This is a genomic window from Paraburkholderia sp. UYCP14C, assembly GCF_004197395.1.
GTDB lineage: Bacteria > Pseudomonadota > Gammaproteobacteria > Burkholderiales > Burkholderiaceae > Paraburkholderia.
The window spans coordinates 1-57,671 of sequence record NZ_SELS01000023.1 but is presented as its reverse complement, the minus strand read 5'-3'; the positions used below and the strand labels follow the sequence as shown (position 1 = coordinate 57,671).

General features: G+C 64.3%; 50 protein-coding genes (1 of these 50 running past the window's edge). 37 read left to right on the top strand and 13 right to left on the bottom strand.

Annotated elements, in window-relative coordinates; genetic code table 11:
- Positions 1–636: the end of an ABC transporter substrate-binding protein gene (locus EVC45_RS21735; RefSeq protein ID WP_129960300.1), read on the top strand. Its footprint begins 951 nt before the window's first position; 636 of the gene's 1,587 nt are visible here — the last part of the coding sequence; its start codon lies off the left edge, out of view; the stop codon is at positions 634–636.
- Positions 637–736: 100 nt separating this feature from the next.
- Here the strand turns inward: EVC45_RS21735 and EVC45_RS21730 are convergent, their stop codons facing one another.
- Positions 737–1,810, bottom strand: coding sequence for an MBL fold metallo-hydrolase (locus EVC45_RS21730; protein WP_129960299.1), 1,074 nt, complete (start codon positions 1,808–1,810; stop codon positions 737–739).
- 158 nt (positions 1,811–1,968) lie between these two features.
- On the opposite strand from EVC45_RS21730, the gene EVC45_RS21725 reads away from it, so the two are divergent.
- The 12 genes from EVC45_RS21725 to EVC45_RS21665 all read left to right on the top strand — a co-directional run bounded on the left by EVC45_RS21725 (position 1,969) and on the right by EVC45_RS21665 (position 15,214).
- Positions 1,969–2,373, top strand: a complete 405-nt coding sequence (locus EVC45_RS21725; protein ID WP_129960298.1) for a MerR family DNA-binding transcriptional regulator — start codon at positions 1,969–1,971, stop codon at positions 2,371–2,373.
- Positions 2,374–2,422: 49 nt separating this feature from the next.
- Positions 2,423–4,243: a bifunctional isocitrate dehydrogenase kinase/phosphatase gene (gene aceK, locus EVC45_RS21720; protein WP_129960297.1), complete on the top strand. Its 1,821-nt coding sequence runs from the start codon at positions 2,423–2,425 to the stop codon at positions 4,241–4,243.
- Between the two features lie 69 nt (positions 4,244–4,312).
- A complete protein-coding gene (locus tag EVC45_RS21715; RefSeq protein WP_129960296.1) occupies positions 4,313–5,521 on the top strand; it encodes an acetyl-CoA C-acetyltransferase in 1,209 nt (402 codons plus the stop codon).
- Positions 5,522–5,548: 27 nt separating this feature from the next.
- Complete coding sequence (locus EVC45_RS21710) at positions 5,549–6,226, top strand: SDR family oxidoreductase (protein WP_129960295.1); 678 nt, start codon at positions 5,549–5,551, stop codon at positions 6,224–6,226.
- 67 nt (positions 6,227–6,293) lie between these two features.
- Positions 6,294–7,424, top strand: coding sequence for an acyl-CoA dehydrogenase family protein (locus EVC45_RS21705; RefSeq protein WP_129960294.1), 1,131 nt, complete (start codon positions 6,294–6,296; stop codon positions 7,422–7,424).
- 7 nt (positions 7,425–7,431) lie between these two features.
- Positions 7,432–7,887, top strand: a complete 456-nt coding sequence (locus EVC45_RS21700; protein WP_129960293.1) for a YchJ family protein — start codon at positions 7,432–7,434, stop codon at positions 7,885–7,887.
- A gap of 622 nt (positions 7,888–8,509) precedes the next feature.
- Positions 8,510–9,817 (top strand): dienelactone hydrolase family protein, encoded by a 1,308-nt coding sequence (locus EVC45_RS21690; protein WP_129960291.1) that lies wholly within the window; start codon positions 8,510–8,512, stop codon positions 9,815–9,817.
- Positions 9,818–10,265: 448 nt separating this feature from the next.
- Positions 10,266–11,627 (top strand): adenosylmethionine--8-amino-7-oxononanoate transaminase, encoded by a 1,362-nt coding sequence (bioA, locus tag EVC45_RS21685; protein WP_129960290.1) that lies wholly within the window; start codon positions 10,266–10,268, stop codon positions 11,625–11,627.
- On the top strand, positions 11,627–12,811 hold the full coding sequence (bioF, locus tag EVC45_RS21680) for an 8-amino-7-oxononanoate synthase (protein WP_129960289.1): 1,185 nt from the start codon (positions 11,627–11,629) through the stop codon (positions 12,809–12,811). Before bioA ends, bioF begins: the two co-directional genes overlap by 1 nt.
- Complete coding sequence (gene bioD / locus EVC45_RS21675; RefSeq protein ID WP_129960288.1) at positions 12,808–13,548, top strand: dethiobiotin synthase; 741 nt, start codon at positions 12,808–12,810, stop codon at positions 13,546–13,548. The genes bioF and bioD overlap by 4 nt, the downstream gene beginning before the upstream one ends.
- A 51-nt stretch (positions 13,549–13,599) precedes the next feature.
- Positions 13,600–14,694, top strand: coding sequence for a biotin synthase BioB (bioB, locus tag EVC45_RS21670; protein WP_129960287.1), 1,095 nt, complete (start codon positions 13,600–13,602; stop codon positions 14,692–14,694).
- Between the two features lie 232 nt (positions 14,695–14,926).
- A complete protein-coding gene (locus EVC45_RS21665; protein WP_248295210.1) occupies positions 14,927–15,214 on the top strand; it encodes a T6SS effector amidase Tae4 family protein in 288 nt (95 codons plus the stop codon).
- Between the two features lie 366 nt (positions 15,215–15,580).
- On the opposite strand, the gene EVC45_RS21660 is transcribed toward EVC45_RS21665, so the two are convergent.
- Positions 15,581–16,183: an alpha/beta hydrolase gene (locus EVC45_RS21660; RefSeq protein ID WP_129960286.1), complete on the bottom strand. Its 603-nt coding sequence runs from the start codon at positions 16,181–16,183 to the stop codon at positions 15,581–15,583.
- 315 nt (positions 16,184–16,498) lie between these two features.
- Here EVC45_RS21660 and EVC45_RS21655 point away from each other — a divergent pair, with 315 nt between their 5' ends.
- The 6 genes from EVC45_RS21655 to EVC45_RS21630 all read left to right on the top strand — a co-directional run bounded on the left by EVC45_RS21655 (position 16,499) and on the right by EVC45_RS21630 (position 20,675).
- A complete protein-coding gene (locus EVC45_RS21655; RefSeq protein ID WP_129960285.1) occupies positions 16,499–17,440 on the top strand; it encodes a glyoxylate/hydroxypyruvate reductase A in 942 nt (313 codons plus the stop codon).
- 117 nt (positions 17,441–17,557) lie between these two features.
- Positions 17,558–18,484 (top strand): hydroxymethylglutaryl-CoA lyase, encoded by a 927-nt coding sequence (locus tag EVC45_RS21650; protein ID WP_129960284.1) that lies wholly within the window; start codon positions 17,558–17,560, stop codon positions 18,482–18,484.
- 34 nt (positions 18,485–18,518) lie between these two features.
- The gene (locus EVC45_RS21645; RefSeq protein ID WP_129960283.1) at positions 18,519–19,040 is read left to right on the top strand and encodes a YbaK/EbsC family protein; all 522 of its coding nucleotides are present in this window, start codon (positions 18,519–18,521) and stop codon (positions 19,038–19,040) included.
- A gap of 5 nt (positions 19,041–19,045) precedes the next feature.
- Positions 19,046–19,291, top strand: a complete 246-nt coding sequence (locus EVC45_RS21640; protein ID WP_129960282.1) for a DUF1289 domain-containing protein — start codon at positions 19,046–19,048, stop codon at positions 19,289–19,291.
- Entirely contained in the window at positions 19,288–19,761 is a 474-nt protein-coding gene (locus tag EVC45_RS21635) for a MaoC family dehydratase (protein ID WP_129960281.1), read from the top strand. Before EVC45_RS21640 ends, EVC45_RS21635 begins: the two co-directional genes overlap by 4 nt.
- Positions 19,758–20,675, top strand: coding sequence for an MBL fold metallo-hydrolase (locus EVC45_RS21630; protein WP_129960280.1), 918 nt, complete (start codon positions 19,758–19,760; stop codon positions 20,673–20,675). The genes EVC45_RS21635 and EVC45_RS21630 overlap by 4 nt, the downstream gene beginning before the upstream one ends.
- 299 nt (positions 20,676–20,974) lie before the next feature.
- Here EVC45_RS21630 and EVC45_RS21625 read toward each other — a convergent pair whose 3' ends face one another.
- A complete protein-coding gene (locus tag EVC45_RS21625; RefSeq protein WP_129960279.1) occupies positions 20,975–21,913 on the bottom strand; it encodes a DMT family transporter in 939 nt (312 codons plus the stop codon).
- A 113-nt stretch (positions 21,914–22,026) separates the two neighbouring features.
- Between EVC45_RS21625 and EVC45_RS21620 the strand changes: the two genes are divergently transcribed.
- Entirely contained in the window at positions 22,027–22,497 is a 471-nt protein-coding gene (locus EVC45_RS21620) for an Lrp/AsnC family transcriptional regulator (protein WP_129960278.1), read from the top strand.
- Between the two features lie 37 nt (positions 22,498–22,534).
- On the opposite strand, the gene EVC45_RS21615 is transcribed toward EVC45_RS21620, so the two are convergent.
- On the bottom strand, positions 22,535–23,425 hold the full coding sequence (locus EVC45_RS21615) for an alpha/beta fold hydrolase (RefSeq protein ID WP_129960277.1): 891 nt from the start codon (positions 23,423–23,425) through the stop codon (positions 22,535–22,537).
- Positions 23,426–23,776: 351 nt separating this feature from the next.
- Here EVC45_RS21615 and EVC45_RS21610 point away from each other — a divergent pair, with 351 nt between their 5' ends.
- Complete coding sequence (locus tag EVC45_RS21610; RefSeq protein ID WP_129960276.1) at positions 23,777–24,736, top strand: nitronate monooxygenase family protein; 960 nt, start codon at positions 23,777–23,779, stop codon at positions 24,734–24,736.
- A 37-nt stretch (positions 24,737–24,773) separates the two neighbouring features.
- Here the strand turns inward: EVC45_RS21610 and icmF are convergent, their stop codons facing one another.
- From icmF to EVC45_RS21590, 4 genes are all read right to left on the bottom strand, one after another.
- On the bottom strand, positions 24,774–28,118 hold the full coding sequence (icmF, locus tag EVC45_RS21605; protein ID WP_129960275.1) for a fused isobutyryl-CoA mutase/GTPase IcmF: 3,345 nt from the start codon (positions 28,116–28,118) through the stop codon (positions 24,774–24,776).
- Positions 28,119–28,235: 117 nt separating this feature from the next.
- Positions 28,236–29,168 (bottom strand): LysR family transcriptional regulator, encoded by a 933-nt coding sequence (locus EVC45_RS21600; protein ID WP_129960274.1) that lies wholly within the window; start codon positions 29,166–29,168, stop codon positions 28,236–28,238.
- 150 nt (positions 29,169–29,318) lie between these two features.
- Entirely contained in the window at positions 29,319–30,404 is a 1,086-nt protein-coding gene (locus EVC45_RS21595; RefSeq protein ID WP_129960273.1) for a porin, read from the bottom strand.
- Positions 30,405–31,032: 628 nt separating this feature from the next.
- Positions 31,033–31,527: a hypothetical protein gene (locus tag EVC45_RS21590; protein ID WP_129960350.1), complete on the bottom strand. Its 495-nt coding sequence runs from the start codon at positions 31,525–31,527 to the stop codon at positions 31,033–31,035.
- A gap of 609 nt (positions 31,528–32,136) precedes the next feature.
- Here EVC45_RS21590 and EVC45_RS21585 point away from each other — a divergent pair.
- From EVC45_RS21585 to EVC45_RS21550, 8 genes are all read left to right on the top strand, one after another.
- Positions 32,137–33,162, top strand: a complete 1,026-nt coding sequence (locus EVC45_RS21585) for a bile acid:sodium symporter family protein (RefSeq protein WP_129960272.1) — start codon at positions 32,137–32,139, stop codon at positions 33,160–33,162.
- Positions 33,163–33,532: 370 nt separating this feature from the next.
- Positions 33,533–34,519 carry a LacI family DNA-binding transcriptional regulator gene (locus tag EVC45_RS21580; protein WP_129960271.1) on the top strand — a complete coding sequence of 329 codons (987 nt, stop codon included), beginning with the start codon at positions 33,533–33,535 and terminating at the stop codon, positions 34,517–34,519.
- Positions 34,516–35,817, top strand: coding sequence for an AGE family epimerase/isomerase (locus EVC45_RS21575; protein WP_129960270.1), 1,302 nt, complete (start codon positions 34,516–34,518; stop codon positions 35,815–35,817). The genes EVC45_RS21580 and EVC45_RS21575 overlap by 4 nt, the downstream gene beginning before the upstream one ends.
- Positions 35,814–36,722, top strand: coding sequence for a carbohydrate kinase (locus EVC45_RS21570; RefSeq protein ID WP_129960269.1), 909 nt, complete (start codon positions 35,814–35,816; stop codon positions 36,720–36,722). Before EVC45_RS21575 ends, EVC45_RS21570 begins: the two co-directional genes overlap by 4 nt.
- A gap of 153 nt (positions 36,723–36,875) precedes the next feature.
- Entirely contained in the window at positions 36,876–37,106 is a 231-nt protein-coding gene (locus tag EVC45_RS21565; RefSeq protein ID WP_129960268.1) for a hypothetical protein, read from the top strand.
- A gap of 75 nt (positions 37,107–37,181) precedes the next feature.
- The gene (locus EVC45_RS21560) at positions 37,182–37,427 is read left to right on the top strand and encodes a hypothetical protein (RefSeq protein ID WP_129960267.1); all 246 of its coding nucleotides are present in this window, start codon (positions 37,182–37,184) and stop codon (positions 37,425–37,427) included.
- A 231-nt stretch (positions 37,428–37,658) separates the two neighbouring features.
- Positions 37,659–38,636 carry an ion channel gene (locus EVC45_RS21555; RefSeq protein WP_129960266.1) on the top strand — a complete coding sequence of 326 codons (978 nt, stop codon included), beginning with the start codon at positions 37,659–37,661 and terminating at the stop codon, positions 38,634–38,636.
- Positions 38,637–38,879: 243 nt separating this feature from the next.
- Positions 38,880–42,467, top strand: a complete 3,588-nt coding sequence (locus EVC45_RS21550) for an indolepyruvate ferredoxin oxidoreductase family protein (RefSeq protein WP_129960265.1) — start codon at positions 38,880–38,882, stop codon at positions 42,465–42,467.
- A 104-nt stretch (positions 42,468–42,571) separates the two neighbouring features.
- On the opposite strand, the gene EVC45_RS21545 is transcribed toward EVC45_RS21550, so the two are convergent.
- The gene (locus EVC45_RS21545) at positions 42,572–43,273 is read right to left on the bottom strand and encodes a copper homeostasis protein CutC (protein WP_129960264.1); all 702 of its coding nucleotides are present in this window, start codon (positions 43,271–43,273) and stop codon (positions 42,572–42,574) included.
- 35 nt (positions 43,274–43,308) lie between these two features.
- Complete coding sequence (locus EVC45_RS21540; protein ID WP_129960263.1) at positions 43,309–44,595, bottom strand: EAL domain-containing protein; 1,287 nt, start codon at positions 44,593–44,595, stop codon at positions 43,309–43,311.
- Positions 44,596–44,922: 327 nt separating this feature from the next.
- Here EVC45_RS21540 and EVC45_RS21535 point away from each other — a divergent pair, with 327 nt between their 5' ends.
- Complete coding sequence (locus EVC45_RS21535) at positions 44,923–46,578, top strand: Na+/H+ antiporter (protein WP_129960262.1); 1,656 nt, start codon at positions 44,923–44,925, stop codon at positions 46,576–46,578.
- A 58-nt stretch (positions 46,579–46,636) separates the two neighbouring features.
- Here EVC45_RS21535 and EVC45_RS21530 read toward each other — a convergent pair whose 3' ends face one another.
- On the bottom strand, positions 46,637–47,944 hold the full coding sequence (locus tag EVC45_RS21530; protein WP_129960261.1) for a solute carrier family 23 protein: 1,308 nt from the start codon (positions 47,942–47,944) through the stop codon (positions 46,637–46,639).
- A gap of 282 nt (positions 47,945–48,226) precedes the next feature.
- The gene (locus EVC45_RS21525; RefSeq protein ID WP_129960260.1) at positions 48,227–49,759 is read right to left on the bottom strand and encodes a sensor domain-containing diguanylate cyclase; all 1,533 of its coding nucleotides are present in this window, start codon (positions 49,757–49,759) and stop codon (positions 48,227–48,229) included.
- 335 nt (positions 49,760–50,094) lie between these two features.
- Here EVC45_RS21525 and antA point away from each other — a divergent pair, with 335 nt between their 5' ends.
- From antA to antC, 3 genes are read left to right on the top strand one after another with little or no spacing between them, the layout of a single operon-like run.
- Positions 50,095–51,486 carry an anthranilate 1,2-dioxygenase large subunit gene (gene antA, locus EVC45_RS21520; protein WP_129960259.1) on the top strand — a complete coding sequence of 464 codons (1,392 nt, stop codon included), beginning with the start codon at positions 50,095–50,097 and terminating at the stop codon, positions 51,484–51,486.
- A complete protein-coding gene (gene antB, locus EVC45_RS21515) occupies positions 51,483–51,971 on the top strand; it encodes an anthranilate 1,2-dioxygenase small subunit (RefSeq protein ID WP_129960258.1) in 489 nt (162 codons plus the stop codon). Before antA ends, antB begins: the two co-directional genes overlap by 4 nt.
- Before the next feature lie 15 nt (positions 51,972–51,986).
- Positions 51,987–53,015, top strand: coding sequence for an anthranilate 1,2-dioxygenase electron transfer component AntC (gene antC / locus EVC45_RS21510; RefSeq protein ID WP_129960257.1), 1,029 nt, complete (start codon positions 51,987–51,989; stop codon positions 53,013–53,015).
- Positions 53,016–53,108: 93 nt separating this feature from the next.
- Here antC and EVC45_RS21505 read toward each other — a convergent pair whose 3' ends face one another.
- Positions 53,109–54,032 carry an AraC family transcriptional regulator gene (locus EVC45_RS21505; protein ID WP_129960256.1) on the bottom strand — a complete coding sequence of 308 codons (924 nt, stop codon included), beginning with the start codon at positions 54,030–54,032 and terminating at the stop codon, positions 53,109–53,111.
- A gap of 303 nt (positions 54,033–54,335) precedes the next feature.
- Here EVC45_RS21505 and EVC45_RS46820 point away from each other — a divergent pair, with 303 nt between their 5' ends.
- The 4 genes from EVC45_RS46820 to EVC45_RS21485 all read left to right on the top strand — a co-directional run bounded on the left by EVC45_RS46820 (position 54,336) and on the right by EVC45_RS21485 (position 57,472).
- The gene (locus tag EVC45_RS46820; RefSeq protein WP_306770784.1) at positions 54,336–54,770 is read left to right on the top strand and encodes a methyl-accepting chemotaxis protein; all 435 of its coding nucleotides are present in this window, start codon (positions 54,336–54,338) and stop codon (positions 54,768–54,770) included.
- Entirely contained in the window at positions 54,712–55,032 is a 321-nt protein-coding gene (locus tag EVC45_RS46815; RefSeq protein ID WP_136624679.1) for a hypothetical protein, read from the top strand. Before EVC45_RS46820 ends, EVC45_RS46815 begins: the two co-directional genes overlap by 59 nt.
- A gap of 35 nt (positions 55,033–55,067) precedes the next feature.
- Positions 55,068–56,012: a restriction endonuclease gene (locus tag EVC45_RS21495; protein ID WP_129960255.1), complete on the top strand. Its 945-nt coding sequence runs from the start codon at positions 55,068–55,070 to the stop codon at positions 56,010–56,012.
- Positions 56,013–56,491: 479 nt separating this feature from the next.
- The gene (locus EVC45_RS21485) at positions 56,492–57,472 is read left to right on the top strand and encodes a site-specific integrase (RefSeq protein ID WP_129960254.1); all 981 of its coding nucleotides are present in this window, start codon (positions 56,492–56,494) and stop codon (positions 57,470–57,472) included.
- Positions 57,473–57,671 lie beyond the last annotated feature (199 nt).

Below are 57,671 nucleotides of genomic sequence, written 5' to 3'. Positions count from 1 at the left end.
ACCGTGTTCGACAACACCGCGACGCCGGCCGTGAACCCGTTCCCGCCGAATACGTGGAGCTACAACCGCTCGATCAAGGGCTGGCCGTACGACCCGGCGAAGGCGAAGCAACTGCTCGCCAACGCGGGCTTTCCGAACGGCTTCGAAACGACCATCTGGGTGCGTCCGAACGGCAGCGTGCTGAATCCGAATCCGAAGGCCGGCGCCGAACTGCTGCAGGCCGACTTCGCGAAGATCGGCGTGAAGGCGGAAGTCAAGGTGATCGAATGGGGCGAGCTGATCAAGCAGGCAAAGCAAGGCCAGCATGACTCGCTGTTCATGGGCTGGGCCGGCGACAACGGCGATCCGGACAACTATCTGTCGCCGCTCTTCAGTTGCAACGCGGTGAAGTCGGGCATCAACTTCGCGCGTTTCTGCGATCAGGATCTCGACAAGCTGATCGCCGACGGCAAAGCCACGGCCGATATCTCCAAGCGTACGAAGGCATATGAAGCCGCGCAGCAGATCATCCACGACGAAGCGCTGTGGATCCCGCTCGGCTATCCGACCGCCGCCGCGATCACGCGTACCAACGTGAGCGGGTATCACGTGAGTCCGTTTGGGCGGCAGAATTTTGGCGCGGTGGTGGTGCAGTGATTTCGCGCTGCGGCTGATTCAAGCTGGGCGCGTCAGTAAAAAGCCCGGTTGCGTGGAAGCGCAACCGGGCTTTTTTATCGGCGAATCGAATTGAACCGGATCACACCGCCGCGAACCGAATCACCCCGTCGGCATCCTGCGTCCGCTTCAATTCCCCCGATCGCCACAGCAGATGCAAATGCGCGAGCGCCTCGCCCAGCGCGAACGTCATCTGATGGATATCGAGCTGGCGCTTGAACATCAACGGCACGATATCGGCGGCGCTGCGCGGCTTTTCCGCGCACGCTTCGCGCACTTCGGCGAGCCGCGCGACGTGGTGCTCGCGCAGTTGCCGAATGCGCGTGCGCACGCCGCGAAACGGCTTGCCATGCGACGGCAGCACCAGGGTCTCCTCAGGCATCGTCTCGTAGCGGCCGAGCGACTCCAGATACAGTTCGAGCGGCGAGCCTTCAGGCTCGATATCGAACACCGACACGTTGGTCGAAATGCGCGGCAGCACCATGTCGCCGGAAATCAGCGTGCCGGTTTCCGCGCAGTACAGCGCGCAGTGTTCCGGCGAGTGGCCAAAGCCCGTCACCACGCGCCACGACCTGCCGCCGATCCTCACGTCCTCGGCTTCGCGCAAGCGGCGGTATTGCCTCGGAATCGCCGGCACGAGGGTCGTGTAATAGCTCTCGCGATTGCGCAGCTTGTCGAGCGATTCGGCGTCGTTCAGACCATGCCGCGCGAAGTGCCGCGCCGCGGCCTCACCGCCCGCGTTCGAGCCGTCGCCGGTCGCCATCACACGCGCCTGCATGTATTCGCCGAGCGTCATCCACAGCCGCGCGTCCCAACGCTGCTTATCGCCGCCGCCGCACACCCAGTGCGCGAGGCCGATGTGATCCGGATGGCAATGCGTGACGATCACGCGCAGCACCGGCAGCCCATCGAGCACCGAGTCGAACACGCTCTCCCAATTCGCTTTGATGGTGTCCGACGTAATACCGCAATCGACCACGGTCCAGCCTTGCTGTCCGTCGATCTCATCGCGCAGCAGCCACAGGTTGATATGGTCGAGCGCGAACGGCAGCGGCATGCGCAGCCACAGCACGCCGGGCGCGACTTCCATCGTGCGGCCCGAATCGGGCATCGTGTCGTTGAAGGGGTATTGGAGTTGATGTTCGAGTGCATTCATGGGGACTGTCTTCCTCCGACGACCCTCCGGCATGGCGAGGTGTGCGATGCCGGTCGGCCTGGTTGTGGTTGCTTTCCGCTCAGGTTGACGATAACGTAAACGTCGATTCTATCGTCCAATCCGGTTTTGTGCCGGCCAAGCGGCCACGAGATGTCCCGATGAATACGCAATACACGATCACCGAACTCGCGCGCGAATTCGACGTCACGCCACGCGCGATCCGTTTCTACGAAGATCAGGGTTTACTCTCGCCGAGCCGCGAGGGCTCGAGCGGCTTGCGGCGCGTCTATTCGGGCCGCGACCGCACGCGTCTGAAGCTCACGCTGCGCGGCAAGCGGCTTGGCTTCACGCTGTCGGAGATCCGCGACCTGCTCGACGTCTACGAGTCGCCGACCGACACCGTGCCGCAGTTGCATGCGTTTCTCGCGACGGTCACGCGTCATCGCGAAGTGCTCGAACGCCAGCGCGAAGATCTCGACGCGACGCTCGAAGATCTCGCGCAATACGAGGCGCAGGCGCGCGCGCTGCTCGACGGCGCGAGGCATGACGCGAAGCCTGCCTGAATTGGCCTGAAGCTGCCTGACTCTGACCGGCGTTTGCGGAGCGCGCGTGATGAATCACTTCCCCAAGCTGTTATCGTCGCAAATCGGTTTCGACGTCGCGCAAACGATGCTCGAAGGGTTCGACCGTCACTATCGGATCTTTCGCGACGCGGCGATCCATGCGAAGACGCTGTTCGAAGCCGGCGACTGGCACGGCCTGCAAACACTCGCGCGCGAGCGCATCACGTCGTACGACGATCGCGTGCACGAATGCGTGCAACTGCTCGAAGACGAGTACGACGCGGAGAACATCGACGGCGATGTGTGGCAGCAGATCAAGCTGCACTATATCGGCCTTCTGACCACGCACCGTCAGCCCGAATGCGCGGAGACGTTTTTTAATTCGGTCTCCTGCAAGATCCTGCATCGCTCCTATTTCAACAACGATTTCATTTTCGTGCGCCCCGCAATCTCGACCGAATACATCGAGAACGACGAGCCGGCCGCGAAGCCGACCTATCGTGCGTATTACCCCGGTACCGATGGACTTGCCGCGACGCTCGAGCGGGTCGTCACGAACTTCCAGCTCGATCTGCCGTTCGAGGATCTGACGCGCGACGTCGCCTGCGTGATGCAGTCGATTCACGAAGCATTCGGCGTGTTCGACGAAGCGCCGAATTTCCAGATTCACGTATTGTCGTCGCTGTTTCATCGCAACAAGGCCGCGTATATCGTCGGGCGCATCATCAATGGCGACGCGCTGCTGCCGTTCGCGGTGCCGCTGCGGCACGTGAAACCGGGCGTGCTCGCGCTCGACACGGTGCTGCTCAAACGCGAGCAGTTGCTGATCATCTTCAGCTTCTCGCACTCGTATTTTCTGGTCGACATGGAAGTGCCGTCCGCGTATGTCGAGTTTCTGCGCACCGTGATGCCGGGCAAGCCGAAGGCGGAAATCTATACGTCGGTGGGTCTGCAGAAACAGGGCAAGAATCTGTTCTATCGCGATCTGCTGCATCACCTCAAGCATTCGAGCGACCGCTTCATCGTTGCCCCCGGCATCAAGGGGCTCGTGATGCTGGTGTTCACGTTGCCGTCGTTTCCGTACGTGTTCAAGCTGATCAGGGACAATTTTCCGCCGCCGAAGGAAACCACACGCGCGCAGATCCAGCAGAAGTATCTGCTCGTCAAACGTCACGACCGGCTCGGCCGCATGGCCGACACGCTCGAATATTCGAGCGTCGCGCTGCCGCTCGCGCGGCTCGACGAAACGCTGTTGCGCGAACTCGAGAAGGAAGTGCCGTCGCTGCTCGAGTATGAAGGCGAGAACCTCGTGATTCGCCATATGTACATCGAGCGACGCATGGTGCCGCTCAATCTGTTCCTGCAGAACGGCAACGACGACGACGTCGAGCACGGCATCAAGGAATACGGCAACGCGGTGAAGGAGCTGATGCAGGCGAACATCTTCCCCGGCGACATGCTGTACAAGAACTTCGGCGTCACGCGCCATGGCCGCGTCGTGTTCTACGACTACGACGAGATCGAATACCTGACCGACTGCAATGTGCGCGCGGTGCCGCCGCCGCGCAACGAGGAAGACGAAATGTCGGACGAGCCGTGGTACGCGGTCGGCCCGCACGATATTTTCCCGGAGACGTACGGCACGTTCCTGCTCGGCGATCCACGCGTGCGGCGCTCGTTCATGCGGCATCACGCGGATTTCTTCGAACCTGCTTTGTGGCAGCAGCACAAGGATTCATTGTTGAAGGGCGAGCTGCCCGACTTTTTCCCGTATGACCAGAGCGTGCGCTTTTGCGTGCGTTATCCGGAGCGATTCGCCGAGGCGCCCGATGCGCCGGCGGACGTACCCGATGTGCGCGTGGCCTGCTGAATCCCACGAGGGTTCGCAGCAGGCAACGCGCGGCAGTAGCCACCCAAGCTATGACCAAGGAGCTCGAACATGAGTGACGCAAACCACAGTGGTATCAACGCCGATCCGATCGTGATCGTCAGCGCGGCGCGTACGCCGATGGCCGGTTTTCAAGGCGACTTCGCGTCGCTGACGGCGCCCCAGCTCGGCGCTGTCGCGATCAAGGCAGCGGTAGAGCGCGCGGGGCTGAAGCCCGAGCAGATCGACGAGGCGGTGATCGGCTGCGTGCTGCCCGCCGGCCTCGGCCAGGCGCCCGCGCGCCAGGCCGCGCTCGGCGCCGGTCTGCCGCTCGCCACCGGCTGCACGACGGTCAACAAGATGTGCGGCTCCGGCATGCGCGCGGCGATGTTCGCGCACGACATGCTGGCCGCGGGCTCGCTCGACGTGATCGTCGCGGGCGGCATGGAGAGCATGACGAACGCGCCGTATCTGCTGCCGAAAGCGCGCAACGGCATGCGCATGGGCCACGGCCAGGTGCTCGACCACATGTTCTACGACGGCCTCGAAGACGCGTACGACAAGGGCCGTCTGATGGGCACGTTCGCCGAGGAATGCGCGGCGTCGTTCGACTTCACGCGCGAGGCGCAGGACGCGTTCGCGGTCGAGTCGCTGAACCGCGCTAAGCGCGCGAACGAGGACGGTTCGTTCGACTGGGAAATCGCGCCGGTCACCGTCGCGGCCCGCAAGGGCGACGTCACGATCGCGCGCGACGAGCAGCCGTTCAAGGCCAACCTCGACAAGATCCTTACGCTGAAGCCCGCGTTCAGCAAGACCGGCACCGTGACGGCGGCGAACTCGTCGTCGATCTCGGACGGCGCGGCCGCGCTCGTGATGATGCGCGAATCGACCGCGAAACGGCTCGGCGTCACGCCGCTCGCGCGCGTCGTCGGTCATTCGACCTTCGCACAGGAGCCCGCGAAGTTCACCACCGCGCCGGTCGGCGCGATCCGCAAGCTGTTCGAGAAGAACGGCTGGCGCGCCGGCGACGTCGATCTGTACGAGATCAACGAAGCGTTCGCAGTCGTCACGATGGCCGCGATGAAGGAACACGATTTGCCGCACAACAAGGTCAACGTGAACGGCGGTGCGTGCGCGCTCGGCCATCCGATCGGCGCCTCGGGTGCGCGCATTCTCGTCACGCTGATCGGCGCGTTGAAAAAGCGCGGTCTGAAGCGCGGCGTCGCGACGCTGTGTATCGGCGGCGGCGAGGCGACCGCGATGGGTATCGAACTGATCTGAAGCGTCGATAAAACTTCGAGGAATACGATGAAAACAGTGTTGATCGTCGGTGCGTCGCGTGGCATCGGCCAGGAATTCGTGCGGCAGTACAGAAAGAGCGGCTGGCGCGTGCTCGCCACCGCGCGCGACGTCGCCGCGCTCGACGCGCTCAACGAACTCGGCGCCGAAACCTTCGCGCTCGACGTCACCGCGCCCGAAGAAATCGCGGCGCTCGGCTGGAAGCTCGACGGCGAACGGCTCGATGCGGCGATCCTGGTGTCGGGCGTGTATGGCCCGCGCACCGAAGGCATCGAGACGATCACCGCCGAGGACTTCGATCACGTGATGCACACCAACGTGCGTGGCCCGATGCAGTTGCTGCCGATCCTGCTGCCGCTCGTCGAGGAAGCGGACGGCGTGCTCGCGGTGATTTCGAGCCGCATGGGCAGCATCGCCGATGCGAGCGGCACGACCGGCTGGCTGTATCGCGCGAGCAAGGCTGCGCTGAACGACGTGCTGAAGCTCGCGTCACTCGACGCGCAGCGCGCGACCTGCGTGTCGCTGCATCCCGGCTGGGTGCGCACCGACATGGGCGGCGCGCAGGCCGCGCTCGATCCGGTGCGCAGCGTCGCCGGCATGCGCGAGGTGCTGGCGCAGGCGGCGGCATCGCGCGACGCGTTTCACGGCCGCTTCTTTCAGCACGACGGCACGCAGCTCGACTGGTAGCCAACGACATTGCATGGGGCCGGCGTGCGTGCTGAAGCATCGACGCCGGTCGACAGGAGACACGCTCATGGTGCTTGACCAGGATCACCTGATGGTGCGCGACGCGCTGCGCACCTTCGTGCGCGAAGCGATCACGCCGTACGCGGCGCAATGGGATCGCGAGCGCACCTTTCCGCGCGACGTGCACCGCCAACTCGCGGAGCTCGGCGCTTATGGCGTGCTGGTGCCCGAAACGTACGGCGGCGCCGGCATGGATGCGCTCGCGCTCGCGCTGATTCTCGAAGAAATCGCGGCCGGCGACGGCGGCACGTCGACCGCGATCTCAGTCAACAACTGCCCGGTGTGCAGCATCCTGCTCACCTATGGCAACGACGCACAGAAGCGCGACTGGCTCACGCCGCTCGCGCGCGGCGAGATGCTCGGCGCGTTCTGCCTGACCGAGCCGCAAGCGGGGTCGGACGCATCGGCGCTGCGCACCACCGCGACGCGAGACGGCGATGCGTACGTGCTGAATGGCGTCAAGCAGTTCATCACGAGCGGCAAGAACGGCGACGTCGCGATCGTGATGGCCGTCACCGACAAGGCCGCCGGCAAGCGCGGCATCAGCGCGTTCATCGTGCCCACCGGCACGCCGGGCTACGTGGTCGCGCGTGTCGAGGACAAGCTCGGTCAGCATTCGTCGGATACCGCGCAGATCGTGTTCGAGGAGTGCCGCGTGCCGGCCGCGAACCTGATCGGCGCGCAAGGCGAAGGCTACCGGATCGCGCTGTCGGGTCTCGAAGGCGGGCGCATCGGTATCGCCGCGCAAAGCGTCGGCATGGCGCGCGCCGCGTTCGAGGCGGCGCTGACTTACGCGAAAGAACGTGAGAGCTTCGGCGCGCCGCTGTTCTCGCATCAGGCGGTGCAGTTCCGTCTCGCCGACATGGCGACGCAACTCGAAGCCGCACGTCAATTGATCTGGCACGCGGCGTCGCTGAAGGACGCGGGCCAGCCGTGTCTGACCGAAGCCGCGATGGCGAAGCTGTTTGCCTCCGAAGCGGCCGAGCGCATCTGCTCGGCCGCGTTGCAGATTCACGGCGGCTACGGTTATCTGAGCGACTTCCCGGTCGAGCGGATTTACCGCGACGTGCGCGTGTGCCAGATCTATGAAGGCACCAGCGACATCCAGAAGATCCTGATCGCTCGCGCGCTCAACTGAAATTCCCATGAACAAGCCATTGTTGTCACAGCAAAGACCTGTGGACTGTCCGTGCGGCGGTGCCACGCCCGACGCACGCGGGGGCACCGCGGCCAAAGCTCCGCGTTTCGCGCAATGCTGCGGCCGCTACATCGACGGCGGCGAAGCGGCGCCGCGCGCGCTCGAACTGATGCGCTCGCGTTATAGCGCGTACGTGCTCGGTGCAACCGACTATCTGCGCGCGACGTGGGACCCCCGCACCTGCCCCGCCGATCTCGACACCGATCCCACCGCGCCCGACGCACCCCGTTGGCTCGGACTGCAGATCAAAGCGTTCGCTGAAAGCGATGCCGATCACGCGAGCGTCGAATTCATCGCCCGCTACAAAGTGGGGGGACGTGCGCACCGGTTGCATGAATTGAGCCGCTTCCTCCGTGGCGATGATGGCCGCTGGCGATATGTCGATGGCGATGTCAACGAGTAGATGACCAGCCCGTAGCGATTAAGTAATCGCTGCATTACACGACGAAGCTTTCTCGTGTCTTTCGCCGCCTCACAACAGGATTCATAAAAGGCCCTTTTTTAAGGGCTTTTTTGCGTCCGGCTCACGCGTTTTTTCCGTTGGCCTCGCACCACAGCACTTACACGACCTTTACTCGCCGCTTCCCGCCACATGTCTCCGGGCCTTGCCCGGCAAGGCTTTGAAGCCTCGTTCGCACATGCAGCAATTTTTGCGTCGCGGGTTCTCCTTGATTGCACAAAACAAAATTGTCGTGCCAGTATGAGTCCGTAGTTTCATGACGTCACATTGCGAGAGCGGGTCATACCTGCTCCGCAACATGCAAAGGAAGCCTGGCCGGCCGCTGATCGAAAGCGCGCCGCGCGGACTCCGGCAGCATTGAGTGACGCTCATCCTCGGCGCGTGGGGTCGCGTCGGCCGTTGGGTTCATCCCGTGCGATCTCGATTTGCGTGCGTGCGCTTCCCGCACAACGTACGCGAGTGAGTCTGTTTGTGTCGAAAACGCGAACGAAAGCTGAATGTCAGCAGCGTTTTGCGCAACCGGACAGCGCGGAGTTCAGGACAGGTCTTTCAAGCAGGTGCGTCGATGGTGTTGAGCAAGGTTCTGACGAAGTGTGCGGCGATCTGCGCCGCGGCCACGTGTGCTGTCACGATCGCGCACGCCGATCCGCTCGCCTACTCGTCCTCTTCGGTACAGAACGCGACGCCGACCAGCGACACCCTGGGACCGCTGTCGCGCGCCCGCGTGCCGCGCATCGCGCTCGACGACGATGTCTACCTGCCCACCGCTCACCTGAACGAAAAGATCATCCGCGTGCCGGTCGACGCCGACGGCACCGTCACGCTCGAAACCACGATCTACAAGCCGGACGGCGCAGGCCCGTTCCCGATGATCGTGTTCAACCACGGCAAGATTCCGGGCGACCCGCGCACGCAGGAACGCAGCGATCCGCTGCCGTTCGCGCGCGAATTCGTGCGCCGCGGCTACGTGGTCGTCGCGCCGAACCGCCAGGGCTTCGGTCACTCGGACGGCGTGTACGAGCAGGACGGATGCGATGTCGAGCGCAATGGCCTCGGCCAGGCCGGAGACGTCGCCGCGACGATCGATTACATGTCGAAGCAACCTTATGTCGACGCGGCGCACATCGCGGTGGCAGGCACCTCGCATGGCGGTCTCGCGACGATCGCATACGGCACGGAAGCGGCGCCCGGTGTGCGCGCGCTGATCAATTTCTCGGGCGGCCTCCGCCAGGACGCCTGCGAAGACTGGCAAGGCAATCTGACGCGCGCATTCGGTGCGTACGGCGAGAAGACCGCGGTGCCGTCGCTGTGGCTGTACGGCGATAACGATTCGGTGTGGAACGCGCCGCTCGTCGCGGGCATGTACGCCGCGTACCGCGCACACGGCGCGAGCGTGAAGATGGTCGACTTCGGCAACTACAAGAACGACGCGCATCGGCTGGTGGGTGACCGCGACGGCGTGCACGTGTGGTGGCCGGCCGTCGAAGCGTTCCTCGCGCGCGCCGGTATGCCGACGGCCGTGCAGTATCACGTCGCCGATCCGGCCGCGCCGAAGGCAACCGACTTCGCCTCACTCGACGCGGTCGACGCGGTGCCGTTCCTCGACAACGAGGGCCGCAATGGCTATCGCAACTTCCTGCATCAGTATCCGAGCCGCGCGTTCGCGGTGTCGGATTCGGGCGCGTGGTCGTGGGCCGAGGGTGGCGACGATCCGATGAAGGTAGCGGTGGCGAATTGCCAGAAGCAGAGCTCCGATCCGTGCCGGCTGTATGCGGTCGATAACTCGGTCGTGTGGGGCAACCAGAACTCGCAGACGGCGGATGCGGATGGTGCCGATGAGAATGGCCGGCGCGCGATTGCGAGCCGGGAGTGAGGGACGCATAGCGCTTGGATTCGAGTTCGCTTCCGCCGTATCGAAGGCCCGCTGATTCAGCGGGCTTTTTTGCTTTTGCATCGCCATTGCACCATCACCGCGGCGCGCGTCCGCGCCACGCGCCCGCAAAAAGCACCCCCTCACCGCAAGTTCCCGCCAGTAAGAGCCCATTACTTTGACGTCGCTATCTACGTCGATTTGCGAGCTTCCATCCCGAAGTGAAACGAGTTGCGTCGAACAGCGCCAAACCTCGATGCCACCGCGAAAAACGCCCTTTTTGCCGTTGATGCGCGCGAGCAAATAAACCGCTAATCTCGACCCCGCGCACTCGCCGAGGCTCGTCTGCCGCGGGCGGCAATGGTCTGCGGAACAGCGTGAAAGCCCTCCAGAAAAGGGCTTGAAAACGCCCTCGCGCGTGCGTGGCAAAAAAGCACCCTGGAGTACCTCTTTGGAAAAATCAGCAGCCCTCCCGGTCGCCCCTGAAGATTGGGTCGCCCGCAGCCTGCGCGCGGTGTGGCATCCGTGCACGCAGATGAAGCACCACGAACGTCTGCCGCTGATCCCCGTCGCGCGCGGTCAAGGCGCGTGGCTGTACGATCGGGCCGGTCGTCGCTATCTCGACGCAATCAGCTCGTGGTGGGTCAATCTGTTCGGTCACGCGAACCCGAGCATCAACGCGGCGCTGAAAGATCAGCTCGACACGCTCGAACACGCCATGCTCGCCGGCTGCACGCACGAGCCCGCCGTCGAACTCGCGGAACGTCTGCACGCGTTGACCGGCAACACGCTCGGCCACGCGTTCTTCGCGTCGGATGGCGCGTCGGCGGTCGAGATCGCGCTGAAGATGAGCTTTCACAGCTGGCGCAACCGGGGCTACGCCGACAAGCAGGAATTCGTCTGCATTGCCAACAGCTACCACGGCGAGACGATCGGCGCGCTCGGCGTGACCGACGTCGCGCTATTCAAGGACGCCTACGATCCGCTGATTCGTCACGCGCACGTCGTCGCGTCGCCCGATGCGCGGCTCGCGCAAGCGGGCGAAACCGCCGACGACGTCGCGCGCCGCGCGCTCGACAATGTGCGCGCGTTGTTCGAGGCGCGCGCGAACCGCATCGCCGCGCTGATCGTCGAGCCGCTGGTGCAATGCGCCGCCGGCATGGCGATGCACGACGCGTCGTATGTGGCCGGATTGCGCGCGCTGTGCGACCAGTACGGCGTGCATCTGATCGCCGACGAAATCGCGGTCGGCTGCGGCCGCACCGGCACGTTCTTCGCATCCGAACAGGCTGGCGTGTGGCCGGACTTCCTGTGTCTGTCTAAGGGCATCAGCGGCGGCTATCTGCCGCTGTCGATCGTGCTGTCGCGCGACGAGATCTTCGCGGCCTTCTATCACGACGACACCGCGCGCGGCTTCCTGCACTCGCATTCGTACACCGGCAATCCGCTCGCATGCCGCGCCGCGCTCGCGACGCTCGATCTGTTCGCGAGCGACGACGTGCTCGCTAGCAACGCACGCAAATCGGCAACTCTGAAAGCCGCGCTCGCGCCGCTTGCGGAGCACCCGCAGGTGCGCAATCTGCGTCAGCGCGGCACGATCTTCGCGTTTGATACGGCGATCGACGATCCTCAGCAAGCCAAAACATTCTCGCGCCGCTTCTTCGAAAACGCGCTGCAGCGCGAGCTATTGCTGCGCCCGATCGGTACCACCGTGTACCTGATGCCGCCTTACATCCTCGACGACGAAGAACTCGCGCTGCTGGCCGCGCGCACGCGTGACACCTTCGACGCCACGCTCGCGGAGGCCCGCTGATGCATCTGCTCGACACACTTGCCGAAGGCCTGAAGGAAATCGACGCGCGCGGCCTGCGCCGGCGCCGCCGCACCGCTGACACGCCGTGTGCCGCGCACATGACGGTCGACGGCCGCGACATCATCGGCTTCGCGAGCAACGACTACCTGGGCCTCGCCGCGCATCCGCGGCTGATCGACGCGATCGCCGAAGGCGCGCGCCTGTATGGCGCGGGCAGCGGCGGCTCGCATCTGCTCGGCGGTCATTCGCGCGCGCATGCGCAACTCGAAGACGATCTCGCGGCATTCGCCGGCGGCTTCGTCGACGATGCCCGCGCGCTGTATTTCAGCACCGGCTATATGGCGAATCTCGCGACGCTGACCGCGCTCGCTGGCCGCGGCACGACGCTGTTCTCCGACGCGCTCAATCACGCGTCGCTGATCGATGGCGCGCGACTGTCGCGCGCCGATGTGCAGATCTACCCACACTGCGATGTGGATGCATTGAGCGCGATGCTCGAAGCATCGGAGGCGGACGTCAAGGTGATCGTCTCCGATACCGTGTTCAGCATGGACGGTGACATCGCACCGCTGCCACGTCTGCTCGAACTCGCGGAGCGGCACGGCGCATGGCTGATCGTCGACGATGCGCACGGCTTCGGCGTGCTCGGTCCGCAAGGCCGCGGCGCGATCGCGCAAGCCGCGCTGCGCTCGCCGCATCTGATCTCGATCGGCACACTCGGCAAAGCGGCCGGCGTGTCGGGCGCGTTCGTCGTCGCGCATGCGACCGTGATCGAATGGCTGGTGCAGCGTGCGCGTCCGTATATCTTCACGACCGCGTCGGTGCCGGCGGCCGCGCACGCGGTGTCGGCGAGTCTGCGCATCATCGGTGGCGAAGAAGGCGATGCGCGCCGCGCGCATCTCCAGCAACTGATCGAGCGCACGCGCGCGATGCTGAAAGCCACGCCGTGGCTGCCCGTCGATTCGCACACGGCCGTGCAGCCGCTCGTCATCGGCGCGAACGATGCGACGCTCGACATCGCCGCGTCGCTCGATCGCGCGGGTCTGTGGGTGCCCGCGATCCGTCCGCCGACCGTGCCGACCGGCACGTCGCGCCTGCGCATCTCGCTGTCAGCCGCGCACTCGCATGCGGATCTCGACCGGCTCGAAGCCGGCCTGCAACAGCTTGGAGAGCGCGCGGCATGAGCAATCTGAATCACGCTGACGGCGCGCTGTCGTTGTTCGTCACCGGTACCGATACGGAGATCGGCAAGACCTTCGTGTCGTCGGCGCTATTGCGCGGCTTCGTGCGCGAAGGCCTGCAGGCGGCAGCGATGAAGCCGATCGCGGCGGGCGCATTCGAGGTGAACGGCGTGCAGCACAACGAGGACGCGGATCAACTCGATGCCGCATCGAGCGTGCTGTTGCCGCCTGCGATGCGCACGCCGTATCTGTTGAAAGAACCCGCTGCGCCGCACATCGCGGCCGCGCTCGAAAACGTCTCGTTCGATCTCGAGCACATCGTCGCGTGCCACGGGGAGGCGCTGAAGCTTGCCGATGTCGTCGTCGTCGAAGGTGTCGGCGGTTTTCGCGTGCCGTTGACCGCGACGCAGGACACCGCCGATCTCGCCGTCGCGCTGAAGCTGCCGGTGGTGCTGGTGGTCGGCATGCGGCTCGGCTGCATCAGCCACGCGCTGCTGACCGCAGAAGCGATCGCCGCACGCGGTCTGACGCTCGCGGGCTGGGTCGCGAATCGCATCGACCCGGACATGACGTTCCCCGACGAGAACATCGCGTCGATTCGCACGCATCTCGCGCAAGCGTACGACGCGCCGTTGCTCGGAATCGTGCCGCATCTCAGCCCGCTGTCGCCGGAGCGCGCGGCCGAGCAACTCGACATTCGACGGCTTCTGCAGACGCTGCGCCAATTGCGCGCGGCATAGCGCTGCCCGCCGCGCCGAACCCCATTTCATCCGTACACGAGGATCGATCACATGACACAACTGAACATCGCTGCAGACGCCGCCGACACCATCGCCGCCAACAACAATCCGACTTCCGCCGCCATTGAAGCCAAGCCGCTCGCGCGCTGGCGCGTCGCGGATATCGTCGCGTTGTACGAACTGCCGTTCAACGATCTGCTATTCCGCGCGCAGCAAACGCATCGCGAGCATTTCGACGCGAACGCCGTGCAACTGTCGACGCTGCTGTCGATCAAGACCGGCGGCTGCGAAGAGGATTGCGCGTACTGTCCGCAATCGGTGCACCACGACACGGGCCTCGCCGCCGACAAGCTGATGCCGGTCGACGAAGTGCTCGCCGCCGCGAAGCTCGCGAAAGACAACGGCGCGACGCGCTTCTGCATGGGCGCCGCGTGGCGCAATCCGAAGGACCGCCATCTCGAGCCGATCAAGGACATGATCCGCGGCGTGAAGGCGATGGGCCTCGAAACCTGCGTGACGCTCGGCATGCTCGAAACGCACCAGGCACAGGCGCTGCGCGATGCGGGTCTCGACTATTACAACCACAACCTCGATACGTCGCCGGAGTTCTACGGCCAGATCATTTCGACGCGCACCTACCAGGATCGTCTCGACACGCTCGAGCGCGTGCGCGACGCGGGCATCAACGTTTGCTGCGGCGGCATCGTCGGGATGGGCGAATCGCGTCGCGAGCGCGCAGGGCTGATCGCGCAGCTCGCGAACATGGAGCCGTATCCGGAATCGGTGCCGATCAACAATCTGGTGCAGGTACAAGGCACGCCGCTGACCGGCACCGAACCGATCGACCCGTTCGAATTCGTGCGCACGATCGCGATTGCGCGCATCACGATGCCTCGCGCGATGGTGCGTCTATCGGCCGGCCGCGAGCAGATGGACGAGGCGTTGCAGGCGATGTGCTTCCTCGCGGGTGCGAATTCGATTTTCTACGGCGACCAGTTGCTGACCACGAGCAATCCGCAGGCGGAAGCGGACCGCAAGCTGCTCGCGCGTCTGGGCATTCGCGCTGAAGCGGCGCAGCAGATGCCGGTGGAGCGGAGTGAGTGCGAGCGTGGGTGTGGAGATAAGGACCATGGGGTGACGAACTGAGCTGAGGAGCCAATGGCGAAGTTGCATGGAGGAGGCGTGCGTGAGTAAGAAGACTGCCTCGTAGCCCGCCGACTAAATGGCACCCCGAAGGTTCGGTATTGATCCAACCTTCGGGTGCGTTTCACGGCGAAGCGTTGCTTACCCATTCAAGATGCGCAAGCAACTACAAATCGCGTCAAATTCAGAATCGTCGCAATCGGTCTGATTTTAAAAAAATCACGATGCGGGTAGGGTGACTCTACTTCAGCCGATTGCCGGGGTCGGGAAACCGGAGAACATTACCGGAGCCGGTTGGGTCACGAAGGTCAAAGGCCGCACCGGCATCATCATGTTCGACGGCTACTGGCGCCGCGACACCGATCCGATTAGCAGTACGAGCGGCGGTCACATCGATCTATGGAACGGCAACAGGTTAACCGGTTTCGGCACCGGACTCAGAGTTAGCTGGAACATCGTCATTCCAGGTATCTGGTCGGACTTTCGAAATTCGAAAACGATTCTGTTCTTTCCCGTGAAATGAACCTTTTAAGAATCTTCGTCGGTGTCCCACTCGGAGCAGTTAGCGCTACGCTACTGTCGTGGCTTGGGCTCTTCCTATACGGTGTTTTTCTGCTGCACGGCAACGGAAGCCTGTTCGATGCTTCTCGCACGGCAGAAAACACTTTCCTGCTTCTCTGGTTTGCGTTGGCAGTTGTGAGTTCGATAGCCGGCGGTTATGTCGGCTACTCCAGGAAACACCACCAGGAGATCTAACGTCGTGTCATCGGCCAGAGTAGGCGGGCAATCGGATCCCTTCCTGTCGATGATGAAAACTCGTAGCTGGGTCTATGCGGTGTCAAGCGACACTCCGACGCTTGCCCACCTAGCGCTCAGCGCCACCACGCGGTCACACCAGCGCATGCTGCGGAATATCAACCGCCTCTTCGCGAAACCGCAGCGGCGCCGCGCAATGCACCAGCGTATCGATGAAGTACTTCGCACGCGGCCACGGTCCGAAGCCCGCCGCCGTGTTGATATGCCCCGCATCGCCGAGATTGACGAACGCACTGCCGAAGCGCTGCGCGAGATCGCGCGCGTCGGCGAGCGTCATCCACGGATCGGTTTCGCTGCCGATCAGGATCGACGGCACGCCCAGACGTCGCGCGTCGAACGGTCCCGCGAATTCGAACTTGCGCGGACTCGCGGGCGCGACGAACAGCACACCGGCCACGTCGCTCGGGAGCGCGCCCTGCTGCAACGCATGCGCGGTCGCGAGGCAGCCGAAGCTGTGGGCGGCCAGCACGAACGGGCCGCGCTCGCGCGCGAGCAGTTCGCGCAACGACTTCGCCCATCGCGCGAGATCGGGCGCATCCCAGTTGGCCTGCTCGACGCGCAACGAGCGCGCGAACTGCCGCTCCAGCCATGTTTGCCAATGCGCGCCTTCGCTGCCGCGCAGGCCGGGAACGGTGACGAGTCGTGGCGGCCAACTCGATCGGGTGCATGAAAGCATGTGCGTGCCTCGCTGCGCAGGGAATCCGGGCAGTCATTGTCCCGCGCGCTCGCGCGTCGATGAACCAAGTTTTTGTGCTTTCGTTATCGGGCGATCGAACAAATACGCGGGAACGCGCTAGCTCGGCGCCCACCACGGCATGCAGGTCGAAGCGCACGTCCGTGCGCAAACGCGCGCGATTTGCGTCGAAAAAGTAGAATGAGGCCTATCCATAACGGGAGGAGACCCGATGCCGCACGCGTCGTCCCATCGCCGCGGCGCGCTCACAGTCCGCCCCGCTCATGCTCACATCGACGCCGACGCATTCCGGACCGCATGAAAATACTCTTCTACGCACCGCACACCGAAGCCGCCGACTGGCTGCGCGACTTCGCGCGCGCTTTGCCCGCGGCCGAACTGCGCGAATGGCAGCCCGGCGACACCGCTCCCGCCGATTTCGCGGTGGTCTGGCGTCCGCCGCGCGAGATGCTGGCCGGCCGCACTACGCTGCGCGCGATCTTCAATCTCGGCGCCGGCGTCGATGCGATTCTCGCGCTCGAACGCGAGCACCCGGGCACATTGCCGCCCGAGGTGCCGTTGATTCGCCTCGAAGATACCGGCATGGGCGCGCAGATGGCCGAGTACGTGACGCATGCGGTGCTGCGCTATCTGCGCCGCTTCGACGAATATCAGGTCCTGCAAGCCGAGTGCCGCTGGAAAGTGCTCGAGCCGCATCCGCGCGCGACCTTCAACGTGGGCGTGCTCGGGCTCGGCGTGCTCGGCACGCACGTCGCGCAAACGCTCGCCTCGTTCGGCCTGCCGGTGCGCGGCTATAGCCGCAGCGCAAAGCAGATCGACGGCATCGCGACGTTCGCGGGCGACGCGCAGTTCGATAGCTTTCTCGACGGCGTGAAAGTGCTCGTCAATCTGCTGCCGCATACGCCCGACACTGAAAGCGTGCTGAACGCGCAAGTCTTCGCGAAGCTCGCGCACGGCGCGTACCTGATCAACGTCGCGCGCGGCGCGCATCTGGTCGAAACGGATCTGCTCGACGCGCTCGCGAGCGGCCAGCTCACCGCCGCGACGCTCGACGTGTTCCGCGAGGAACCGCTGCCCGCCGATCATCCGTTCTGGCGCGAGCCGCGCATCACGATCACGCCGCACACGTCGGCGCTGACGTTGCGCGAGGACAGCGTCGCGCAGGTCGTGGACAAGATCGGCGCGATGATGCGCGGCGAGCAGGTGAGCGGCGCCGTACAACTGGAACGCGGCTACTAAAGTGAAACCCGCGCTCGCGCGCGTCGCAGGCGCGCGGGTTGAATTGAATTGCAGCAACGCGGCAGCACCCATGCTGGATGGGACAGCGACAAAACCGCATCGGATCGGAGACACATCATGGCCTTACCGAAGCAAGTGAAAATCGTCGAAGTGGGTCCGCGCGACGGGCTGCAGAACGAGAAGGAATTCGTGCCGACCGCGACCAAGATCGAGCTGATCAACCGACTGTCGGCGGCAGGCTTTCGCAACGTCGAAGCGGCGTCGTTCGTGTCGCCGAAATGGGTGCCGCAGATGGCCGATGGCGCTGATGTGATGGCCGGCATCGAGCGCCGCGCCGGCACGATCTACTCGGTGCTGACGCCGAACCTGCGCGGCTTCGAAGGCGCGCTCGCCGCGCGCGCCGACGAGATCGTGATCTTCGGCGCGGCGAGCGAGGCGTTCTCGCAGAAGAACATCAACTGCAGCATCGCGGAGAGCATCGAGCGCTTCGCGCCGGTTGCGGCGGCGGCGAAAGAACATAAGCTGCGCATTCGCGGCAGCGTGTCGTGCGCGCTCGGCTGTCCGTATCAGGGTGAAGTGCCGGTCGCGTCGGTCGTCGACGTCGTCGAGCGTTTCGCCGCGCTCGGCTGCGACGAGATCGATATCGCCGACACGATCGGCGTCGGCACGCCGAAGCGCACTCGCGAAGTATTCGAGGCGGTCACCCAGGTGTTTCCGCGCGAGCATCTATCCGGACACTTCCACGACACCTATGGCCAGGCGCTCGCGAACATCTACGCGGCGCTGCTCGAAGGCGTCGAGATTTTCCATGCGTCGGTCGCGGGGCTCGGCGGTTGCCCGTATGCGAAGGGCGCGACCGGCAACGTCGCAACCGAAGACGTGCTGTATCTGATGAACGGCCTCGGCATCGAGACCGGCATCGACCTCGCGCAAGTGGTCGACATCGGCGACTTCATTTCCAATGCGATCGGCCGGGCCAACGTGTCACGGGCCGGCAAAGCGCTGCTCGCGAAGGCGCGCAGCGAAGCGAATACCTGCGTATGAGCGCTCCATCCATTTTCAATCAGGATCCCCAACGATGAACGACCTCGCGTCCTTCGACTCCGACGATCTCGCCGCGCTGCCCGACTCGGCACGCCGCGTCGCGCTGCTGCTGCGCGAACGCGGCCACGCGGGCCGAATCGTGATGCTGCCGGAGACCGGCAAGACTTCCGCCGAAGCGGCCGCCGGACTCGGCTGCTCGGTCGCGCAGATCGCGAAGTCGATTCTGTTCCGGCGCCGCGAAGACGACGCGCCGGTGCTCGTGATCGCGAGCGGCGCGAATCGCGTCGACGAAAAGAAAGTGGCCGCGCAGGTCGGCGCAATCGGCCGCGCGGATGCGAAGTTCGTGCGCGAAAAAACCGGCTATGCGATTGGTGGCGTGTGCCCCGTCGGTCATGCGACCGAGCCGCTCACGCTGATCGATGCCGATCTGCTCGAACTGGAGAGTCTGTGGGCCGCCGCCGGCCATCCGCACGCGGTGTTCAATCTGACCGCGCAGGAGCTGATCGCGCTGACGGGCGCGCCGGTCGTCGATGTCGCGTTGCGCGAGCCGGCCTGAACACGATGGCGAGCGGCAACGATTCCGATGCCAGGGACGACGACGGTTCAGTGCCGTCGCCGTGCATCAGCGTGTGCAGAATGGATGCGTCGACGGGCTGGTGCGAAGGATGCCTGCGCACGATCGACGAAATCGCCAGCTGGTCGACGCAGGATAACGACGCGAAGCGCGCGGTGTGGGACGCGATCGAAGTGCGCCACGCGAAGTTGATGGCGCTGCGCACGACACCGACCACGACGGAGAAGCAATGAACGCCGCGCCGCGCATCGTGACGCCTGGTGAGACGTTCAGTTCGACGCTCGAGTTGTCGGTGGATTCGATCAAATCGTTCGCGACGCTGGTCGTCGATCTGAACCCGCTGCATCACGATGAAGCGTACGCCGCGCAAAGCCGTTTTGGTGGGCTGATCGCGTCGGGCACGCAACCCACCGCGTATTTCATGGCGCTGCTCGCCACGCATTTCTCGGCCTATGCGCAGCCGCTCGGACTCGAATTCGATATCAAGCTGAAGAAGGCGGTGCAGGCGCACGACACGCTGACGATCACATGGCGGGTGCGCGACGCTCACTGGAAGCCAAGCCTGAACGGCGATCTGACCTACCTCGAAGGTTCGGTGGTCAATCAGCGCGGCGAGCTGATGTTGACGGGCACCTCGACGATCCTCGTGATGCCGAAGCCCGACACCGTCGCGCACACGCAAGCGAGAACGGCCACATCATGATCGCACTGCCCGCATCGATCCAGGTGTTCGAGCGCGGCTGGCTGTCGTCGAACAATGTGCTGCTCGTCGATGACACCTGCGCGGCGCTCGTCGATACCGGCTATGCGACGCACGCATCGCAGACGGTCGCGCTGGTGCGCAATGCGTTGCACACGCGGCCGCTCGATCTGATCGTCAACACGCATCTGCATTCGGATCACTGCGGCGGCAACGCGCTGTTGCAGGCCACGTGGCCATGTCGCACGCTGATCCCTTCATCCGAAGCCGATGCCGTGCGTGATTGGGACGAAACGCGCCTCACTTTTCGCGCGACCGGTCAGACCTGCGAACGCTTCGGCTTCACCGGCACGCTCGCGCCCGGCGCGCGCTTGCGGCTCGGCGCACTCGACTGGCAGGTGCTCGGCGCGCCCGGCCACGATCCGCATTCGCTGATGCTCTATTGCGCCGACGAACGCTTGCTGATCAGCGCGGATGCGCTATGGGAAAACGGCTTCGGCGTGATCTTCCCCGAACTCGAAGGCGAAAGCGGCTTTGCCGAGCAGCAGGCCGTGCTCGACATGATCGCGACACTCGACGTGCGCGTCGTCATCCCTGGCCACGGCGCCCCGTTCATGCAGGTCGAAGCGGCGCTCGAACGCGCGCTGTCGCGCGTCGCCTGGTTGCGTGCCGATCCCGCGCGCAATGCAAGGAACGCGCTGAAGGTGCTGATCGTATTCAAGCTGCTCGAAGTCCGCGAGATGAGTGTGGATACGCTTCTGCGCATGCTCGACGACGCGACCGTGATGCACGCCGCCGCGTCGATGCTGAAGCCGCGCGGCGAATGGTCTGCGCTGCTGAAGGGAATGATCGGTGAGCTCGCGGCGAATGGTGGACCGCTCGTAGTGGACGGCACGCGTATTCTCGCGCGGCGTTGAATGTGTGATCGGCCCATGCGGCCGGTACTGCGGAAAGATGTGACGGAACGCAAACCGTTCCCACAAAAAGAAAACCGCTCGACGAAGCGAGCGGCGGAACATCTGTGTGGACGTGATCAGCGTCGCTATCAATGATACGCGTGCGGGTTTTTGCAACGCATCGGTGATTTCCCTACAGAAAATTAACACCGCGTTTTACAAATGCATACATGATCTGTCATCAAGCGGCGTTAGGCGCTTGAATGCGTGCGCTTTACTCTGCAATCCGTAGCAATTGCCGATCGAATGTCAAATCGGCATCAGGTGGACGATAGACGCTTCTTCTGCGGCACGATTCGCCACCCGAGATTAACGCCCGCCGCCGCCAGCAGAATCAGTGCGGCGCCCAGCACCTGAATCCATGCGAGCGTCTGGCCGAATGCCACCCGATCGACGATGATCGCGACCACCGGATAGATGAACGACAGCGCGCCCGTCATCGACGTCGGCAGCTTCTGGATCGCGCCATACAGCAGCACGTACATCAGACCGGTATGGACGACGCCGAGCACGACCAGTTCGAGCCACTGCACGCCGCTTGCCGGCAACGCGTCGAAGCGCACGAACGGCGCGAGCAACAGCACGCCGAGCGACACCTGGATCAACGCGAGCAGATGCGGGGGCGTGCCCTTCAGCCGCTTCGTGATGATCGACGACACCGCGTACATCGCCGCCGCGCCGACCGCATAGGCGACGCCGACCAGATATTGCCCCGGCACCGCGAGCACGGCCGGCTCGACCTTCACGACGAACACGAGCCCGACGAACGCGACCACGAGCCACGCGATCGTCGACGCACTGACGCGCTCGCGAAACACCAGCGCGCCGAGCCCGACCAGCATGAACGGCTGCGTGTTGTAGACGGCCGTCGCCATCGAAATCGACGCACGTGAGTACGCGGCGAACAGCAACACCCAGTTCACGACGATCGCCGCGCCGCCGAGCAAAGCGAGGCCGAGGATCTTCCACGAAAACAGTTCGCGGCGGAACAGGCCGAGCGCGGCGCACACGAGCGCGAGCGTCGCGCCGCCGAAGATGCAGCGGAAAAACACCACGTTGAAAGGGCTTTGCTGCGACGACACGACCAACCAGCCGATCGTGCCCGACATCAGCATCGCAATGCTCATCTCGGCCGCGCCGCGGCGGATGTCGCTGGACGAACTGCCTGAGGTCGTGACGGAAGCCTTGTTTGAAGCCATGATTCGATCCCGGATTGGTGACGGCATAACCGGCAGTGTAATTAATCCGCGCGCGCGAATACATGGCTAAACTTAAGCGTTACCGCGTTTTCACCTCATAAACGAAGGCCATCATGAGCAAACGCCTTGCATCGATCGCACCGGTCGCACTCGACGACACCGACCGCGCACTGCTCGCCGCGCTCGCGCAGGACGCGCGTCAGCCGGTCAGCGAACTCGCGCGCGTCGTCGGCCTGTCGGCGCCCAGCACGGCCGAACGCGTGCGGCGGCTCGAAGCGCAAGGCGTGATCGAGCGCTTCACCGTGCAGATCGATCCGCGCGCGCTCGGCTTCACGCTGCAGGCGATCGTGCGGGTGAAGCCGCTGCCCGGCCAGCTGCATCTGGTCGAGGAAGTGATCCGGCGCATTCCGGAATTCGTCGAATGCGACAAGGTGACCGGCGACGACTGTTTCATCTGCCGCCTGTACCTGCATTCGATCGAGCAGCTCGACGAGATCCTGTCGAAAGTGACCGAGCGCGCGGAGACCAGCACCGCGATCGTCAAGTCGACGCCGGTCGCGCGGCGGCTGCCGCCGCTCGGCTGAGAGGGTTCATCGAAGGCCGCGCGTAGCGGCTCGTCGTCTATTGTTCGACCGCTTCGAAAAACGACAGCATCTCGGCGACCAGTTCGTCCGGCGCTTCCTCGGGCAGATAGTGCCCGCACGATAGCGCGCGGCCGCTGACGTCGCGCGCGACTTGCCGCCATTCGCCGAGCGCATCGAAGCATTTCTCGATCACGCCCTTGTCGCCCCACAGCACGCGCAGCGGACAGCCGATCTTGTTGCCGCGCTCGATATCGGCGCGATCATGTTCGAGGTCGATGCTCGCCGCTGCCCGGTAGTCCTCGCACATCGCGTGCACCGCGCCGGGTTGCGCGAGCGCCGCCCGATAGGCGTCGAGCGCGGCGGGATCGAACGGTGCGAGGCCCGCGTGACGTCCGCCCATCACCGCATCGACATAGGCGGCCGGGTTCGCGCCGATCAGGGTTTCGGGCAGTGGCTCAGGCTGGATCAGGAAGAACCAGTGGAAGTAATGCGTCGCGAACGTGCGATCGGTGGCTTCGTACATCGCGAGCGTCGGCGCGATGTCGAGCAGCATCAGGCGCTCGACCGCGTCGGCGTGATCGAGCGCCATCCGGTGCGCGACGCGCGCGCCGCGATCGTGCGCGCAAACGAGGAAGCGCTCGAAGCCGAAGTGGCGCATCGCCGCGACCTGGTCGGCGGCCATCGTGCGTTTCGAGTACGGCGCATGGGTGGCATCGCTCGACGGTTTGCCCGACGCGCCATAGCCGCGCAGATCGGTCGCGATCACCGTGAAGTGCTGCGCGAGCGTCGCGGCGCAGCGCGCCCAGATCAGATGCGATTGCGGATGGCCGTGCAGCAGCAGCAGAGGCGGCCCGGCACCGCCCTTCACTCCGAAAATATCGACATCGCCCACGGCGACGCGAAAAGGCGTGAAATTTTCGAAGGCCATGACGTCTCGTTGGTCGTTTGAGGGTCCGTGCATTGTAGAAGGCCAGCAGCTCCGTGAGAGGTGGGATAGCCCACGCAGACATGGAACCTGAATACTCCTTCGAACCGTTGCAAATGCGGCTGCCGCGCACGGGTCGCACGATTCGCCTATAATCGAACGGTCGTTCTTAAAATATTTGAAGTGGCTTCGGCATGGCGGTTTCGTGCGATTGCCGGATGCACTCGCCGGCTATCACACCGCAAGCCGTGTGCCGCTAAACTCATCTATCGCCGGGCGCACGTCGCTTCGGCAAGTTGAAATTCATGGGACCCGAGTAAGCGCTAACTCGGGTCGACACAGGAGACCCGCACCATGGCATTGCCCGCCGTTCTGCAAAACCTCGCACTGCCCGTCGTTGCTTCGCCGATGTTCATCGTCAGCTATCCCGAACTCGTGCTGGCGCAGTGCAAAGCCGGCATCGTCGGCTCGTTCCCCGCGCTCAACGCGCGCCCGGCCGAACTGCTCGACGAGTGGCTCACGCAGATCCAGGCGCAACTCGCCGAGCACAAGGCCGCGAACCCGAACGCGGTGATCGGCCCGATCGCGGTCAATCAGATCGTTCATCAGTCGAATCCGCGGCTCGAACACGACGTGCGCGTCTGCGTCGAACACAAGGTGCCGATCTTCATCACCAGCCTGCGCGCGCCGGCCCGCGAGATCGTCGATGCGGTGCACAGCTATGGCGGCATCGTGCTGCACGACGTGATCAATCTGCGGCATGCGCAGAAGGCGCTGGAAGCCGGCGTCGACGGGCTGATTCTGGTCGCGTCGGGCGCGGGCGGCCATGCGGGCACCACCTCACCGTTCGCGCTGGTCGGCGAGGTGCGGCGCATTTTCGACGGCCCGATCGTGCTGTCGGGCTCGATCGCGAACGGCGGCTCGATTCTCGCCGCACAGGCGATGGGCGCGGACCTCGCGTACATGGGCACGCGCTTCATCGCGACCAAAGAGGCGCATGCGGTCGACAGCTACAAGCAGGCGATCATCGACGCGAAATCGTCGGACATCATCTACACGAACCTGTTCACCGGCGTGCACGGCAACTACATCCGCGAGAGCATCCTGAACGCGGGGCTCGACCCCGACGCACTGCCCGAATCGGACAAAACCAAGATGAACTTCGGCAGCGAAAAGGCGAAGGCGTGGAAGGACATCTGGGGCGCGGGCCAAGGCGTCGGCCTGATGGACGACGTGCCGGACGTCGGCGAACTCGTGCAGCGTCTGAAGAAGGAATACGACGACGCGAAGGCACGCCTCGGCATCGCACGCTGACGCGTCGAACGGGGCGGGCCGGCCCGCCCCTCGCGGGCTACATATTTCGCCGATACTGCCCGCCCACCTCGAACAGGGCGTGAGTGACCTGCCCGAGCGAACACTCGCGCACCACGTCCATCAGCACGGCGAACACGTTGTCGTCGTCGATCACCGCGCGCTTCAGGCGTTCGAGCGCTTCGGGCGCGGCATCGCGGTGGCGCGTCTGGAAGTCGCGTAAGCGCTGCAACTGACTCTGTTTTTCCGCGTCGGTGGATCGCGCCAGCACCAGCGGCCGCGGCGCCTCATGCGGATGCGCGCTTAAAAACGTGTTCACGCCGACGATCGGATACGAGCCGTCATGCTTGCGATGCTCATAAAGCATCGACTCGTCCTGGATCCGGCCGCGCTGATAGCCGGTTTCCATCGCGCCGAGCACGCCACCGCGCTCGGTGAGCCGCTCGAACTCGGCGAGCACCGCTTCCTCGACCAGATCGGTCAGCTCGTCGATCACGAAGCTGCCCTGATTCGGATTCTGGTTCTTCGCAAGCCCCCATTCGCGATTGATGATCAGCTGGATCGCGACCGCGCGGCGCACCGACTCCTCGGTCGGCGTCGTAATCGCTTCGTCGAACGCGTTGGTGTGCAGTGAATTGCAGTTGTCGTAGATCGCGATCAGCGCCTGCAGCGTGGTGCGGATATCGTTGAAATCGATCTCCTGCGCGTGCAGGCTGCGCCCCGACGTCTGAACGTGATACTTGAGCTTCTGGCTGCGCTCGTTCGCGCCATAGCGCTCGCGCATCGCGATCGCCCAGATGCGCCGCGCGACGCGGCCGAGCACCGTGTACTCCGGGTCCATGCCGTTCGAGAAGAAGAACGACAGATTCGGCGCGAAGTCGTCGATCGACATGCCGCGCGCGAGATACGCCTCGACGTACGTGAAGCCGTTCGCGAGCGTGTACGCGAGTTGCGAGATCGGGTTCGCGCCGGCCTCGGCGATGTGATAGCCGGAGATCGACACCGAGTAGAAATTGCGCACGCCGTGTTCGACGAAGTACGCCTGAATGTCGCCCATCACCTTCAGGCTGAATTCGGTCGAGAAGATGCAGGTGTTCTGCCCCTGGTCTTCCTTCAGGATGTCGGCCTGCACGGTGCCGCGCACGTTTTCGAGCGCCGCGCGGCGCGTTGCGGCGAGTTCGCCATCGGTCAGCGGACGGCCTTGCTGCTGCTCTCTCAAGGCGATCTGCTGGTCGATCGCGACGTTGAAGAACATCGCGAGGATCGTCGGCGCGGGGCCGTTGATCGTCATCGACACCGACGTTTCCGGCGAGCACAGGTCGAAACCGTCGTACAGCGTCTTCATGTCGTCGAGCGTCGCGACCGAGACCCCCGAATTGCCGACCTTGCCGTAGATGTCCGGGCGCTCGTGCGGCTCCTCGCCGTACAGCGTCACCGAGTCGAACGCGGTGGAAAGCCGTTTGGCCGGCATGCCTTCCGACAGCAGCTTGAAGCGGCGATTGGTGCGCTGCGGATCGCCCTCGCCCGCGAACATGCGCGTCGGGTCTTCGTTCTCGCGGCGAAACGGAAACACGCCGGCGGTGAACGGGAAATAGCCGGGCAGATTGTCGAGCATCAGCCAGCGCAGAATCTCGCCGTGATCGACGAACTTCGGCAGCGACACCTTGCGGACCTCGGAGCCGGACAGCGTCGTGACCGTCAGCGCGGTGCGGATTTCGCGTTCGCGGATGCGCACCACATGTTCGTCGCCGGAATAGGCGGCCACCGTTTGCGGCCACGTGTCGAGCAGCTTGCGTTCGCGCTCGCCGAGCGCGGCGCTGCGTTGGTCGATCAGCGCGTCGAGCAATGAGGCGTCGCTGCCTGCTTCACCCAGCATGCGGCGCGTCTCGACGAGCTGCCAGCGCTCGCGTGCGATTTGCGCCTGGGCGTCGGCCCGCTCGCGATAGCCGTGTACCGTCAGCGCGATGTCGGCCAGATAGCGCACGCGCGCGGGCGGCACGATCGCGTGCAGGTTGCTCGAAAAGCGCAGAGCGTCGGTCGCGCCAAGCCGCGCGCCGCCCTCGCGCAGGCCGTGTGTGCGCAACGCGTCAGCGATGTGCCGGTACAGCGCGGTCACGCCGTCGTCGTTGAAACGCGACGCGATCGTGCCGAACACCGGCATCGCGCCGGGCGGTGTCGTGAAGTCCGCGCGGTTGCGCTGCACCTGCTTCGCGACGTCGCGCAGCGCATCCTGCGCGCCCTTGCGATCGAACTTGTTGATCGCGACGAAGCTCGCGAAGTCGAGCATGTCGATCTTCTCGAGCTGGCTCGCGGAACCGAACTCGGGCGTCATCACGTACAGCGACTCATCGACGAACGGCACGATCGCCGCATCGCCCTGACCGATCCCCGACGTCTCGACGACGATCAGATCGAAGCCCGCGGCCTTGCACAGCATCAGCGCGGCGGGCAGCGAGTCGGACAGTTCGGTCGATGCCTCGCGCGTCGCCATCGAACGCACATAGATGCGGGCACCGCCGCCCCAGTCGCCGATCGCGTTCATGCGGATGCGGTCGCCGAGCAGCGCGCCGCCGGATTTGCGGCGCGACGGATCGATCGCGAGCACCGCGATGTTCAGCGTGTCGCCGTAGTCGAGCCGGAAGCGGCGGATCAGCTCGTCGGTCAGCGACGACTTGCCCGCGCCGCCGGTGCCGGTGATGCCGAGCACGGGGATGCGCGTCGCTTGCGCGAGCGTCGAGAGTTGGTCGCGGGCGGCGGCGTCGACGGTATTCGTTTCGAACGCGCTGATCAGTTGCGCGAGGCGGCGGAAGATCGGCGCGGCGTCCGACGCAGCGGGATCCCCGGAACGCGGCAACGGCCGTGCGGCCAATTCGGCGAGCCATTCGCGCACCGGCGTCGGTCGCGCAGCGGCGGCCGCACGCGTGCCTTCGACGCAGCGCGCGATCATGTCGTCGATCATGCCTTGCAGCCCGAGCCGCTGGCCGTCGTGCGGCGAGTAGATTTTTTCGATGCCGTCGCGTTCGAGCGCGGCAATCTCCTCGGGAACGATCACCCCGCCCCCGCCGCCGAACACCTTGATGCGCTCGCCGCCGCCCGCACGCAGCAACTCGACGAGGTAGCGGAAGTATTCGTTGTGGCCGCCCTGATAGCTCGACACGGCGACGCCGTCGGCGTCCTCGTTGAGCGCGGCGGTCGCGACTTCGGCGACGGAGCGGTTGTGGCCCAGGTGGATCACCTCGACACCGCTTGCCTGCAGGATGCGCCGCATGATGTTGATCGACGCGTCGTGGCCGTCGAACAGTGCGGCGGCGGTGACGAAGCGCAGGCGCCGGCCCGCGGGCAGCTCGTGGCTACCGGCACGCTGCGGCGTGGACAGATCGGTCATGTCTCCCCCAGATCATTTAACTGATGGGTGTCGACAATCAGTATATAGAAACGGGGTAAGACGGCGGCGAGGCGCGGGACGGGCGATTGCGGCGTTGGTTCGGTCCTTCGCGAAACGCTAGCGCACCGCCAGCGCCCTGATCTCGTCGAGCGACGGCCACAGCGATTCGTTCGCGAACCGCGCCGCCAGAAAATCGACGAACGAGCGCACCTTGGCCGACAGATGCCGCCGGCTCGTGTACACGACGTGGATCGGCAGTTCGCGCGGCGGCACTTCGTCGACGAGCAGCGGCACGAGCCGCCCATCGGCGAGATCGCTGCCGATCACCTCGGTGCCCAGCATCGCGATGCCCGCGCCGTGCAGCACGACCACGCGCTGCGCTTCGAGCTGATTGACGATCAGGTTGCCCGACAGGCGCACACGCGAGCCCGCGTCGCCGGTCGCGACTTCGAGCGCCGACACGCCCGCGTACTGCAGATAGTTGTGGCGCGCGAGATCGGCGACGCTCTTCGGCGTGCCATGCTTGCGCAGATAGGCGGGCGATGCGCACAGCACCAGATGCGCGGTCGCGATCTGCCGCGCGATCAGCGACGACGACTTGAGCCCGCCCGGCGACGCGCGGATCGCGACGTCGAAGCCCTCGTCGATCAACTCGACGACGCGGTCGGACAGCGTCATGTCCACGGTGACCTGCGGATATTGCGCGGCGTAGTCCGCGACCGCGGCCATCACGTGATTCAGGCCGAACGCCGACAGCGACGACATCCGCAGCCGCCCGTGCGGCACGACGCTTGCCGCGCCGACCGCCTGGCCGGCTTCGTCGAGCTCGGTGAGCGCCTGGCTCAGCCGCTCGTAGTATTCGCGGCCCGCCTCGGTCGGCGCGACGCGGCGCGTGGTGCGGTTCAGCAGGCGCGCGCCGAGCTGCTGCTCCAGATGCATCACATGCTTGCTCGCCATCGCCGCCGACATCTCCATCTTCTCCGCGGCGCCGACGAAGCTGCCGGCTTCGACCACATGGCGAAACACTTTCATGCTGACGAGGGTGTCCATCTCAATCGCTCGCTTCAGGAATCAATCGACGCCATTTTGCCGGGTTTATCAAAAGAACGGCAGCAAAGGCTAGGCGCGACGAAACCGAAAAGCGACAAAGCCCGCGTTCCGGGCGGAACGCGGGCTTTGCGGTGAGACCGTGGCCTGAGATCAGAACTTCGCGCGCAAGCCGGCACCGTAGGTGTTGCCGCTCGATTGTCCGTTGATGTGGTCGTACATGTACGCGGCATAGAGATCGGTGCGCTTGGACAGCGGATAGTCGTAGCCGACCGCCGCCGTCTGGCGCGTCTGGTTCAAGCCGCCGCCGTTACGCGAATACGCAAACGACGCCATCACCGTGCCCGGCCCGACCGGCACCGTGACGCCGCCCTGTCCCGTGTTCACGTGCCAGCTCGTGACCTGCTGGTCGTTGTAGGTGTACATGTACTGGCCGTACAGCTTGACGAACTTCAGGTCATACGTCATGCCCGCCTGCGCGACGCTCTGGCTGCGCAGACCCGGCACGCCCGAGGTCTCGAAGCTGCCGAGGTCGCCCGGCACGTTGTTGAAGTTCACGTACTGGTACACCGCGGTCGCCGCGAACGGGCCGTGGAAGTACAGCACCTGGCCGCTCCACTTCTTCGCGCCGGTCTCGGTCGTGTTGCCGAGTGCGTACATCGCCGTCGCCGACAGACCGTTGAAGTTCGGCGACGAATACGACACGGCGTTGTTCCAGCCCGAGTCGCCGGTCACGCCCTGGTCGGTCGTGTAGGTCGGGAAGGTGCCGAGGCCCAGGTACACGTGAGTGACCATCGGCGAGAACACGTACGAATCGACGAACGGGTTGAACAGGATCGTCGATACGAACAGCGGCGTGGTCAGACGGCCGGCGGTGAACGTGCCGTACGGCGATTCGATGCCGACGTAGGCGTTACGCGAGAACATCGTGTCGCCGGTGAAGCGGCCGTACGCGCCGTTTTGCGCGCGGAAGAAGCCTTCGAGCGTGAAGATCGCCTTGTAGCCGTTGCCCAGATCCTCGCTCCCCTTCATGCCCCAGTACGACGTCGACATACCACCGCCCGACACGACCGCCGCGGCCTGGCCGCCCGGAAACTTCTGCGAGCCGACCCATTCGTCGACCTGGCCGTAGAGCTGCACGCTCGATTGCGCGAACGCCGACGAGGCGCTCGCCAGCACGGCGACGCATGCGGTGGCCTTCAGAGTAGTCTTCAGCGCGCTGCTGAGGCTTGTGTTCATGGGTTCTCCAATCTTTGTCAAAAGGGTGCGGCTGTGCGAAAGGGGGCGCTCGCGCGAATCGTTGTTGTTATCCGTTCGATCGTCGAGTCAATCTGGGCGGGTCCATCTTTGCGGACCATTTTTATAAACAAAAATATCGCTGGTTATTGCCGGTATATCGGTCTGATTAGTTTGGTCGGTTATCGGCTTGATACGACGCTTTCTGGCGTGACTGCAGGTGGCCTCGCGACGCAATGCGGCATGCGGCAAACGGCGCGCCACGGCTTGCGGGAACGCCTTGAACGACGGGCCGATGATGCGACACGGCAGAATGCCAGGATTTAACGCTGACCAATACTTCGATGCCGAGTGTTTTCAAAAAAGTGTGGCGTCGAAACGTCAGATTCGGGACTCGGACGCAGAGGAAGGCGCGCGATGCTGCGTGAAGGATCGCGGGAGGAGGTTGGAGAACGGGTTTCGCGAGCGCGGTTGAAGCGGTGCGGTGATTCGCGGGGGAAGTGAAATCAGGGGCGCGCTGGTCGTTAGGCGATGTGCGCTCGCCTTCCGTGTAAAACCTATGCGCTCATTCGCGCAGGTAGTGGCGAGCGGGCTCCACGCGGGACCAAACGATGCGGTAAATCGCGTTCAGCTAATTCCGGTATGGCGAGCCTTCCGGCTGCCGCGGATCGTCGGACGGACGTTGCATCGGACGCGCTGCGCCGCGCTCTTCGTTGTAGCGGGCGACGTCGGCGCGGATAGAGCCGTTGCGCATCGGCATATTGGACGGCGGACGCGGCACCGGACGCGACTCCGCGCTGACCGGCGTGATCGCGCCGGCATAGCCGGACGGATCGCCGACCCGGCGCATGCCGGACTTGTAGGTGCCGAAGCCGTAACCGAAATTGGCGTCCGCGATATTCGGATTGCCGCGCTGCGGACGTGTGTCGCGTGTGTCACGAGAAGCCATCGCATTGCGCGAAGCGCGCGGAGCATGCGCGCCGCCCGCACCGGCATAACGGCCGTCGCCACGCATCTCCATGCGCGGCGCGCGCCCGGCACCGTCGTGCGAATAAGCGCCGCCAGCGCCGGCACCGCCGCCATGCGGCACACCCGGCCCTTTCGCATAGGCGAACGAGCACAGCACGGCGATGACCGCGCCCCAAGCCCAGTGCCTCGTTCTCGACAACCCGTCCACCTTGTGACTCTCACGCCCGAAGACTTGCCTGAAATCCATCGTTCGAGCTGCGATGGACCTGTTGCGGGAGGAGAAAAGCGCCGCGTTCCTATCGCGACGCAGGCCATCCCTACGGCCTTTGACTGTGTAATTTATGGTCGTCGGCAGAGGGTGTCGAGCCAAAAAGTGTTAGGTCTCGTCGGTGGATGTAACACCCTGTTACTGCGGCGTTTTTCCGTGCTGCAGCCCTCGCGCGGACGCGCCTCGGCAGCCTGATGACGGCCGATTTGACCTACCCCGGGCAAGCGCCGTTTGTTGCAAATAAACGCCGTTTGCAACGTCAATGGTTAAACGGTTTGTCGCGAGCAAGTACGTCGCCAATACTGATACCTGGCGTGTCGCTCGAATCGAACTCCGCATGGCCAGCGGGTCAATGCGCAAACTTCATTAATCGATTCGGTAAATGAATTTGCGTTTTCAATCGAGTTTCGACAACAATAGCCGCTTTCCATTGGCACGGACCGCGCGCTGACAGGCCCGTCCCGTGCTTACACCGCGTCATTGAATCGAGATTCCGACATGGCCCGCCCGAAATTCCTGCCCGATAACTTCACCCTGTGCCTCGTCGGCACCGTGATCCTCGCCAGCTTCCTGCCCGTTCATGGGCAGGCCGCCGTGGGGTTCAACTGGGTGACGAACATCGCGGTCGGCCTGCTGTTCTTCCTGCACGGCGCCAAGCTGTCACGCGAGGCGATCATTGCGGGCGCGACGCACTGGCGCCTTCACCTGGTGGTGATGCTCAGCACGTTCGCGCTGTTTCCGCTGCTCGGCCTCGCGCTTAAACCGATCCTTTCGCCGCTGGTCACGCCGTCGCTCTACGCCGGTGTCCTCTTCCTCTGCACGCTGCCATCGACGGTCCAGTCGTCGATCGCGTTCACGTCGATTGCCAAGGGCAACGTGCCGGCCGCGGTATGCAGCGCGTCCGCCTCGAGCCTGCTCGGCATCTTCGTCACCCCAGCGCTCGTCAGCGTCATCGTGACGAATCAGGCCGCGAGCGGCGGCGCGTCGCCGTGGCACACGATCGGCAATATCGTGCTGCAACTGCTCGTGCCGTTCGTTGCCGGCCAGCTGCTGCGCCCGCTGATCGGCAAGTGGATCGAGAAGAACCGCGGCGTGCTGAAGTTCGTCGACCAGGGCTCGATCCTGCTCGTCGTGTACGGCGCGTTCAGCGAGGCCGTCACCGAAGGCCTGTGGCACACCATTCCGCTGTCGGCGCTCGGCGGCCTCGTCGTGGTGAGCGCCGTGCTGCTCGCGCTCGCGCTGGGCGTGACGATCTTCGCGAGCAAGCGGCTCGGCTTCAACCGCGCGGACCAGATCACGATCATCTTCTGCGGCTCGAAGAAGAGCCTCGCCGCCGGCGTGCCGATGGCCAAGGTGATCTTCGCCTCGCATGCGGTCGGCGCTGTGGTGCTGCCGCTGATGCTGTTCCACCAGATCCAGCTGATGGTCTGCGCCGCGCTCGCGCAACGCTGGGGCGCTCGCGACCTCAGCGCCGAGAGCGCGGCCGCGGCGCGGCAACCCGCCGCCGCCGTCGCGCGCCGTTGAGAACACACGCAATGCAAACGGGACATTCATAAGCGCCCTCCCTGAGCGTCGTTTCGATCGTGTGAAGCAAGCCGCCTGCGGGCGGCTTTTTCTTTGGGCTCTTGATTGGCCTTGTCGTTATTTCACGCGCAAACGCTGCCGCTGTCGCCTCGGCCGGATGGCATAGGACGACTCCCGGTATGTCTCGAAAGCGGCGATCCGACTATTGTTTAGTCAATTTTACTAAACAACTTAATTGCCGACAACGCCATAAGATACGGGTATTTACCGGTGTTGCACAGGCGTTTTGCCGGCTGTTTTAGCCTCGTTTTACTATACAATCGCCCGACCTGAACCCGTGCTGCCCCGCCTCGCGCGGCAGCTTCATTCGATGGCCACAACCATCCGCGACGTCGCCCGCGCAGCCAGCGTTTCGATCGGCACCGTGTCGCGTGCGCTCAAGAATCAGCCGGGCCTTTCCGAGGCCACGCGCGAACGCGTCGTCGAGGCGGCGCGTCAGCTCGGCTACGATTCGGCGCAGTTGCGTCCGCGCATCCGCCGCCTGACTTTCCTGCTGCATCGTCAGCACAACAACTTCGCCGCGAGCCCGTTCTTCTCGCACGTGCTGCACGGCGTCGAAGACGGGTGCCGCGAGCGCGGCATCGTGCCGTCGGTGCTGACCGCCGGGCCGACCGAGGACGTGATCCACCAGATGCGCCTGCACGCGCCCGACGCCGTCGCGATTGCCGGCTTCGTCGAGCCCGAAACGCTCGCCACGCTGGTCGCGATGCAACGCCCGCTGGTGCTGATCGATCTATGGTCGCCGGGCCTGCGCTCGGTCAATCTCGACAACGCCGGCGGCGCCACGCTCGCGATGCGCCATCTGTTCGCGCAGCAGCGCAAGCGCGTCGCGTTCATCGGCGGCTCGCTCGCGCACTTCAGCATCGCCGAGCGCGCGCTCGGCTACCGGCGCGCGTTCTTCGAAGCGGGGCTGCTGTTCGACCCATCGCTCGAAGTGAACATCGACGCCGGGCTCGATCCCGACACCGGCGCCGCGCGCGCGATGCAGCGCCTGCTCGACGCGCCGGGGCCCCATCCCGACGCCGTCTTTGCATTCAACGACGCCGCCGCGCTCGCCGCACTGCGCGTGTGCCTCGCGCGCGGCCTCTCCGTACCCGACGACATCGCGATCATCGGTTTCGACGACATCCCCGCCGCCGCCCACGCTACCCCGCCGCTATCGACGATCGCCGTCGACAAGGAAGCGCTCGGCCGACGCGGCGTCGAACTGCTGCTCGAAGACTCGCCCGCCGAACTCGAAGTCCGCTTGCCCGTTCAACTCGTTGCCCGTGCCAGTACTTTGGTGAAAACGCCATGACGCTAACCGATCCGCTTCACCCTTCCAACGGCGCCGCGAAGGTGCCGGCCGTCGCCAGCTTCCGCAAACGCGAGTTCCTGCTCGCGCACATCGAGGACACGCTGCGCTTCTATGCGCCGAACGTGCTCGACCCGAGCGGCGGCTTCTACCATTTCTTCCGCGACGACGGTTCGATCTACAACCGCACCACGCGCCACCTGGTCAGCAGTTGCCGCTACGTGTTCAACTACGCGATGGCGTACCGGCAGTTCGGCGACCCGAAGCATCTCGAATACGCGCGCCACGGCCTGCGCTTTCTGCGCGACGCGCACTGGGACTCGCAGCACGAGGGCTACGACTGGGAACTCGAATGGCGCGACGGCAGAAAGCGCACGCTCGACGCGACGCGCCACTGCTACGGCCTCGCGTTCGTGCTGCTCGCGTACTCGCATGCGGCGATGGCCGGCATCGACGAAGCGAAGCCGATGATCGGCGCGACCTTCGAGCTGATGGAGCACCGCTTCTGGGACGCCGCCGCCGGCCTCTATGCCGACGACGCGTCGGCCGACTGGCGGGTCAGCACGTATCGCGGGCAGAACGCGAACATGCATACCACCGAGGCGCTGCTCGCCGCGCACGAGGCGACCGGCCATCTGGTGTATCTCGATCGCGCCGAGCGCGTCGCGTCGAACATCACGCTGCGCCAGGCGAAGCTGTCGCAAGGGCTCGTGTGGGAGCACTTTCACGCGGACTGGTCGGTCGACTGGCATTACAACGAGGAAGACAGCTCGAACATCTTCCGTCCGTGGGGCTTCCAGCCTGGGCATCAGACCGAATGGGCGAAGCTGCTGCTGATCCTCGAACGCTTCCGGCCGCTGCCGTGGCTGCTGCCGCGCGCGATCGAACTGTTCGACGCCGCGATGACGCACGCGTGGGACGAAGACCACGGCGGCCTCTACTACGGCTTCGGTCCCGACGGCACCGTGTGCGATCACGACAAGTATTTCTGGGTGCAGGCCGAGACGTTCGCGACCGCCGCGCTGCTCGGCAAGCGCACCGGCAACGAGCGCTTCTGGGACTGGTACGACGAGATCTGGCGCTATAGCTGGAACCATTTCGTCGACCACAAGTACGGCGCGTGGTATCGCATCCTCACCTGCGACAACCGCAAGTACAGCGACGAAAAGAGCCCGGCCGGCAAGACCGACTATCACACGATGGGCGCGTGCTACGAAGTGCTCGCCCATGCGCTCGGCGAAAACGCGGCGGCTGAATCGGCCGCTCCCGCCGCAGCGGCTTCAGCGGAGAAAGCACAATGAACGCGAGCACCGACCTTCCCGTTTTCATCTCCGCCGGCGACATCCTCACCGACCTCGTGCGCACCGGCGGATCACAGTGGCTATCGCGTCCGGGCGGCGCGGGCTGGAACGTCGCGCGCTGCGTCGCGCGGCTCGGCCTGCCGACCGCGAGCGCGGGCTCGCTCGGCGTCGATAACTTCTCCGACGAGCTGTGGGACGCGAGCGTCGCCGCCGGCCTCGACATGCGCTTCCTGCAGCGCGTCGAGCGGCCGCCGCTGCTCGCGATCGTGCATCAGACGCATCCGCCCGCGTACTTCTTCATGGGCGAGAACAGCGCCGACCTCGCGTTCGATCCGGCGAAGCTCCCCGCCGGCTGGATGAACGCGGTGAAGTGGGCGCACTTCGGCGGCATCAGCCTCGTGCGTCAGCCGCTCGGCAATACGCTCGCCGCGCTCGCCGCCCAGTTGCGCGCGCACGGCGTGAAGATCAGCTTCGATCCGAACTATCGCAATCTGATGGAGCACGGCTACGAGCCCACATTGCGCCAGATGGCCGCGCTCGCGGATCTGATCAAGGTATCGGACGAAGACTTGCGCATGTTCTTCAAGACCAGCGACGAAGCCGCCGCGCTCGCGCAATTGCGCGCGATGAATCCCGCCGCCACCGTGCTCGTCACGCGCGGCCCCGAAGCGGCGATGCTGCTCGACGGCGCCGCGGTGATCGAGGCGAAGCCGCCGCGCGTCGAAGTGGTCGATACGGTCGGCGCGGGCGATGCGTCGATCGGCGGTCTGCTGTTCAGCCTGATGAGCGCGCCGCAACGCGGGTGGCCCGAGCATCTCGCGTTCGCTCTCGCCGCCGGCGCGGCGGCTTGCGGCCACGCCGGCGCGCACGCGCCGACGCTCGACGAGGTGGTCGCGCTGCTGTAGAACGCGGCGCTGTAATTCTGCTGCCCTGGGGCGCGCGTAGCGTGACGGATGTCGAGCACGTCGCGCGGCGCGAAGCCGCCCCGGGCGGGAGCCGATCCCGCCACGCCGTGCTAGGATGAAATCAGCGAAACCTTTGCCAAAAGGAGCGAGGCCATGGAAGACGTCACCTACACCAAGGGGATCTACACGGCCACCGCGTCGATAAGAGAAGTCGCACAGGACGCCTGGCAAGGTGTCGTCACCCTCGCGCGCGACGAAGGCGAACCCAGCGACGCTCAGGAAACCACGCTCTACGAAGTCGACTCGACGTCGTCGACGCCGGGAGAAGCGCTCGAAGAAGCCAAAGCGCTCGCACATCGTATCCTCGGGGAAATCGAACTGTAGGCCGAACCAAGGCAGCGCGTCGCGCGTGCTCGCGCATCGGCGCGCCGCTCCCGGGTCGACCGGCTGGAGGCGATCATGGCTGAACAGCTGTTCCAATACGGCGTGTATTCGATTCATGTTCGTCCGCTCGAACTGAGCGGCGCGCGCTGGGACGCGGAATACGAAATCCGTCATCGCGAGAAGGCCGTCAAGGCGTGGACCACCGTCGGCGGCGACTCGGGCTATGCCGATCAGGCCGAAGCGGTGGATAGCGCGCATCGGCAAGCGGTCGACGATATCGAGCATGGCGCGGGAATTCCGAAGCCGCGCGTGTTTCCGTGACGGATGGTGCGTGGGTGTGGCGCCCGGCTGCGCCCGACCCGCATGCCGTGTGATGCGAGCTGATCCAGCCTGAAATCCGGCGCGCCCGGAAGGATGTCGACGACCGCATCGCACTAGCTCGCACCGAGCCGATCCAGCGCGCCGCGCCGCCTTCGCACCGCGCGGATGATCCCGCAGCGCGCGCAACGCGCCATGCTACGCTGAGCCCCTTCTCATTCCCACGAGCGCGTGATGGCAAGCGAACCGTCAGACCGTTTTTCCACGCTCGGCGACACCGACACCGACGCAAGCATTCCGAAGCGCCGCGCGCGAGGCAGCCGCGAAATGCGTCTCGACGATCGCGTGGTGATCGCGCACGGCATGCCGACGCCGATATGGCAAGACCTCTATCACCGCGCGCTCGGCGTGCGCTGGCCGGTGTTCTTCGTGTCGCTCGGGCTGTTGTTCCTGCTGCTCAACACCGTGTTCGCCGCGCTCTACATGCTCGGCGACGCGCCGATCGCAAATCAGTTTCCGAAGGGCTTCGGCGGTGCGTTCTTCTTCAGCGTCGAAACGCTCGCGACGGTCGGCTACGGCGACATGCATCCGCAAACCGTGTACGCGCACTGGATCGCGACGCTCGAAATCTTCGTCGGCATGTCGAGCATCGCGTTGGCGACCGGGCTGATCTTCGCTCGCTTTTCGCGGCCGCACGCGAAGATCATGTTCGCGCGCTATGCGGTGATCCGGCCGATCGACGGCCGCATGACGTTGATGGTGCGCTCGGCCAACGCGCGTCAGAACGTGATCGCCGAGGCGCGCGCGCGGCTGCGCATCATGCGGCAGGAGACGTCGGTCGAAGGCTATACGCTGCGCAAGCTCTACGACCTCGCGCTGGTGCGCGACCAGCACCCGGTGTTCAAGCTCGGCTGGACGCTGATGCACATCATCGACGAAGCGAGTCCGCTGTTCGGCGAAGACGCCGAATCGTTGAAGGGCCGCGACGTGTCGCTGCTTCTGACGCTCGAAGGCATCGACGAATCGACGTCGCAAACCATGCAGGCGCGCCACATGTGGAACTGCGAGCAGATCGTCTGGCAGCACCGCTTCGTCGACATCATGAGCGAGCGCGACGGCGTGAGCCACATCGACTACGCGCACTTCGACGAGATCGTGCCGCTGGATGCGGCCCCGCTCGCACCGGACATCGCGGCGAACACGGCGCAATAGCAAGAGCCGGCGTCCCATTCGGCACCCCGCAAAAACCCAGGGCATACCCGGAGCGCGTCGCCGCGTGGCAAATCCGGCTCAAAAGCGGGCCGAAACGCGCGACTCATCGCGCCCATTCGCGCACGCCCGATTAAAGAAGAAATAATTCACTCGCACGAGCGCTAAAAAATAGAGTCTCTTTCGCTGCGCGATATTCGTGACCCCGTCACCCGCGCGCCGAGCCTGAATTTTGGAGACTCGCCCATGACCGCTCGCCTGCCCATCGACGGCACGCCCGCTCTCGCCGACTACAAGCTGTCCGACAATCTCACCGCCACGCGCGGCCGGATCTTTCTGACCGGCACCCAGGCGCTCGTGCGCCTCGCGCTGATGCAGCGCGCGCTCGACAAAAACCACGGCCTGAACACGGCCGGCTTCATCAGCGGCTATCGCGGCTCGCCGCTCGGCATGGTCGATCAGCAGTTGTGGAAGGCGAAAAAACTGCTCGCCGCGAGCGACATCCGCTTTCTGCCCGCGATCAACGAAGAACTCGGCGGCACTGCCGTGCTCGGCACGCAGCGCGTCGAAGCCGATCCCCAGCGCACCGTCGAAGGCGTGTTCGCGATGTGGTACGGCAAAGGCCCCGGCGTCGACCGCGCGGGCGACGCGCTGAAGCACGGCAACGCGTACGGCTCGTCGCCGCACGGCGGCGTGCTGGTGGTCGCGGGCGACGATCACGGCTGCGTGTCGTCGTCGATGCCGCATCAGAGCGACTTCGCGATGATGGGGTGGCACATGCCGGTCGTGAATCCGTCGAACATCGCGGACATGCTCGAATTCGGCCTGTACGGCTGGGCGTTGTCGCGCTTCTCGGGCGCGTGGGTCGGCTACAAGGCCATTTCGGAGACCGTCGAATCGGGCTCGACCGTCGATCTCGACGCGCTGCAAACCGAATGGACCGCTCCCCGGGAATTCGAAGCACCCGCCGGCGGCCTGCACAACCGCTGGCCCGATCTGCCGAGCCTGACGATCGAAGCGCGTCTGCACGCGAAGCTCGACGCGGTGCGCCAGTTTGCGCGCATGAACAGCATCGACAAATGGGTCGCGCCGAGCCCGCACGCGAACGTCGGCATCGTCACGTGCGGCAAGGCCCATCTCGATCTGATGGAAGCGTTGCGCCGGCTCGATCTGACGCTCGCCGATCTCGACGCGGCCGGCGTGCGGATCTACAAGGTCGGCCTGTCGTTTCCGCTGGAGATGACGCGCATCGACGCGTTCGTGTCGGGTCTTTCCGAAGTGCTCGTGATCGAAGAGAAGGGCCCTGTCATCGAGCAGCAGATCAAGGACTATCTGTACAACCGCACGCAGGGCATGCGGCCCGTCGTGATCGGCAAGCATGCCGAAGACGGCACGTTGCTGCTGTCGTCGCTCGGCGAATTGCGGCCGTCGCGCATTCTGCCGGTGTTCGCGAACTGGCTCGCGAAGCACAAGCCGGCGCTCGATCGCCGCGAACGCGTCGTCGATCTGGTCGCGCCGCAAATCCTGTCGAACGCGGCGGACAGCGTGAAGCGCACGCCGTACTTCTGCTCCGGCTGCCCGCACAACACGTCGACAAAAGTGCCGGACGGTTCGATCGCGCAGGCGGGCATCGGCTGCCATTTCATGGCGTCGTGGATGGAGCGCGACACCACCGGCCTGATCCAGATGGGCGGTGAAGGCGTCGACTGGGCCGCGCATTCGATGTTCACGAAAACGCGCCACGTGTTCCAGAATCTCGGCGACGGCACCTACTTCCACTCCGGCATTCTCGCGATTCGCCAGGCGGTCGCCGCGAAAGCGACGATCACCTACAAGATCCTCTATAACGACGCGGTCGCGATGACGGGCGGCCAGCCCGTCGACGGCAGCATCTCGGTGCCGCAGATCGCGCGTCAGGTCGAAGCCGAGGGCGTGTCGCGCTTCGTGGTGGTCAGCGACGAGCCCGAGAAATACGACGGCCATCACGGCCAGTTCCCGCAGGGCACGACGTTTCACCATCGCAGCGAGATGGACGCGGTGCAGCGCCAGTTGCGCGATACCGACGGCGTGACCGTGCTGATCTACGACCAGACCTGCGCGGCCGAGAAGCGCCGGCGTCGCAAGAAAGGCGAATTCCCCGATCCGAACAAGCGCCTCTTCATCAACGAGGAAGTCTGCGAAGGCTGCGGCGATTGCGGCGTGCAGTCGAACTGTTTGTCGGTCGAACCCGTGGAAACCGCGCTCGGCCGCAAGCGCCGCATCGATCAGTCGTCGTGCAACAAGGATTACTCGTGCGTGAACGGCTTCTGCCCGAGCTTCGTCACCGTCGAAAACGGTACGCTAAAAAAAGCCGCGGGCGCCGCGTTCGATCCGCAGGCGCTCACCGCCCACGTCAACGCGTTGCCGATTCCCGCGACGCAACTCGATGCCGCGCCGTACGACATCCTCATCACGGGCGTGGGCGGCACCGGCGTCGTGACGGTCGGCGCATTGATCAGCATGGCCGCGCATCTCGAAGGCAAGAGCGCGTCGGTGCTCGACTTCATGGGCTTCGCGCAGAAGGGCGGCTCGGTGCTGTCGTTCGTGCGCTTTGCGGCACGCGACGAATGGCTGAACCAGGTACGCATCGACACGCAGCAGGCCGACGTGCTGCTCGCCTGCGACATGGTGGTCGGCGCGAGCGCCGATGCATTGCAGACGGTGCGGCATGGCCGCACGCGCATCGTCGTCAACACGCATGCGATTCCGAACGCGAGCTTCGTGCAGAACCCGGACGCGACGCTGCATGCCGACGCGCTGATCGACAAGATGCGTCACGCGGCCGGCGCGGAGCGCATGTCGACGTGCGACGCGCAAGCGCTCGCAACGCGCTTTCTCGGCGATACGATCGGCGCGAACATTCTGATGCTCGGCTTCGCGTGGCAACTCGGTCTCGTGCCGGTGTCGTTCGCCGCGATGATGCGCGCGATCGAACTGAACAACGTCGCCGTGCAGATGAACCAGCTCGCGTTCTCGATCGGCCGTATGGCCGCGGCCGATCCCGCCGCGCTCGAATCGCTGTGGCAGTCGCGCCATGCGCTGAAGCCGAGCGTGCGCGTCGACACGCTCGACGAGTTGATCGCGCATCGCGAAGCACGTCTGCTCGCATATGGCGGCGCGGCTTATGTGAAGCGCTATCGCACGCTAGTCGATACGGCTCGCCGCGCGGAAACCGCCGTGGATGCGGCGAGCGAGCGCGTCACGCGCGCAGTCGCGACGACGTTCTATCGGCTGCTCGCGATCAAGGATGAATACGAAGTCGCGCGACTGCATACGGATGCCGCGTTCCGCGAAGCGCTCGAAGCGCAGTTCGAGGGCGCCGCCGGCAAGGACTTCACGATCCGCTTCAACCTCGCGCCGCCGACGCTCACGCGTGCGCAACCTGGTGCCGTGCCTACGAAGAAGACCTATGGTCAGTGGATGTGGCCCGTGCTCGGCCTGCTCGCGAAATGGCGCGGTCTGCGCGGCACGGCGCTCGATCCGTTCGGCCGCACGCTCGAGCGCAAGATGGAGCGCGAGCTCGCGAGCGATTACGAAACCACGCTGCAACGTGCGCTAGCGAAACTCGACGCGAGCTGTCTCGACGACGTCGCGAAACTCGCCGACCTGCATGCGCGTGTGCGCGGATATGGGCACGTGAAGCTGGCGAATCTGGCGGGGGTCAAGCGTGGCGAGCGTGACCTCGCTGCGCGCCTCGGCATCGATGCGGCGACTGGCGTCGCGGTGAAGAAGTCGCTCGAAGAGATGAAGGGCGCCGGGCAATTGCGCGGCATTCCGGTGGTGGTCGCGAAGTAATTCGTTACGCTGACTGTTTTCATTGCGTCGTGGCAACGAAACCCTGAAGCCGCTTCGGTTCAACGCCGAAGCGGCTTTTTTCTGCGCGCTCGAGTCTTCACGTGTCAGCGCTGCGTCGCGTCGAGCAACGCCTTGACCTGCGCGACCTTCGCCGGATCGACCGGCGCGAGCCCGTTGCCGTTTACGCGCACGCCCGAGCCGAAATGCACGGCCTCGACGTGCGTTTTGCTCACGAAGTCCGCGACCGCATCGACGGTCAAGCCGGCACCCGCGAGCACCGTGCAATGCGAGCCCGACGCTTGCCGCACCAGTTCGCTGACCTCGGCTCGCGCGTGCAGCACCGAGGGCTTTCCTCCCGAGGTCAGCACATTCGTCACCGCCTCAAAACCGAGCAATACGTCGATCGCTTCGCGCAGATCGCGCGCCTCGTCGAACGCGCGATGGAACGTGATCGCGAGTCCATCGGCAGCTTCGCATGCGCGCGCGAGACCCTCTCGGTCGATCGCCCGCTCCTCATCGAGCATGCCGATCACGATGCCGTTCGCGCCGGCAGCCTTGACAGCACGGATGTCGCGCAGCATCACGGTGTAGTCGTCAGCGTCGTAGACGAACGAGCGGCTATGCGGCCGCACGATCACGTTCACGGGGACGGCGACCGCGGACACCACCGCCTCGATCAACCCCACACTCGGCGTCAAGCCGCCCTCGCCCATCGCGGTCACGAGTTCGAGACGGTCGGCACCGGCCTCGGCGGCCGCGCGCGCATCGGCGACGGTCGTGGCAATCACTTCGAGCAGCACGGACATGAGCGCAACCTGGTGTCGTTGAAAACGACATCATGTCAGATGCGCGCGTCGCGTTCGTCCTCGACCCAATCGATATCGCCGCACAGCACACAGGTCTCGTTGCCGACCCGCGTCGCCACCGACAGCGTCACGCACGGCAACGCCTCGTTGATCGACAGATACGGCCGCGTCACGTGCACCCGCTCCGGCGCATTGATCGCGACGCTGAAGTACGGACGACGCAGCCAGTTCGCCCCCTGCGCATCGGCGAGCGGCAGGAAACGCGTTTCGTGCGCCGCTCGATCGGCGCGCAGCACGACGTTGCGGCCCGCCTGGCGGCCCTTCGCATCGAGCAGAAAACAGCGCGCCGCGTGATCGAGCGCAAGAAAATTCCAGCACACCTCGTCGAGCGGCTCACCGGCGGCGAGGCGCTCCGCGGCGCGCTCGAATGCGCGCAGATACGGCGCGAGCCGACTCGCGCTGCGCCGCTCGCGCGCCTCGGCCTGCTCGCGATAACGCTCGGTGACGTCGCCGATGCAAACCGCCGCGTGAATCGCATCGGCGAGACCCGGATTCGGCCGGCCAAAGAAAAAGCCCTGCACGAAGTCGGCATTGCAGGCGAGCGCCATCTGCGCTTCGTGCTCGGTTTCGACGCCCTCGATTAGCACGAGCTTGCCCGCCTCATGCAGCAGCGCTACGAGCCCCGGCAGGATCGTCGCCATATCGGCGCGATGCGCGGCATGCGACAGCATGATGCGGTCGAGCTTCACGATGTCGGGATTCAGTTGCCAGATCCGCTCGATGTTCGAATGGCCAGCGCCGAAATCATCGAGTGCGATCAGGAAGCCGCGCTCGCGGAACTCACGCACCGCGTCGGCGAGCCGGTCGAGATCTTCGGCGCTCTGCTCCAGCACTTCGAGCACCACGCGCCGCGGCGACAGATCGAGCCGCCGCAGATTCGCGAGCAAAGCCGCCGACAGATACGGGTCGGTCAGCACGCCCGGGTGCACGTTCAGAAACAACCATTCGCGTTCGGCCCCGAGCACCTTGAAGTTTTCCAGATGCAGCGTCTGCGCCAGCCGGTCGATCTGCAGCGCGTCGCCGAGGCGCGCGGCCTCGCCGAACACGTCGAGCGGCGACACCGCGCGATCGAGCGCGTCGTGCGCGCGCAGCAGGCCCTCATAGCCGACCGCGCGCAGATGCGACAGACTGAAAATCGGCTGGAACACGCTGGTGAGCGTCAGTTCGCCGTGCTGCACCGAATAGCGTTGAAGGCCCGAGGTCATCTCGACCTCGAAGCCGTGCGGCACGGTGGCCGCCCTGTCCTGTTGCGCAATCGTCATGCAATCCTCTCACGCGAGAGCCGGCGGGTCCGAATGCGAATGGCAACGAGACCGACGCCGGTGCTCAAAATGTGCGTCATCGTTACCGGTTAAGCAAGGTCCATGCGCACGCTGGCGCACACTGCGCTGTAACTCGCCCGAAAGACTGCAACCGGCGACAGTGCGCGTGCGCCGCCCGTGGGCGTAGCGCGCACCGTTGCGGTGCGCGGGCTCGCAGGCAGCGTCGCTGCGAGGCTCGCGGCAACTGCTCGCGCGGCCGGGCTACACTCGACCCTGCGCATCGCGCCCCTTCCCAGGACACCCCCGTTCATCCGCCCGGAACACACGATGGAAATTGTCTTTACCGTCCTGATCCTGCTGCTCGCCGTCGCCGCGTCCGGCGTGCTGACCCGCGCGCTGCCGTTCAAGCTGCCGCTGCCGCTCGTGCAGATCGCGATCGGCGCGATGCTCGCGTGGCCGCGCCTCGACTTGCACGTCGCGTTCGATCCGGAAATCTTCATGCTGCTGTTCATTCCGCCGCTGCTGTTCGCGGATGGCTGGCGCATCCCGAAGCGCGAGTTCTTCATGGCGCGCCGCTCGATTCTGATGCTCGCGCTCGGCCTCGTGTTCATGACGGTGCTGGTGGTCGGTCACTTCGTGCACGCGCTGGTGCCGCAGATCTCGCTGCCGGTCGCGTTCGCGCTCGCCGCGGTGCTGTCGCCGACCGATGCGGTCGCGCTGTCCGGCATCGCCGGCAAGGGCAAGATTCCCGGGCAGCTGATGCATATCCTCGAAGGCGAGGCGCTGATGAACGACGCGTCGGGACTCGTCGCGCTGAAGTTCGCGATCGCCGCCGCGCTGACCGGCGCGTTCTCGCTGCGTGCAGCGTCGGTGAGCTTCGTGATCATCGCGGTGGGCGGCCTCGCGGTCGGCGCGGCGGTGAGCGCCGTGTTCAGCTTCGTGTCCGCGCGCTTCCTGAATCTCACCGAGGACGGCGATCCCGCGCCCGGCGTCGTGATGACGCTGCTGATTCCGTTCGCCGCCTATCTGACCGCCGAGCGCTTCGAGCTGTCGGGCATTCTCGCCGCGGTCTCGGCCGGCATGATGATGAACTACGCGAGCATCGCGGAGAAATGGCAGGTCGCCTCGCGGGTGCGCGCATCGAGCACGTGGACGATGATCGAGTTCGTGTTCAACGGCATGGTGTTCATCATGCTCGGCCTGCAGTTTCCGCACATCCTGGGCCGCGCGTTGCTCGACGCGCACGAAACCAACGACGCGCAGGTCGCGCTGCTGATCGGCTATATCGTTGCGGTGGCGATCGCGTTGTACGCGATGCGCTTCGCGTGGGTGTGGCTGCTGCGCTGGTTCGCGAGCCGCCGCGCGACGAAACACGGCGTCGCGAACGCGGTGCCGGGGTTGCGCATGGCATCGGTGACGACGGTGGCCGGCGTGCGCGGCGCGGTGACGCTCGCGGGCGTGCTGTCGCTGCCCGAGGTGCTGCCGAACGGCACGCCGCTGCCGGGACGCGATCTCGCGATCTTCATCGCGTCGGGCGTGATTCTGCTGTCGCTGCTGGTGGCGGTGGCCGCGTTGCCGCTGCTGCTGCGCGGCTGGCGGCGCGGCAAGGATCCGCATGCGGCCGAAGAAGCGCTCGCGCGTGCGCTCGCCGCGCAGTCGGCGATTCGCGCGATCGATCATCTGCACGACACCGAATGCGCGGATCTCGACGAATCGGCGCAGGCCTATGCGACCGATGTGACCGCGCGCGTGATGGACCTGTATCGCCGCCGCCTCGCGACACTCGACGACGAACAGGCACCCCGCGAACTCGCGCGCCGCGCCGATGCGCTCGAATTCCGCATGAAGCTCGCGGCGATGCGCGCGGAGCGCAAGACCCTGCTCGATTTGCGCGACACCCAGCGCATCAACGACGAGACGATGAACAAACTGATGCGTGAGGTGGATCTGTCGGAGACGGCGCTGACCGCGCGCAAGAGGTAGGGGCTACTGCATCAGCATCGGCACCGTCGCCTGGAACGCCGGTGCCGATAGAAAAAGCTCAGGCCACCGGCCCTTGCGTCGGCTTTCTTCTCAACAGCGCGTACAGGATGATCGCGCCGAACGTCGCGGTGCCGATGCCGCCGAGCCCGAAGCCGCCGAGCTTCAGCGAGAAGTCGCCGGCGCCGAGCACGAGCGTGACGGCAGCGACGATCAGATTACGGTTGTCGGAGAAGTCGACCTTGTTGACGACCCAGATGCGCGCGCCCGTCACCGCGATCAGCCCGAACACGACGATCGACACACCGCCCAGCACCGGTCCCGGAATCGTCTGGATCACCGCGCCGAACTTCGGCGAGAAGCCGAGCACCAGCGCGATCAACGCGGCGATCACGAACACCAGCGTCGAATAGATCTTCGTGACCGCCATCACGCCGATGTTCTCCGCGTACGTGGTCACGCCGGTGCCGCCCGCAAAGCCGGACACGATCGTCGCGAGCGCGTCGCCGATAAATGCGCGGCCGATGTAGCGGTCGAGGTTCTGGCCCGTCATCGCGCTGACGGCCTTGATGTGGCCGAGGTTTTCGGCGACGAGGATCACCGCGATCGGCGCGAGCAGCGTCATCGCGTGCGGGTCGAACACCGGCGACATGAAGTGCGGCATGCCGAACCACGCGGCGTTCGCGACGATCGAAAAATCGATCGGCTTGCCCATGCCGAGGCCGTTCGTGAGAATCGCGTAAATCACGTAGGCGAGCAGCAGGCCGACCAGGATCAGCAGACGCTGCAGCATGCCGCGCGTGAACACCGCGACCGCGCCGACGCACAGCACCGTCACGAGCGCCATCCACGACTCGAAATTGCTGCCACTCACGCCATGCACGGCGATCGGCGCGAGGTTCAAACCGATCACGCAGACGATCGCGCCGGTCACGACCGGCGGCATCAGCGTCTCGATCCAGGCCGTGCCGACCACCGACACGATCAGGCCGATCACCCCATACGCGACGCCGCACGCGATGATGCCGCCCAACGCGACCGGAATGTTCGGGTTCGCGCCGTGTCCGCCGTAGCCGGTCACCGCGATCACGAGGCCGATGAACGCGAAGCTCGAACCGAGATAGCTCGGCACGCGGCCGCCGACCAGCACGAAGAACAGCAAGGTGCCGATCCCCGACATGAAGATGCACAGGTTCGGATCGAAGCCCATCAGCAGCGGCGCGAGCACGGTCGAGCCGAACATCGCGACGACGTGCTGGATGCCCATCGCGAACATCTGCGGCCAGGCGAGCCGTTCGTCGATGCCGACGATGCCGCCCTCGGCGGCGGCAGGCTGGCGGCGCCAGCGGGGGAAATAGGATGCGGCCATCGCGGGGATTCTCCTCAGGGTCGGCGTGGTATGTGCGGCTTGGTGTATGCCGATCACGCGCTGCGGCGTGGGTCCGGCAGAGTTACGCGCGAGTTTACGGAGAGCAATAAGGGCTGGCAAGCAGGCCGGCAAGGGGCCCAGCAAATGAGCGGTGGGAGCGGGTTGGGAAGCGGCTTGGGAAGCGGGTTGGGAAGCGGGCGATGAAACCGGGTATGAAACCGGCCATGAAGCGGACTGTGGGGTAGGCCCCGAAGTGCGCCGAAAAGCGCACCCCGAGGGGCGTCAACTCGCGCCGCGCGCGTCCGTCTCCGGCGTGACCGCGGCGCGGTCCCGCGAGGCGTTGTCTGTCGTCTCGCCAAACGCCATCACCCGATTACGGCCGGCATCCTTCGCGTGATACAGCGCTTCGTCGGCTGCGTCGACGAGCGCGCGGCTCGTCGCGATCGCCGTGCCCTGCGCGGTCGCGATTCCCGCGCTCACCGTCAGCACGTGGTGCGCGCTCGCCACATGGCGGCATTGCAGTGCCTGCACCGCCGCGCGAATCTGCTCGGCGATCCGCTGCGCGCCCGCCGTATCGGTGTCCGGCAGCAGCACCGCGAACTCCTCGCCGCCGAAGCGCGCGGCAGTGTCGCCCGGGCGCCGCACGTTCTGCGCGATGCAGCGCGCGACGCCGATCAGCGCTTCGTCGCCGGCCGGATGGCCGTACAGGTCGTTGAAACCCTTGAAGTTGTCGACGTCGATCAGCAGCAGCGACAGCGGCCAGCCGTTGCGCTGCGCGCGCCGCCATTCTTCGTTCACGTGCTCCTCGAATGCGCGGCGGTTGTTCAGGCCGGTCAGGCCGTCGGTGCGAGCCAGCTCGCGCAGCTCGTCCTCGGCCGCGCGGCGCAGGCGCAACTGCCGTGAGAACAGGATCGCCAGCGCGATGATCGACACGTCGAGCGCGACAATCAGCGTGCCGATGATCCATGCGCGCCGCCGCCACTCGACGTAGATGTCGCGCGTCGACAGCGCGACGTCGAGGATCAGCGGATAGACGTCGATATGGCGGAACGCGTACCAGCGCTCGACGCGATCGATCGCCGCGGTGCCGAAGAAGTCGCCGCTCGGCTGTTTGACGAAGCGCGAGTAGTTGGCCGTGCCGGTCAGATTGATGCCGATCGTTTTCGAATCGTAAGGACGGCGCATCAACATCGTGCCGTCGCTGAGCATCAACGCCATCGAGCCGCTCGGCCCGAGCTTCATGCCGTCGAACAGCCGATGGAAATAGGTGAGGCGCAGCGTGCCGACCACCACCCCGCCGAAGCTGCCGTCCGGCTTCGAAATGCGCCGGCTCAGCGCGATGCGCAGGTCCTCGTCGGAGCCGCTCGGGCTGAACGGATGGCTGATGTAGAGGCCGACGTCGGGCGCAGCGCGCTGCGCCTTGAAGTAATCGCGGTCGGCATGGTTACTGGCGCGCGGCGGCCACGAGCTTGAATCGAAACGCACGTTGCCGTTCTCGTCGAGCACGAATACCGAGCCCATGTCTTTGGCGCTGATCGAGCCGTCGAACAGCACCATCTGGCGGATCTCCGGCGGCAGATCGAGCACGCCCGGCTGCTTCAGTCCGTCGATCACCGTGCGCAGCGAGAGGTCGTAGATCTCGAGATTGCGCGACACGTCGCGCTCGACCAGCAGGGATATGTTGCCGACGGAGTCCTGCGCGCGCCGCAACGCGTCTTCGCGCATCTGTGCGAGCAGCGACACGGCGATCGCGAGGATCGCCCCCGCCAGCAAGACGCTGATCGCAATCACGTTGTTCGGTCGGCGCGTCATCATGCGTTTTTTCGTTCTGACATGCGCTGCAAGTCGCGCGTGAAGAAGCGGCCGCGTCCCGGCAATAACCGTCAAAGACGCGACCTACGAGAGACGTTAGCGTAGCAGACCTGGCGCACCTGCAAACGTTTGCAAGGACAGATTTTTGCCCTTCCGGGCAAAAACGGCGCGCCAGAATCCCCGTCCGGCGGGCGTTTGCGCCCGATCGCCAGATTATCCAGCCGTCCCCAATTAATCGGATAGCAAATGCATATTGGCTGGATAGTTGGCCTCGTCATTTGGGTATTCAATCGAGCCTGTCACGTTCAACCGATTGGACACAAGGAGAGAGACACATCATGAGCGAGAAACGCAGCGCCTCGGAATGGCGCGAATTCGTTAGCGGCTGTCTGGACTTCCGCCCGGCGGAAGGCGTGTACCGGATTGCCCGGGAAATGTTCACCGAGCCCGAGCTGTTCTCGCTCGAGATGGAGCACATCTTCGAAAAGGCCTGGATCTATGCGTGCCACGAAAGCGAAATCGCCAACAAGAACGATTTCGTGACGATGCGCGCCGGGCGCCAGCCGCTGATCATCTCGCGCGACAGCGCCGGCAACCTGAACGCGATGATCAACGCGTGCCAGCACCGCGGCGCGACGCTCACGCGGATGACCAAGGGCAACCAGTCGACCTTCACGTGCCCGTTCCATGCGTGGTGCTACAAGAACGACGGCCGCCTCGTGAAGGTGAAGGCGCCCGGCGAATACTGCGACGACTTCGACAAGTCGGTGCGCGGCCTGAAGAAAGCGCGCATCGCGAGCTACAAAGGCTTCGTGTTCGTGAGCCTCGACGTCGACGGCACCGACACGCTCGAAGACTATCTCGGCGACTCGCGGATCTTCTTCGACATGATGGTCGCGCAATCGCCGACCGGTGAGCTCGAAGTGCTGCCCGGCAAGTCGACCTACACGTTCGACGGCAACTGGAAGCTGCAGAACGAAAACGGACTCGACGGCTATCACGTGAGCACCGTGCACTACAACTACGTAGCGACCGTGCAATACCGCCACGAGTCGAACGCGAAGAAAGGCGAGACGCCGGGCGGCACGCTCGACTACAGCAAGCTCGGCGCCGGCGACAACGAAACCGACGACGGCTGGTTCGCGTTCAAGAATGGCCACAGCGTGCTGTTCAGCGACATGCCGAACCCCGAAGTGCGTCCCGGCTACGCGAGCGTGATGCCGCGTCTCGTCGAAGCCTACGGCCAGGGCAAAGCCGAATGGATGATGCACCGGCTGCGCAACCTGAACGTCTACCCGAGCCTGTTCTTCATGGATCAGATCAGCTCGCAGCTGCGCATCGTGCGGCCGGTCGCATGGAACAAGACCGAGGTTATCAGCCAGTGCATTGGCGTGAAGGGCGAGTCGCCGGAGGATCGAGAAAACCGCATCCGCCAGTTCGAAGACTTCTTCAACGTGTCCGGCATGGGCACCCCCGACGACCTCTGTGAATTCCGCGAGCAGCAGCGCGGCTTCCAGGCGCGGCTCGAACGCTGGAGCGACATTTCGCGCGGTCATCACAAGTGGGAAAGCGGCACGACCGCGAACACCACGCTGCTCGGCATCGCGCCGAACCTGACCGGCACCGAGCTGACCCACGAAGGGCTCTACGTGAACCAGCACGGCACGTGGCGCGACACGATCCTCAAGGGTCTCGACAAATCCATCGAATCGCAGGGAGAGCAGGCATGAGCCAACTCCAATACTCCGTCGAGCAGTTCCTGTATCTGAAGGCTGATCTGTGCGACAAGCAGCAATGGGACGAATACCTCGACCTGTTCGATCCGCAAAGCGTTTTTCACGTGCCCCAGTGGGACTCCGAGCATGTGTACACGACCGACCCGAAGCAAGGCATGTCGCTGATTTACTACTCGGACCGCTCCGGACTCGAAGACCGTGTGTTCCGCCTGCGGACCGGCAAGTCCGCCGCGTCGACGCCGATGCCGCGCACGATGCATCAGATCAGCAACGTGCGTCTGACCGAGCGCGAAGATGCGAGCGTCGAAGCGAACGTGAACTGGTCGACAATGTACACGCGTCACGGCACGACCGACTACTTCTACGGCCGCGCGGTGTACGACCTGCAAGCGTCGGGCGATAGCTGGAAGATCACGCGCAAGCATGTGCTGCTGCTGAACGACCACATCAACGCGGTGCTGGATTTCTACCATCTGTAAGCCGGGAGCACGACGATGAAACATAAAGTCGCGTTGAACTTTGCCGATGGCAAGACCGCGTTCTTCGATGTGAGCCCGAACGAGCTGCTGCTCGACGCGGCGCTGAAGAACGGCGTGAACATTCCGCTCGACTGCCGCGAAGGCGTGTGCGGCACCTGCCAGGGGCGCTGCGAATCGGGCGACTACGAGCTCGATTACGTCGATGAAGAAACGCTCAGTGAAGAAGACCTCGCGCAGCGCAAGGTCCTGTCGTGCCAGACGCGTGTGAAGTCGGATGCGTCGTTCTACTTCGACTTCGACTCGACGCTGTTCGAAGGTGCCGGCACGAGCAGCGTGTCTGCGCAGGTGGTCGGTGTGGAGCTGGTGTCGAAGACGACCGCGATTCTGCGCGTCGATGCGAGCGCACATGCCCGTCAGCTTGATTTTCTGCCGGGCCAGTATGCGCGCGTGAAAGTGCCGGGCACCGAAGACTGGCGCTCCTACTCGTTCGCGAATCACCCGAACGCGCGCAACGAGCTGCAATTCCTGATCCGTCTGCTGCCCAACGGCGCAATGAGCAACTATCTGCGCGAGCGCTGCAAGGTCGGCGATACGATCGAGTTCGAAGCGCCGCTCGGCGCGTTCTATCTGCGTCAGGTCGAGCGCCCGCTCGTGCTGGTCGCGGGTGGCACGGGGCTTTCCGCCTTCCTCGGGATGCTCGACGACATCTCGGCGAAACGCAATGTCGCGCATCCGGTGCATCTGTACTACGGCGTCACGAATGCGGCCGATCTGTGCGAGACCGAGCGCATCAACGGCTACAAAGCCAGTATCGAAGGATTCGCGGTCGAGACGGTCGTGATGAATCCGGCGCCGGAATGGTCGGGAAAGACCGGGCTGATTCCCGAGCATTTCGACCGCTCGTTCCTCGAATCGAACGGCTTCGACATGTACGTGTGCGGACCACCGCCGATGGTCGAGGCGATCAAGACCTGGCTCACCGAGCAGGGTATTCAGGATTACCGGCTGTTTTACGAGAAGTTCGGCGAGAGCAACGCGCGATAAAGCGTGCTTCGCAGGCAGGTCTCTGTTGGTCCCGTTTCGTCGCGTGAGCGATAGGACGGGATTTTTTTATTCGCGGGTGCTTCTTTCGAGGATTTAACGCCGCGCAGCGCGCTTCAGCGTCTCGGAAGGTGATTCGCCGAACAGTGCCTTGTATTCGGTCGAGAAGCGGCCAAGATGCGACATCCCCCAGCCCAGCGCCACCGACGAGATATTGCGCACCGAGCGGTCTTCGAGAATATCGCGACGTGCGGATTCGAGCCGGTAGCGCTTTAGATATCCGATCGGCGCGCAGCCGAAATATTGGCGGAAACCTTCGAACAGTTTGAAGCGTGACACGCCGGACGCGCGCTCGATGTCTTCGAGCGTGATCGGCTCGCGAGCGTTGTCGTGAATGAACTGTCGGGCGCGGGTCAGGTAATGCGGGGGTGTCGGGGCGGACGCGTTGGCTAGCTGTTCTGAGTAGTTATGCGGCTGCGACAGCAGTAGGCCCTTGAGCAACGTTAGTTCGAATTCGGTCGACATGTAGAGCTGGCCCAGCGATGGTCCGGAGCGCTCCATTTCGCCGGCCAGGAATTTGACCATGCGCCACCATGAGGCCTGGTCGCCGGCGGCCGCATTCATGTCGGGTTGGAATACGAGAGGGGCTTCGACTGGGCGGTGCAGCATCGTCTGTAGCACTTGCTGAAGCGCGGAGCGGGGGATCGCTACGTGCAGCTTGCGGCAGTTGCCGGTGATTGTGAGATCTTGCGATTCCTGGGGACTGACGATCAGGCCGCAGTCTTGATCCGATAGCCATCTCTTGCCGTGTGCGGCGAGTTCTTGCTCGCCGATTATCGGGAGGCTCACGCTGTAGCAGTTCAGGGGGCTGTTTTCGTTCACCGCTACAGTTACGTCGGTGCCGTATTCGACGTAGCCGATCGTTGTTGCCATCGCGCGGAGGATGGTGCCGGATTGGTGGAAGCGCAGGCGCTCCGGGTGGCTGACTTGTAGGCCGTGGGGGCCGCAGATGGACGCCATCCAGTCGCGGGCGCCGTTTAGGTCGCTTAGGGCAGCGCGGAGGTCACGGGTGGTGGGGTCTGGAGTTGGTCGCATATGCAGAAAGCGAACTACCGAGGAGGCGCGCCGCAAGGGCATCCATCGGGCGCAAAACGGAGGACATGATGGGGTTCGGTAAGCCTACCTCAACCGTGCCCGCTCCGGGCGGGTGAATAAAATATTGTCCGTCGGTAGAACACCGCTGTGCCCGCACAGGGATTTCGCTGGCCACTGAGATCGAGCTGGAGTTAAGTCGGAAGGCAAAGCAATTCGTCACGCATTTAAATACGCGCAAAGCCGTGCAAGCTGCGATTTTCTGCGAGCATTGTCTCGTCGGTTGCGCGGAAACGCAGCGCGGCGGTCGGCCGGATAGTCGGCGCGATACCGGACATCAGCGATAGCTCGACGAACATTGCGAATATCACGGGCATCGTCGAAGTCATTGCGCTCCAGCCCAACATCGTCGCGCTGAACGCGGCCGTGGAAGCGGCGCGCCGACGAGCAGGGACGCGGTTTCGCGGTAGTCGCGCAAGCAAGCTGCGCGGCCTCGCGCAAAGCTGCTGGAGCGCGGCCAAGGAGATCGAGAAGCTGATCGAGACGTCGCTCGACGGAATCCTCGACGGCGCTCGTCGGCGAAGCGGGGAGGACGATGAGCGTAGTCATGCACGCCATCGCACGCGAGACCGACATCATGGCGGAGATCGCGGCGATATCGAGTGAGCAGAGTCGTGGCATCGAACAGGTCAATCTCGCGATCACTCAGATGGACAAAATTGCGCAGAAGAATGCGGTGCTGGTTAAGCAGGTGGCAGCAACGCGTGCGGTAGAGAATCAGGGGCAGCGAGTGTTTGAGGTGGCGGCGCTCGTTAAGGTGGTCGGGGTGGAGTGCGAGGGATGGCTGGCGTTTACGGGGTCGGGCGCCGCCGCTGCCTCGGCTACGGCTACGGTTACGGTTACGGCTACGGCTCAATCCTTCCGGTAGGATGAGAAGCATAGCCAAATGCCAGAGTCACCATCGTGCCAATTCCCGACTATCAAACACTGATGCTTCCTGTACTACGTATTGCTGCGGACGGTAAAGAACATCGCTTTCGTGACGTAGTTGAAGAACTCGCGACAGCATTCCAGGTTACCGATGAAGAGCGCAATGCCTTGCTACCCAGTGGGACAGCTTCCCTCTTTGATAATCGGGTTGGCTGGGCCAGGACTTATCTGAAACAGGCTGGCACAATTGAATCTCAAAAACGTGGGTACTTCAAAATCACGGAACGCGGAAAAAAGCTGCTGGCCGAGAATCCCTCACAATTGGACAACGCCACGCTTAAGCAATACCCTGAATTTGTGGCGTTCATGCTGCGAAAAAGCGAGCAGATTTCAGCGGGCACAAGTCCAGCAGCGCCGCCCTGTATGCCATCCATCGAACCTGAATCCAATGACTCAACACCTGAGGAACTGCTCGCTCAGGCATACCAGCGGCTGAGAAATAACCTTGAAAAGGAACTGCTAGACCAAGTCAAATTGTCGACCCCGGTGTTCTTTGAACGACTGGTGATCGATCTTCTGGTGGCAATGGGGTACGGTGGTTCCCGTGAAGATGCCGGTCGTGCGATAGGGCGAACTGGAGACGGTGGAATCGACGGCATCATCAAGGAAGACAAGCTCGGCTTGGACCTGATCTTTGTTCAAGCCAAGCGCTGGGAAGGAACAGTCGGACGACCTGAAATTCAAAAATTCGCGGGTGCTCTTCAAGGACAACGGGCAAACAAGGGGGTTTTCATAACGACCTCGGATTTCTCGAGGGAGGCCGAAGAGTTTGCAAGCATAATCTCATCGAAGATTATCCTTGTACGCGGCGAGCAACTGGCGAGGTTGATGGTTGATCACAACGTTGGAGTATCGCCCGTCAGCCGGTACGAGCTAAAGAAGATCGACTCCGATTACTTTGAAGGGGATGTCACGTAGTAACTTGTTGCGTCGCTGCCTAAGTTTCCGACTTCGCATCAGCAGTGCTGGCGCCCCCTTGCATCTCTTCCCAACGCCGCTGGATGTGATCCTCGCGTTGCGATTCATTGTCCTTCTCCGCTGGTTGTTGTAATTTTTGGCGGATTCCAGATACGGAAGTGCGTCGAAGAATTGACCGTGCAACGAACCCACGTCATCTCCTCGGAATCAGACAGGCAACTGTCTGCCACCCTGATATCACCAAGGCCTTCAAATCAGACGGCAACGAAGGTAACTTCCAAATGATTAAACCGGCCTAGGTGGCCGGTTTTAAAGGAAGTTCGTCGCGAGGAGGAGGATCGAACTCCCGACCTTCGCATTGCGAACGCGACGCTCTCCCAGCTGAGCTACCGCCCTTCATCAAAAAAATCAGTAAGTTACCCCATGCACCGTTCGTAGCAAGACCGGTTTGTCACCCTGCTGTCACCCTTGGAGTAGTGATGGCAACGATTCGACAACGTAATGACCGCTGGCAGGCAATCGTGAAGCGGAAAGGCCACCCGGTCCTCACGAAGACCTTTGACCTTAAAAAAGACGCGGAACGGTGGTCCCGAGAGCAGGAACGACTTATCGACACGGGACTATATGTTGATGATTTCAAGGAACGTGAAACGACGTTGACGCAACTCCTCGACCGGTACGCTACCGAAGTGAGTAGCGGAAAACGCGGAAGTCGCGCCGAATCCTACAGAATTGAAAGCTTCAAGAAACTCGGTCTCGCAAAGCACGCCCTTTCGGCAATAACGCCGCAGATGGTCGCGTCATGGCGTGACGCCCGCCTGCACGAAGTTTCTTCCGGCACGGCACTGCGAGAGCTTCAACTGCTTGGGCACATTTTCAGCATCGCAATGCGGGAATGGGGTTTCCGGCTTCAAAGCAACCCCGTTAGCCTTATCAGGAAGCCACGATCCGGCAAAGCCCGCGACCGCGTGTTGACGCCAGCAGAAAGGGCTGCCCTTATCTCGGCTTGCGGTCAGTGCCATAACCCGTGGATCAGGCCCGTCGTGATATTCGCGCTTGAAACCGCTGCACGACGCGGCGAAATCCTTTCAGTGACATGGGACGACGTTGATTTGGCACGCCGCACGGCGACCCTACAGGCGACAAAGGCCGGGCAGCCGCGAAGGATTCCTCTATCCACAGCATGCGTCACCATGCTTGAAGCATTACCGCGCAGTCTCGACGGACGTGTCTTCCCTGTATCGATGGAAACGGTTAAGCAAGCATACGAACGGGCGGTGGTGCGGGCCGGTATCGCCAACTTCACATTCCACGATCTCAGACACGACGCGCTGACAAGACTGGCAAAGCAGGGCCTTTCGATTCTGGAACTTCGCGCCATATCCGGTCACACAACCGCCAACATGCTTCAACGGTACGTATCGATTGACGCTGGCGAACTGGCAATGAAGCTCGGCTGAACGTAGCCAGAACACCAAGGCAATGTGGTCCATCGTTGAGTGGGCGGTGGACAGATGACGAACCCGTCCGACGTTCAAGTTTCGTCGTCGGGCGGCCGTGTGCTGAAATCAATGCTGACGATCCCCGATGGGCAGTTCAAACTCCTCCACTTGCGGGCGGCTAAATTCCCCCAGGCAGGACGAGCGGATTATGCGTCGG

Excerpts from the sequence above, each read along its gene's own strand:
- EVC45_RS46815 (WP_136624679.1), top strand. The coding sequence starts at position 54,712 with ATGCACGCCATCGCACGCGAGACCGACATCATGGCGGAGATCGCGGCG.
- aceK (WP_129960297.1), top strand. The coding sequence starts at position 2,423 with ATGAATCACTTCCCCAAGCTGTTATCGTCGCAAATCGGTTTCGACGTC.
- EVC45_RS21560 (WP_129960267.1), top strand. The coding sequence starts at position 37,182 with ATGGCTGAACAGCTGTTCCAATACGGCGTGTATTCGATTCATGTTCGT.
- bioF (WP_129960289.1), top strand. The coding sequence starts at position 11,627 with ATGCATCTGCTCGACACACTTGCCGAAGGCCTGAAGGAAATCGACGCG.
- EVC45_RS21635 (WP_129960281.1), top strand. The coding sequence starts at position 19,288 with ATGAACGCCGCGCCGCGCATCGTGACGCCTGGTGAGACGTTCAGTTCG.
- EVC45_RS21600 (WP_129960274.1), bottom strand. The coding sequence starts at position 29,168 with ATGGACACCCTCGTCAGCATGAAAGTGTTTCGCCATGTGGTCGAAGCC.
- EVC45_RS21540 (WP_129960263.1), bottom strand. The coding sequence starts at position 44,595 with ATGACGATTGCGCAACAGGACAGGGCGGCCACCGTGCCGCACGGCTTC.
- EVC45_RS21575 (WP_129960270.1), top strand. The coding sequence starts at position 34,516 with ATGACGCTAACCGATCCGCTTCACCCTTCCAACGGCGCCGCGAAGGTG.
- EVC45_RS21640 (WP_129960282.1), top strand. The coding sequence starts at position 19,046 with ATGGCGAGCGGCAACGATTCCGATGCCAGGGACGACGACGGTTCAGTG.
- EVC45_RS21565 (WP_129960268.1), top strand. The coding sequence starts at position 36,876 with ATGGAAGACGTCACCTACACCAAGGGGATCTACACGGCCACCGCGTCG.
- EVC45_RS21555 (WP_129960266.1), top strand. The coding sequence starts at position 37,659 with ATGGCAAGCGAACCGTCAGACCGTTTTTCCACGCTCGGCGACACCGAC.
- EVC45_RS21585 (WP_129960272.1), top strand. The coding sequence starts at position 32,137 with ATGGCCCGCCCGAAATTCCTGCCCGATAACTTCACCCTGTGCCTCGTC.
- antA (WP_129960259.1), top strand. The coding sequence starts at position 50,095 with ATGAGCGAGAAACGCAGCGCCTCGGAATGGCGCGAATTCGTTAGCGGC.
- EVC45_RS21580 (WP_129960271.1), top strand. The coding sequence starts at position 33,533 with ATGGCCACAACCATCCGCGACGTCGCCCGCGCAGCCAGCGTTTCGATC.
- icmF (WP_129960275.1), bottom strand. The coding sequence starts at position 28,118 with ATGACCGATCTGTCCACGCCGCAGCGTGCCGGTAGCCACGAGCTGCCC.
- EVC45_RS21530 (WP_129960261.1), bottom strand. The coding sequence starts at position 47,944 with ATGGCCGCATCCTATTTCCCCCGCTGGCGCCGCCAGCCTGCCGCCGCC.
- EVC45_RS21660 (WP_129960286.1), bottom strand. The coding sequence starts at position 16,183 with ATGCTTTCATGCACCCGATCGAGTTGGCCGCCACGACTCGTCACCGTT.
- EVC45_RS21485 (WP_129960254.1), top strand. The coding sequence starts at position 56,492 with ATGGCAACGATTCGACAACGTAATGACCGCTGGCAGGCAATCGTGAAG.
- EVC45_RS21620 (WP_129960278.1), top strand. The coding sequence starts at position 22,027 with ATGAGCAAACGCCTTGCATCGATCGCACCGGTCGCACTCGACGACACC.
- EVC45_RS21610 (WP_129960276.1), top strand. The coding sequence starts at position 23,777 with ATGGCATTGCCCGCCGTTCTGCAAAACCTCGCACTGCCCGTCGTTGCT.
- EVC45_RS21505 (WP_129960256.1), bottom strand. The coding sequence starts at position 54,032 with ATGGCGTCCATCTGCGGCCCCCACGGCCTACAAGTCAGCCACCCGGAG.
- EVC45_RS21595 (WP_129960273.1), bottom strand. The coding sequence starts at position 30,404 with ATGAACACAAGCCTCAGCAGCGCGCTGAAGACTACTCTGAAGGCCACC.
- EVC45_RS21570 (WP_129960269.1), top strand. The coding sequence starts at position 35,814 with ATGAACGCGAGCACCGACCTTCCCGTTTTCATCTCCGCCGGCGACATC.
- EVC45_RS21705 (WP_129960294.1), top strand. The coding sequence starts at position 6,294 with ATGGTGCTTGACCAGGATCACCTGATGGTGCGCGACGCGCTGCGCACC.
- EVC45_RS21525 (WP_129960260.1), bottom strand. The coding sequence starts at position 49,759 with ATGATGACGCGCCGACCGAACAACGTGATTGCGATCAGCGTCTTGCTG.
- antB (WP_129960258.1), top strand. The coding sequence starts at position 51,483 with ATGAGCCAACTCCAATACTCCGTCGAGCAGTTCCTGTATCTGAAGGCT.
- EVC45_RS21725 (WP_129960298.1), top strand. The coding sequence starts at position 1,969 with ATGAATACGCAATACACGATCACCGAACTCGCGCGCGAATTCGACGTC.
- EVC45_RS21615 (WP_129960277.1), bottom strand. The coding sequence starts at position 23,425 with ATGGCCTTCGAAAATTTCACGCCTTTTCGCGTCGCCGTGGGCGATGTC.
- EVC45_RS21545 (WP_129960264.1), bottom strand. The coding sequence starts at position 43,273 with ATGTCCGTGCTGCTCGAAGTGATTGCCACGACCGTCGCCGATGCGCGC.
- EVC45_RS21625 (WP_129960279.1), bottom strand. The coding sequence starts at position 21,913 with ATGGCTTCAAACAAGGCTTCCGTCACGACCTCAGGCAGTTCGTCCAGC.
- EVC45_RS21535 (WP_129960262.1), top strand. The coding sequence starts at position 44,923 with ATGGAAATTGTCTTTACCGTCCTGATCCTGCTGCTCGCCGTCGCCGCG.
- EVC45_RS21630 (WP_129960280.1), top strand. The coding sequence starts at position 19,758 with ATGATCGCACTGCCCGCATCGATCCAGGTGTTCGAGCGCGGCTGGCTG.
- antC (WP_129960257.1), top strand. The coding sequence starts at position 51,987 with ATGAAACATAAAGTCGCGTTGAACTTTGCCGATGGCAAGACCGCGTTC.
- bioD (WP_129960288.1), top strand. The coding sequence starts at position 12,808 with ATGAGCAATCTGAATCACGCTGACGGCGCGCTGTCGTTGTTCGTCACC.
- EVC45_RS21700 (WP_129960293.1), top strand. The coding sequence starts at position 7,432 with ATGAACAAGCCATTGTTGTCACAGCAAAGACCTGTGGACTGTCCGTGC.
- bioB (WP_129960287.1), top strand. The coding sequence starts at position 13,600 with ATGACACAACTGAACATCGCTGCAGACGCCGCCGACACCATCGCCGCC.
- EVC45_RS21655 (WP_129960285.1), top strand. The coding sequence starts at position 16,499 with ATGAAAATACTCTTCTACGCACCGCACACCGAAGCCGCCGACTGGCTG.
- EVC45_RS21650 (WP_129960284.1), top strand. The coding sequence starts at position 17,558 with ATGGCCTTACCGAAGCAAGTGAAAATCGTCGAAGTGGGTCCGCGCGAC.
- EVC45_RS21550 (WP_129960265.1), top strand. The coding sequence starts at position 38,880 with ATGACCGCTCGCCTGCCCATCGACGGCACGCCCGCTCTCGCCGACTAC.
- EVC45_RS21730 (WP_129960299.1), bottom strand. The coding sequence starts at position 1,810 with ATGAATGCACTCGAACATCAACTCCAATACCCCTTCAACGACACGATG.
- EVC45_RS21710 (WP_129960295.1), top strand. The coding sequence starts at position 5,549 with ATGAAAACAGTGTTGATCGTCGGTGCGTCGCGTGGCATCGGCCAGGAA.
- EVC45_RS21645 (WP_129960283.1), top strand. The coding sequence starts at position 18,519 with ATGAACGACCTCGCGTCCTTCGACTCCGACGATCTCGCCGCGCTGCCC.
- EVC45_RS21690 (WP_129960291.1), top strand. The coding sequence starts at position 8,510 with ATGGTGTTGAGCAAGGTTCTGACGAAGTGTGCGGCGATCTGCGCCGCG.
- EVC45_RS21715 (WP_129960296.1), top strand. The coding sequence starts at position 4,313 with ATGAGTGACGCAAACCACAGTGGTATCAACGCCGATCCGATCGTGATC.